Origin of the sequence: Paramesorhizobium endophyticum, from assembly GCF_014640615.1 — a bacterium.
In the GTDB taxonomy this organism is placed as follows: Bacteria; Pseudomonadota; Alphaproteobacteria; order Rhizobiales; family Rhizobiaceae; genus Paramesorhizobium; species Paramesorhizobium endophyticum.
This window is the reverse complement of sequence record NZ_BMHH01000005.1, coordinates 112,634-168,110: the sequence shown is the minus strand read 5'-3', so window position 1 is coordinate 168,110 and position 55,477 is coordinate 112,634. Positions and strand designations below refer to the sequence as shown.

General features: G+C 61.4%; 55 protein-coding genes, 1 tRNA gene, 1 other RNA gene and 1 pseudogene (2 of these 58 cut by a window edge). 32 read left to right on the top strand and 26 right to left on the bottom strand.

Annotation, left to right across the window (positions count from 1 at the left end; translation table 11 throughout):
- The 6 genes and pseudogenes from dnaN to IEX53_RS08360 form a co-directional block, all read right to left on the bottom strand.
- Nucleotides 1-345, bottom strand: the 5' portion of a protein-coding gene (gene dnaN / locus IEX53_RS08385; protein ID WP_188823317.1) for a DNA polymerase III subunit beta. It extends 774 nt beyond the left edge of the window; only the first 345 of its 1,119 coding nucleotides appear in the window; it begins with the start codon at nt 343-345; the stop codon falls past the left edge of the window.
- A 188-nt stretch (nt 346-533) separates the two neighbouring features.
- Nucleotides 534-1,979, bottom strand: a pseudogene (dnaA, locus tag IEX53_RS08380) (chromosomal replication initiator protein DnaA); the annotation flags it as partial.
- A gap of 917 nt (nt 1,980-2,896) precedes the next feature.
- Nucleotides 2,897-3,166, bottom strand: coding sequence for a 30S ribosomal protein S20 (rpsT, locus tag IEX53_RS08375; RefSeq protein WP_188823313.1), 270 nt, complete (start codon nt 3,164-3,166; stop codon nt 2,897-2,899).
- Nucleotides 3,167-3,295: 129 nt separating this feature from the next.
- The gene (locus IEX53_RS08370; protein ID WP_188823311.1) at nt 3,296-4,069 is read right to left on the bottom strand and encodes an enoyl-CoA hydratase; all 774 of its coding nucleotides are present in this window, start codon (nt 4,067-4,069) and stop codon (nt 3,296-3,298) included.
- A 76-nt stretch (nt 4,070-4,145) separates the two neighbouring features.
- Nucleotides 4,146-5,024 carry a bifunctional DNA-formamidopyrimidine glycosylase/DNA-(apurinic or apyrimidinic site) lyase gene (gene mutM, locus IEX53_RS08365; protein ID WP_188823310.1) on the bottom strand — a complete coding sequence of 293 codons (879 nt, stop codon included), beginning with the start codon at nt 5,022-5,024 and terminating at the stop codon, nt 4,146-4,148.
- The gene (locus tag IEX53_RS08360) at nt 5,017-6,252 is read right to left on the bottom strand and encodes a phosphopentomutase (RefSeq protein WP_188823308.1); all 1,236 of its coding nucleotides are present in this window, start codon (nt 6,250-6,252) and stop codon (nt 5,017-5,019) included. The genes mutM and IEX53_RS08360 overlap by 8 nt, the downstream gene beginning before the upstream one ends.
- Before the next feature lie 155 nt (nt 6,253-6,407).
- Between IEX53_RS08360 and IEX53_RS08355 the strand changes: the two genes are divergently transcribed.
- On the top strand, nt 6,408-7,355 hold the full coding sequence (locus IEX53_RS08355; RefSeq protein ID WP_188823306.1) for a phosphate/phosphite/phosphonate ABC transporter substrate-binding protein: 948 nt from the start codon (nt 6,408-6,410) through the stop codon (nt 7,353-7,355).
- A 63-nt stretch (nt 7,356-7,418) separates the two neighbouring features.
- Here IEX53_RS08355 and IEX53_RS08350 read toward each other — a convergent pair whose 3' ends face one another.
- From IEX53_RS08350 to IEX53_RS08340, 3 genes are all read right to left on the bottom strand, one after another.
- Nucleotides 7,419-7,991, bottom strand: coding sequence for a TadE/TadG family type IV pilus assembly protein (locus IEX53_RS08350; protein ID WP_188823304.1), 573 nt, complete (start codon nt 7,989-7,991; stop codon nt 7,419-7,421).
- Between the two features lie 33 nt (nt 7,992-8,024).
- Nucleotides 8,025-8,579 (bottom strand): TadE/TadG family type IV pilus assembly protein, encoded by a 555-nt coding sequence (locus IEX53_RS08345; RefSeq protein ID WP_188823302.1) that lies wholly within the window; start codon nt 8,577-8,579, stop codon nt 8,025-8,027.
- A gap of 114 nt (nt 8,580-8,693) precedes the next feature.
- Entirely contained in the window at nt 8,694-9,116 is a 423-nt protein-coding gene (locus IEX53_RS08340) for a pilus assembly protein N-terminal domain-containing protein (RefSeq protein WP_188823300.1), read from the bottom strand.
- 282 nt (nt 9,117-9,398) lie between these two features.
- Here IEX53_RS08340 and IEX53_RS08335 point away from each other — a divergent pair, with 282 nt between their 5' ends.
- From IEX53_RS08335 to IEX53_RS08290, 10 genes are all read left to right on the top strand, one after another.
- Nucleotides 9,399-9,590 (top strand): Flp family type IVb pilin, encoded by a 192-nt coding sequence (locus tag IEX53_RS08335; RefSeq protein ID WP_188823298.1) that lies wholly within the window; start codon nt 9,399-9,401, stop codon nt 9,588-9,590.
- A gap of 79 nt (nt 9,591-9,669) precedes the next feature.
- Nucleotides 9,670-9,843 carry a Flp family type IVb pilin gene (locus IEX53_RS08330; RefSeq protein ID WP_188823296.1) on the top strand — a complete coding sequence of 58 codons (174 nt, stop codon included), beginning with the start codon at nt 9,670-9,672 and terminating at the stop codon, nt 9,841-9,843.
- Between the two features lie 11 nt (nt 9,844-9,854).
- Entirely contained in the window at nt 9,855-10,376 is a 522-nt protein-coding gene (locus IEX53_RS08325) for an A24 family peptidase (RefSeq protein WP_188823295.1), read from the top strand.
- 104 nt (nt 10,377-10,480) lie between these two features.
- Nucleotides 10,481-11,287: a Flp pilus assembly protein CpaB gene (gene cpaB, locus IEX53_RS08320; protein WP_188823293.1), complete on the top strand. Its 807-nt coding sequence runs from the start codon at nt 10,481-10,483 to the stop codon at nt 11,285-11,287.
- A gap of 191 nt (nt 11,288-11,478) precedes the next feature.
- Nucleotides 11,479-13,044: a type II and III secretion system protein family protein gene (locus tag IEX53_RS08315; RefSeq protein WP_188823291.1), complete on the top strand. Its 1,566-nt coding sequence runs from the start codon at nt 11,479-11,481 to the stop codon at nt 13,042-13,044.
- 248 nt (nt 13,045-13,292) lie between these two features.
- On the top strand, nt 13,293-14,006 hold the full coding sequence (locus tag IEX53_RS08310) for a CpaD family pilus assembly protein (RefSeq protein WP_236016096.1): 714 nt from the start codon (nt 13,293-13,295) through the stop codon (nt 14,004-14,006).
- Nucleotides 14,006-15,298: a CpaE/TadZ family protein gene (locus tag IEX53_RS08305; protein ID WP_188823288.1), complete on the top strand. Its 1,293-nt coding sequence runs from the start codon at nt 14,006-14,008 to the stop codon at nt 15,296-15,298. The genes IEX53_RS08310 and IEX53_RS08305 overlap by 1 nt, the downstream gene beginning before the upstream one ends.
- A 183-nt stretch (nt 15,299-15,481) precedes the next feature.
- Nucleotides 15,482-16,957 (top strand): TadA family conjugal transfer-associated ATPase, encoded by a 1,476-nt coding sequence (locus tag IEX53_RS08300; RefSeq protein WP_188823286.1) that lies wholly within the window; start codon nt 15,482-15,484, stop codon nt 16,955-16,957.
- Between the two features lie 19 nt (nt 16,958-16,976).
- Complete coding sequence (locus IEX53_RS08295) at nt 16,977-17,981, top strand: type II secretion system F family protein (protein ID WP_188823510.1); 1,005 nt, start codon at nt 16,977-16,979, stop codon at nt 17,979-17,981.
- An 11-nt stretch (nt 17,982-17,992) separates the two neighbouring features.
- On the top strand, nt 17,993-18,985 hold the full coding sequence (locus tag IEX53_RS08290) for a type II secretion system F family protein (RefSeq protein ID WP_188823284.1): 993 nt from the start codon (nt 17,993-17,995) through the stop codon (nt 18,983-18,985).
- Nucleotides 18,986-18,990: 5 nt separating this feature from the next.
- On the opposite strand, the gene IEX53_RS08285 is transcribed toward IEX53_RS08290, so the two are convergent.
- On the bottom strand, nt 18,991-19,803 hold the full coding sequence (locus tag IEX53_RS08285) for a tetratricopeptide repeat protein (protein ID WP_188823281.1): 813 nt from the start codon (nt 19,801-19,803) through the stop codon (nt 18,991-18,993).
- 213 nt (nt 19,804-20,016) lie between these two features.
- On the opposite strand from IEX53_RS08285, the gene IEX53_RS08280 reads away from it, so the two are divergent.
- The 3 genes from IEX53_RS08280 to IEX53_RS08270 all read left to right on the top strand — a co-directional run bounded on the left by IEX53_RS08280 (nt 20,017) and on the right by IEX53_RS08270 (nt 22,671).
- Nucleotides 20,017-21,402 (top strand): leucyl aminopeptidase family protein, encoded by a 1,386-nt coding sequence (locus IEX53_RS08280; protein WP_188823279.1) that lies wholly within the window; start codon nt 20,017-20,019, stop codon nt 21,400-21,402.
- A gap of 64 nt (nt 21,403-21,466) precedes the next feature.
- The gene (locus IEX53_RS08275; RefSeq protein WP_188823277.1) at nt 21,467-21,817 is read left to right on the top strand and encodes a MarR family transcriptional regulator; all 351 of its coding nucleotides are present in this window, start codon (nt 21,467-21,469) and stop codon (nt 21,815-21,817) included.
- A complete protein-coding gene (locus IEX53_RS08270) occupies nt 21,814-22,671 on the top strand; it encodes a C40 family peptidase (protein WP_188823275.1) in 858 nt (285 codons plus the stop codon). The genes IEX53_RS08275 and IEX53_RS08270 overlap by 4 nt, the downstream gene beginning before the upstream one ends.
- 328 nt (nt 22,672-22,999) lie before the next feature.
- Here the strand turns inward: IEX53_RS08270 and IEX53_RS08265 are convergent, their stop codons facing one another.
- Nucleotides 23,000-24,001, bottom strand: coding sequence for a 2-hydroxyacid dehydrogenase (locus tag IEX53_RS08265; RefSeq protein ID WP_188823273.1), 1,002 nt, complete (start codon nt 23,999-24,001; stop codon nt 23,000-23,002).
- A 211-nt stretch (nt 24,002-24,212) separates the two neighbouring features.
- On the opposite strand from IEX53_RS08265, the gene IEX53_RS08260 reads away from it, so the two are divergent.
- Nucleotides 24,213-24,788 carry an SH3 domain-containing protein gene (locus tag IEX53_RS08260; protein WP_373288608.1) on the top strand — a complete coding sequence of 192 codons (576 nt, stop codon included), beginning with the start codon at nt 24,213-24,215 and terminating at the stop codon, nt 24,786-24,788.
- 99 nt (nt 24,789-24,887) lie between these two features.
- On the opposite strand, the gene irrA is transcribed toward IEX53_RS08260, so the two are convergent.
- Complete coding sequence (gene irrA / locus IEX53_RS08255) at nt 24,888-25,322, bottom strand: iron response transcriptional regulator IrrA (protein WP_188823271.1); 435 nt, start codon at nt 25,320-25,322, stop codon at nt 24,888-24,890.
- A 234-nt stretch (nt 25,323-25,556) separates the two neighbouring features.
- Between irrA and fabA the strand changes: the two genes are divergently transcribed.
- The 4 genes from fabA to IEX53_RS08235 all read left to right on the top strand — a co-directional run bounded on the left by fabA (nt 25,557) and on the right by IEX53_RS08235 (nt 29,253).
- Nucleotides 25,557-26,072 (top strand): 3-hydroxyacyl-[acyl-carrier-protein] dehydratase FabA, encoded by a 516-nt coding sequence (gene fabA / locus IEX53_RS08250; RefSeq protein WP_188823506.1) that lies wholly within the window; start codon nt 25,557-25,559, stop codon nt 26,070-26,072.
- A gap of 44 nt (nt 26,073-26,116) precedes the next feature.
- The gene (gene fabB / locus IEX53_RS08245; RefSeq protein ID WP_188823269.1) at nt 26,117-27,334 is read left to right on the top strand and encodes a beta-ketoacyl-ACP synthase I; all 1,218 of its coding nucleotides are present in this window, start codon (nt 26,117-26,119) and stop codon (nt 27,332-27,334) included.
- A 101-nt stretch (nt 27,335-27,435) separates the two neighbouring features.
- Nucleotides 27,436-28,251 carry an enoyl-ACP reductase FabI gene (gene fabI, locus IEX53_RS08240; RefSeq protein WP_188823268.1) on the top strand — a complete coding sequence of 272 codons (816 nt, stop codon included), beginning with the start codon at nt 27,436-27,438 and terminating at the stop codon, nt 28,249-28,251.
- Nucleotides 28,252-28,488: 237 nt separating this feature from the next.
- On the top strand, nt 28,489-29,253 hold the full coding sequence (locus tag IEX53_RS08235; protein WP_188823265.1) for a molybdopterin-synthase adenylyltransferase MoeB: 765 nt from the start codon (nt 28,489-28,491) through the stop codon (nt 29,251-29,253).
- A 94-nt stretch (nt 29,254-29,347) separates the two neighbouring features.
- Here the strand turns inward: IEX53_RS08235 and IEX53_RS08230 are convergent, their stop codons facing one another.
- The 8 genes from IEX53_RS08230 to IEX53_RS08195 all read right to left on the bottom strand — a co-directional run bounded on the left by IEX53_RS08230 (nt 29,348) and on the right by IEX53_RS08195 (nt 38,669).
- Complete coding sequence (locus IEX53_RS08230; protein WP_188823263.1) at nt 29,348-30,973, bottom strand: ABC transporter ATP-binding protein; 1,626 nt, start codon at nt 30,971-30,973, stop codon at nt 29,348-29,350.
- Complete coding sequence (locus IEX53_RS08225; protein WP_188823261.1) at nt 30,970-31,473, bottom strand: type II toxin-antitoxin system VapC family toxin; 504 nt, start codon at nt 31,471-31,473, stop codon at nt 30,970-30,972. Before IEX53_RS08225 ends, IEX53_RS08230 begins: the two co-directional genes overlap by 4 nt.
- Nucleotides 31,473-31,712 carry a hypothetical protein gene (locus IEX53_RS08220; RefSeq protein ID WP_188823259.1) on the bottom strand — a complete coding sequence of 80 codons (240 nt, stop codon included), beginning with the start codon at nt 31,710-31,712 and terminating at the stop codon, nt 31,473-31,475. The genes IEX53_RS08225 and IEX53_RS08220 overlap by 1 nt, the downstream gene beginning before the upstream one ends.
- Nucleotides 31,713-31,760: 48 nt before the next feature.
- Nucleotides 31,761-32,903, bottom strand: a complete 1,143-nt coding sequence (locus IEX53_RS08215; RefSeq protein WP_188823257.1) for an ABC transporter permease — start codon at nt 32,901-32,903, stop codon at nt 31,761-31,763.
- Entirely contained in the window at nt 32,903-34,003 is a 1,101-nt protein-coding gene (locus IEX53_RS08210; RefSeq protein ID WP_188823255.1) for a microcin C ABC transporter permease YejB, read from the bottom strand. Before IEX53_RS08210 ends, IEX53_RS08215 begins: the two co-directional genes overlap by 1 nt.
- Before the next feature lie 33 nt (nt 34,004-34,036).
- On the bottom strand, nt 34,037-35,932 hold the full coding sequence (locus IEX53_RS08205; protein ID WP_236016095.1) for an extracellular solute-binding protein: 1,896 nt from the start codon (nt 35,930-35,932) through the stop codon (nt 34,037-34,039).
- A gap of 7 nt (nt 35,933-35,939) precedes the next feature.
- A complete protein-coding gene (locus IEX53_RS08200) occupies nt 35,940-37,787 on the bottom strand; it encodes an extracellular solute-binding protein (protein WP_236016104.1) in 1,848 nt (615 codons plus the stop codon).
- A gap of 159 nt (nt 37,788-37,946) precedes the next feature.
- The gene (locus IEX53_RS08195) at nt 37,947-38,669 is read right to left on the bottom strand and encodes a c-type cytochrome (RefSeq protein WP_188823251.1); all 723 of its coding nucleotides are present in this window, start codon (nt 38,667-38,669) and stop codon (nt 37,947-37,949) included.
- A gap of 178 nt (nt 38,670-38,847) precedes the next feature.
- On the opposite strand from IEX53_RS08195, the gene IEX53_RS08190 reads away from it, so the two are divergent.
- Together IEX53_RS08190 and IEX53_RS08185 are read left to right on the top strand one after the other, a co-directional pair.
- Entirely contained in the window at nt 38,848-39,591 is a 744-nt protein-coding gene (locus IEX53_RS08190; RefSeq protein ID WP_188823249.1) for a 3-deoxy-manno-octulosonate cytidylyltransferase, read from the top strand.
- A 15-nt stretch (nt 39,592-39,606) separates the two neighbouring features.
- Nucleotides 39,607-40,476 (top strand): prephenate dehydratase, encoded by an 870-nt coding sequence (locus IEX53_RS08185; protein ID WP_188823248.1) that lies wholly within the window; start codon nt 39,607-39,609, stop codon nt 40,474-40,476.
- 163 nt (nt 40,477-40,639) lie between these two features.
- On the opposite strand, the gene IEX53_RS08180 is transcribed toward IEX53_RS08185, so the two are convergent.
- Nucleotides 40,640-41,044, bottom strand: a complete 405-nt coding sequence (locus tag IEX53_RS08180) for an HIT domain-containing protein (protein WP_188823501.1) — start codon at nt 41,042-41,044, stop codon at nt 40,640-40,642.
- A gap of 70 nt (nt 41,045-41,114) precedes the next feature.
- Between IEX53_RS08180 and ffs the strand changes: the two genes are divergently transcribed.
- From ffs to IEX53_RS08155, 5 genes are all read left to right on the top strand, one after another.
- Nucleotides 41,115-41,211, top strand: an RNA gene (gene ffs / locus IEX53_RS08175) — signal recognition particle sRNA small type.
- Between the two features lie 36 nt (nt 41,212-41,247).
- Nucleotides 41,248-43,071, top strand: coding sequence for a DNA polymerase III subunit gamma/tau (locus tag IEX53_RS08170; protein ID WP_188823246.1), 1,824 nt, complete (start codon nt 41,248-41,250; stop codon nt 43,069-43,071).
- Nucleotides 43,072-43,147: 76 nt separating this feature from the next.
- The gene (locus IEX53_RS08165; RefSeq protein WP_188823244.1) at nt 43,148-43,471 is read left to right on the top strand and encodes a YbaB/EbfC family nucleoid-associated protein; all 324 of its coding nucleotides are present in this window, start codon (nt 43,148-43,150) and stop codon (nt 43,469-43,471) included.
- A gap of 75 nt (nt 43,472-43,546) precedes the next feature.
- Nucleotides 43,547-44,152 carry a recombination mediator RecR gene (gene recR / locus IEX53_RS08160; protein WP_188823242.1) on the top strand — a complete coding sequence of 202 codons (606 nt, stop codon included), beginning with the start codon at nt 43,547-43,549 and terminating at the stop codon, nt 44,150-44,152.
- A 338-nt stretch (nt 44,153-44,490) separates the two neighbouring features.
- Nucleotides 44,491-45,732, top strand: coding sequence for a lytic murein transglycosylase (locus IEX53_RS08155; RefSeq protein ID WP_236016094.1), 1,242 nt, complete (start codon nt 44,491-44,493; stop codon nt 45,730-45,732).
- Between the two features lie 23 nt (nt 45,733-45,755).
- Here the strand turns inward: IEX53_RS08155 and IEX53_RS08150 are convergent, their stop codons facing one another.
- On the bottom strand, nt 45,756-46,679 hold the full coding sequence (locus IEX53_RS08150) for a LysR family transcriptional regulator (protein WP_188823238.1): 924 nt from the start codon (nt 46,677-46,679) through the stop codon (nt 45,756-45,758).
- Nucleotides 46,680-46,783: 104 nt separating this feature from the next.
- Between IEX53_RS08150 and IEX53_RS08145 the strand changes: the two genes are divergently transcribed.
- Nucleotides 46,784-47,797 (top strand): YeiH family protein, encoded by a 1,014-nt coding sequence (locus tag IEX53_RS08145; RefSeq protein WP_188823236.1) that lies wholly within the window; start codon nt 46,784-46,786, stop codon nt 47,795-47,797.
- A 122-nt stretch (nt 47,798-47,919) separates the two neighbouring features.
- Here IEX53_RS08145 and rpsA read toward each other — a convergent pair whose 3' ends face one another.
- From rpsA to aroA, 3 genes are all read right to left on the bottom strand, one after another.
- Nucleotides 47,920-49,620: a 30S ribosomal protein S1 gene (gene rpsA, locus IEX53_RS08140; protein WP_188823234.1), complete on the bottom strand. Its 1,701-nt coding sequence runs from the start codon at nt 49,618-49,620 to the stop codon at nt 47,920-47,922.
- A gap of 224 nt (nt 49,621-49,844) precedes the next feature.
- A complete protein-coding gene (cmk, locus tag IEX53_RS08135) occupies nt 49,845-50,501 on the bottom strand; it encodes a (d)CMP kinase (protein WP_188823232.1) in 657 nt (218 codons plus the stop codon).
- Nucleotides 50,498-51,853: a 3-phosphoshikimate 1-carboxyvinyltransferase gene (aroA, locus tag IEX53_RS08130; RefSeq protein ID WP_188823230.1), complete on the bottom strand. Its 1,356-nt coding sequence runs from the start codon at nt 51,851-51,853 to the stop codon at nt 50,498-50,500. Before aroA ends, cmk begins: the two co-directional genes overlap by 4 nt.
- A 190-nt stretch (nt 51,854-52,043) precedes the next feature.
- Here aroA and IEX53_RS08125 point away from each other — a divergent pair, with 190 nt between their 5' ends.
- The 4 genes from IEX53_RS08125 (at nt 52,044) to IEX53_RS23675 (ending at nt 53,685) form a co-directional block, all read left to right on the top strand.
- The gene (locus IEX53_RS08125) at nt 52,044-52,433 is read left to right on the top strand and encodes a TIGR02300 family protein (RefSeq protein WP_188823228.1); all 390 of its coding nucleotides are present in this window, start codon (nt 52,044-52,046) and stop codon (nt 52,431-52,433) included.
- Between the two features lie 223 nt (nt 52,434-52,656).
- Nucleotides 52,657-52,732 (top strand) — tRNA-Ala (locus tag IEX53_RS08120).
- A gap of 133 nt (nt 52,733-52,865) precedes the next feature.
- Nucleotides 52,866-53,051, top strand: coding sequence for a hypothetical protein (locus IEX53_RS08115; RefSeq protein WP_188823226.1), 186 nt, complete (start codon nt 52,866-52,868; stop codon nt 53,049-53,051).
- A 265-nt stretch (nt 53,052-53,316) separates the two neighbouring features.
- Nucleotides 53,317-53,685 carry a hypothetical protein gene (locus IEX53_RS23675; RefSeq protein WP_210311636.1) on the top strand — a complete coding sequence of 123 codons (369 nt, stop codon included), beginning with the start codon at nt 53,317-53,319 and terminating at the stop codon, nt 53,683-53,685.
- A 43-nt stretch (nt 53,686-53,728) separates the two neighbouring features.
- On the opposite strand, the gene IEX53_RS08105 is transcribed toward IEX53_RS23675, so the two are convergent.
- Nucleotides 53,729-55,015, bottom strand: coding sequence for an MFS transporter (locus tag IEX53_RS08105; protein ID WP_188823224.1), 1,287 nt, complete (start codon nt 55,013-55,015; stop codon nt 53,729-53,731).
- Between the two features lie 356 nt (nt 55,016-55,371).
- On the opposite strand from IEX53_RS08105, the gene IEX53_RS08100 reads away from it, so the two are divergent.
- Nucleotides 55,372-55,477 carry the 5' portion of an SH3 domain-containing protein gene (locus IEX53_RS08100; RefSeq protein ID WP_188823223.1) on the top strand. Its footprint extends 419 nt past the window's final position, so only the first 106 of its 525 coding nucleotides appear in the window; it begins with the start codon at nt 55,372-55,374; its stop codon lies beyond the right edge, outside the window.

The window sequence follows — 55,477 nt, the reverse complement described above, 5'->3', positions numbered from 1 at the left end:
CGATTGCGGCAGGCATTGCAGCCGGAAATTCGAGCGCCCGGAAGAGACAGCCATCGAATTGCCGTCGGGATTGGTGGCGAGCAGCACTTCCGCCCCGTCGGGCAGCTTGCGCACGATGTCGTAGAGCAGATGCGCGGGCACGGTGGTGGCGCCTGCCTGCTCGACCTGCGCCGGGGTCGCCTCGGTGATCTCCAGGTCGAGGTCCGTCGCCTTCATCTTGAGGCTCGCGCCATCGGCATTGAGCAGCACGTTCGACAGGATGGGTATGGTATTGCGCCGCTCGACGACGCGGTGAACGTGGTTGAGCGACTTCAGGAGATTGGAACGTTCGAGAGCGACACGCATGATGGACCGGACTCACTAACTGCTGACCGGCAGGCCGGCCAATGGCGGCTCCGCCTGCGGAACGGGCGGGAGAACCACGCCCCAAGGGAGTGTAAAGTGGCAGAAACCGGGGCATAAAAGCAAGCCCGGGAGAGATCATGCTCTCTGCCCAGGCCTGCTTTCTGTTGATAACCGTTTGTTCTGGTTGATCACGCGGCCTGGTCGTTGATGAGCCGCTTGAGCAGCTCCAGCTCCTGCGCCAGCTTCTGGTCGGCGCCGACCATGTCCTCCACTTTACGCACCGCGTGAAGCACGGTGGTGTGGTCGCGCCCGCCGAAGCGGCGGCCGATTTCGGGGAGTGAGCGCAGCGTCAGCATCTTGGCGAGATACATCGCCACCTGGCGCGGCTTCACGATGGTGCGCGTGCGCCGGTTGGAGAGAAGGTCCTGCTTGGATACGTTGTAATGTCGCGCGACGATGCGCTGGATTTCCTCGATGCGGATGCGCTTCGGCTCGCCTGCGCGGGTCAGATGGCCGAGCAGTTCATCGACGCGGTCGATGGAAAGATTGGGCTCGAAGGACTGGCGGAAGATGAGTTGATTGAAAGCGCCTTCCAACTCGCGGCCCGAGCCGGTGACGGTCTGCGCCACATGGGCGAGGATATCTTCGGGAATGTCGAGGCTCTGGTCCTCGACCTTGGCGGCGGCAAGCCGGCGCTTCAGGATTTCCAGCCGCATCTCATAATCGGGCGCGGCGATTTCGAGCGCGACGCCACCCTGAAGGCGCGAGCGCACACGCACATCGAGCGATTCCAGCTCTGCGGGCGGGCGATCCGCCGCCACCACCACCTGCTTGGCGCTGTCGAGCAGCGTGTTGAGGAGATGGCAGAACTCGTGCTGTATCGACTTGCCCTGCAGAAACTGCATGTCGTCGATGATGAGAAGGTCGATGTCGCGCAGTTGCTCCTTGAAGGAGAGGGCGTTGTTGTCGCGAATGGCGGTGGCGAAGCGCCACATGAAATATTCCGCCGTGAGATAGACGACGCGCGCCTTTTCCTGGCGTTTCAGCGCGGCGGCGGCGATCGCCTGCAGCAGATGTGTTTTCCCGAGGCCGACGGAGGCATGGATGAACAGCGGGTTGAAGCGCACGGCGCTGGAGCCGGCTTCCGCAATGGTGCGTGCGGCGGCTAGTACGACACGGTTCGACGCGCCGTCGACGAAGCTGTCGAATGTGTAGCGCGGATCGAGCGGCGAGCCCAGCACGGAACTCTGGTTGGCGCCCTCGGCGGCGACGGGCGCCATACGCTTGTCGGCGTTGGACTGGCCGACCGGGAAGACGATCTTTTCACGAACCGGCGTGCGCGTTTCCATGATATCGCCCGAAGGCTGGGTCAAAGGCGCTCGGGCGGCGCGACTGACGCTGCGCACCACGACCTCCACCTTGAGGATCTGGTCGTTCTCTTCCTGCCAGAGCTGGGTCAGGAGCTCGGAATAATGATTGTTGATCCAGGAACGCAGGAAGGCGGTCGGAACGGAAAGGCGGACAACGCTCTTCGAAATCTCATCGAGCTTCAGACGTCCGAACCAGCTGGAATAAATCTCGCTGCCGACACGCGCCTTCAGCTTGCTCATCAGCCGTTCGAAAGCGGCTTCGCCATTCGCATCCATTACGTCCCTCTCGGAGCCTGAAACTGGTAGTGCCGGAATGGCGGAATTGTACGCCTCATTGCGCATCGCTTCGGTCGCCTTGCTGCTCAAAATCATCTTGCCTCGCCTGTCATTCTTTTCCGGCGCGCCGTTCCCGGCACTTCTTGTTATTCCCTGGGTCCACCCGACCCGTATCGTCCAGCTTGCTCCGGCTGGTCTTTACGACTCACTCTCCCTCCGCCCGTTGCTGATTGCCTGAATGCCGCCTTTCAACAACCGTTCAAATTTTCATTTGCCGCGCAAATGTTTGTTCCGGTTAACGCCCGGTTAATGGTGAACCTTACCCCCTGCATCCCTCTTTGCCATCACCTTGTTTCGACAATGGAACTTCGTTCGCAGACCTTGCCTGCGTTCGTTTGGAACAGTTGTTTTTTGCTGACCTGGGCCCGTGGCCCATCCCTCTCGATGGGGAGGACATTACAAAACCCAGGGCGGCAAGGGCAAGTGCGAAGGTTACCGTTTTTTAAGCCTTTGGCCCTCGCCAAGGCCTTCCCTCAAGGCATCCGCATCATGGTTAATGTGATAAGCCGTTCGGATTCAAAGCGTTTTTCCGCCCCCAATTTTTCGGGCGCATGTGGCCCGCGGACTGGAAAAAAATTTTAAAAAATTGCTTGACATTTTAGCCTGCCGGGGATTCTTCGCCTGCCTGTGGATATCTGTGGATATTGCGGCACAAGTGTTTGAAAAGCCTAAATAAATCGGAGCGTTCATTCTTTTTTTCGCAAATGATTTTTTACATAAATATTACCTTCGCGGATACGCAAAGGCATCGGCGCGAGCCCGGCGTTAACCAAGGTTTTCGCGCGCAAATAAAAAACCCGGCTAATGATAAGCCGGGTTCTATTTAGGCTATGAAGAAATAATGATCAGGCGGCAGCCATGCCCTTCAGGCGCTTGGCCAGACGGGAGATCTTGCGGGAAGCGGTGTTCTTGTGCACCACGCCCTTGCTGGCGGCGCGCATCACTTCCGGCTCGGCAGCCTTGAAGGCAGCCTCGGCGGCCGTCTTGTTGCCGCTTGCCACGGCGTCTTCGAACTTGCGCAGGAAGGTGCGCACGCGCGAACGGCGAGCCTTGTTGACTTCCGTGCGGGCTTCGATCTTGCGCACCGCTTTCTTGGCCGAAGGAGTGTTGGCCATGAATGCCTCTCTTTTCTGTCAGCTATCCGGCCGCTGCCGGGCGTGAAACCATATGGGCCGCCCAGGAGGCAGCCAAACCGTGGGCGGCTTATAGATCAGCTTTCCACAGACGTCAATCGAATATCGCCCTTATCGATGCTTGAAGGAGGGCGTCCGTTTCTCGACGAAAGCGCTCATGCCTTCCTTCTGGTCTTCGAGCGCAAACATGGAGTGGAAGAGCCGCCGCTCGAAGCGCAAGCCCTCGCTGAGCGTCGTCTCATAGGCGCGATCGACCGTCTCCTTGGCCATCATGACGGCGGGACGCGAGAAGGAGGCGATTCTGGTCGCGGCCTTGATCGCCTCGTCGAGCAGTTCCTCGCTAGCCACCACGCGCGCCACCAGCCCCGCGCGCTCCGCCTCGTCGGCATCCATGATCCGCCCAGTGAGGACCAGATCCATCGCCTTGGCCTTGCCGACGAAACGGGCGAGCCGCTGCGTGCCGCCCATGCCGGGCATGATGCCGAGTGTGATTTCCGGCTGGCCGAATCTCGCCGTCTTTGCCGCGATGATGAAATCGCACATCATGGCAAGCTCGCAGCCGCCGCCGAGCGCATAGCCCGCCACCGCCGCGATGACCGGCTTGCGTGCGTGGGTGATGGCCTCCCAGTCACCAAGAAAATTGTTCTTATAGGCATCGGCGAATTCGAGCGGCTGCATTTCCTTGATGTCCGCCCCGGCGGCGAAGGCCTTCTCCGAGCCGGTGAGCACGATCGCGCCGGTTCCCTCGTCGGCGTCGAAATCGGCAAGCGCGGCATTGAGTTCGCCAAGGAGCGCGGAGTTTAGGGCATTGAGCGCCTGCGGGCGATTGAGCCTGATGAGGCCGACCGGCCCGAAGGTTTCGACGATAATGTTCTCATAAACCATGGCGGAACCTCCCTTGATTCTTTACCTTTCGCAAGTCCGGACGGAAAGCCGCTTCACACTTTTCCTGGACTTGCTTTCAACGCTGGCAGCGGGCGCAGAAGAAGGTCGAACGCCCGCTCTGCACGATGCGCGCTATGGTGCCGCCGCAGCCCGCGCGCGGGCAGGGCGCTCCCTCGCGATCATAGACGGAAAAACGGTGCTGGAAATAGCCGAGCGTGCCATCGGCCTGGCGATGGTCGCGCAAGGTCGAGCCGCCCGCCGCGATTGCCTCCGCGATGACCTCGCGGATAGCGATGGCGAGCGCGTCGGCCTGCGTGGCGTCCCCAAGGCTTCCCGCCTCCCGCGTCGGCAGAAGGCCCGCCCGCCAGAGCGCCTCGCAGACATAGATGTTGCCGAGTCCTGCGATAAGACGCTGATCGAGAAGCGCGGTTTTCAGCGGCGCTCGCCTGTTCGCGAAGAGGCGCGCGAGGAGTTCGCCGGAAAGCGCGTTGCCGGTCGGCTCGATGCCGAGGCCGCTCAGCATCGGGTGGCTGTCGAGTTCCCCCGGCTCCGCCAGCACGATGAAGCCGAAGCGCCGCGGATCGTTATAGACGATGCGGGCGGCGCCACCCTTCTTGCGCTCGATATGCAGAACAAGGTGGTCATGCGCTCCATTTTTCGAGCGGTCGTGGTGGAACGCGCCCGGCGCGTCAGCCGTGTCGTCGATCTCGATGCGGTAGGAACCCGACATGCCGAGATGGCTGATGACCGAAAGCCCATCGTCGAGATGCATGGTCAGATATTTCGCCCGCCGCCCCAGCGCCTCGATGCGGCGGTTCTGAAGCCGCTCCGCGAAGCGCTCCGGAAAGGGAAAGCGCAAATCTGGCCGCCGCTGTTCGACGGAGACGATCCGCGCGCCCTCCATGACAGGCTCCAGCCCGCGCCGGACGGTTTCCACCTCGGGGAGTTCAGGCATTGGTCTGTTCCGGCTTGAGGAAGCTCTTGCCATGCTTGCCAGGGGCGATCTTCAGATGGGCGGCCACCGTCTCGCCGATATCGGCAAAGGTTGGGAGGATGCCGATTTCGCCCGCTCCCGCGCCGCAGGTCAGCACCGGCACCCGCTCGCGCGTATGATCCGTGCCTTGCCAGGTCGGGTCGCAGCCATGGTCGGCGGTAAGGATCAGTATGTCGCCCGACCGCATCAGCGCATAGGCCTCCGGCAGACGCCGGTCGAAGGCTTCGAGTGCGGCGGCATAGCCCGGCACGTCGCGGCGATGGCCGTAGAGCATGTCGAAATCGACGAAATTGGTGAAGACGAGATCCCCGTCGCGCGCGTCCTTCATCGCTTGCAGCGTCGCGTCGAACAGGGCCATGTTGCCATTGGCCTTGCGCACATCGCTGACGCCTCGATGGGCGAAAATATCGCCGATCTTGCCCACGCCGATCACCTTGTGCCCGGCCTCCGCCAGACGGTCGAGAACGGTCGGCTCAGGCGGCGGCACCGAATAGTCCCGGCGGTTGCCGGTGCGCTGGAACGTCGCCGCCGTCTCGCCGGTAAAGGGCCGCGCGATGACGCGCCCGATATTCATGGGATCGACCAGTTCGCGAGCAACGGCGCAGAGATCATATAGCCGCTCGAGACCGAAATGCGTCTCATGCGCCGCGATCTGCAGGACGGAATCGGTCGAGGTGTAGAAGATGGGCTTGCCGGTCGCGACATGCTCTTCGCCGAAGCGCTCGACCACTTCCGTCCCCGATGCGTGGCAGTTGGCGAGGGTGCCTGATATGCCGGTCCGCCGCGCGATCTCAACAAGGAAATCGGCGGGAAAGGCGGGGATAGTATGCGGGAAATAGCCCCAGTCGAAGGAGACGGGAACCCCGGCAATCTCCCAATGGCCTGAGGGCGTGTCCTTGCCGCGCGAGACCTCCTGCGCCGCGCCCCAGAGTCCGTTCGGGCGCACCGCGCCGTCAAGCCCTTCGGGAATTTTGCCTGTCGCCAGCTCCGCCGCCTGGGTGAGCCCCAGCGCGGTCATGTTCGGCAAGCTCAGCGGGCCGGAGCGCAGGCCGTTACGATCACCCGCGCCGGTGGCGCAGGCAGCCGCGATATGGCCGAGCGTATCGGCCCCCGCATCGCCGAACACACCTGCATCCGGCGCGCCGCCGATACCGAAGGAATCAAGCACGAAAAGAAAGGCTCTTGGCATTGCGTTGGTCATCCATCTTTTGGCGCCAGAGATAGGAGAAAATCCGCCCGAACACAAACCATGCGCCCGGCGACGCAAAATTCATCATGGTTAACGGAGCTTTAACCCTTGCCCCACACAATCGAGGACAGGGCGAACGATGCATAAAAAGCCAAGTGGGAACCATCGAGGGTTTCTGGATAATGCTTTCCGCCAATGCCTTTTCGAGACTGCTGGTTCTAGGCAGCATCGCCATTCTTGGATTGACCAATGCCGCCCATGCCGACTGGCGCAAGGAGATGGGGCAGTTCCGCATCGGCGTGGCGTCGCCGCGCGTTGCCGAGCTTCCGCCTGCCGATGTCGAAAAGCTGAAATCCGCTTACTCGAAAGCGCTCGACATGCCGGTCGATCTGGTGGTGCTTCCCGATATTCCGGCGCTGGTCGATGCGCAGGCGACAGAGCGGGTCGATTATGCGGTCGACACCGCCGCCGCTTACGCCGCCGCCTACGCCTCGTGCGAATGCGTCGAGCCTCTGGTCGCGCCGGTGGGCACTGACGGCTCGCTCGGCATCCGCTCCATCCTCCTGCTGCGCCCCGGCATCGGTGACGAGGACATGAAGGGCGTCCGGATCGCGCTGCCAGCCGAGGCGGCCAAAGCGGCGTCGCTCGGGCCGGTCTCGGCCTATATGGTTTCCGGCCAGAACACCGATGCCGTCCGCGAAACCTTCATCAATGCCGGCTCGCTTGAAAATGCGGAAAAGCTGTTCGTCGCCGGCAAGGCCGATGGCTTCTTCGGCTGGGTGCCCTCCAGCGGCGACGACAAGGCCCCGAGCGGCGGCACGCTGGCGCGTCTGAAGAAACAGGGGCTGAAGGCGGGGAGCTACCGGATCGCCTGGGAATCCTCGCTGCTGCGATATGGTCCCCACGCGGTGCGCAGCAATCTGGCGCCGGAAGCAAAGCTGATCCTGCGCCGTTTCCTGGTCTCGCTTTCCACGCAGGACCCTGAGGTCTACGACCTCCTCGACCGGGTGCATGGGGGCGGTTTCGTTGCCGTCGGCCCGCATGATTACCGCATGCCGCAGAAGATGCTGTCGGCTATTACCGGGCAGAAGGCGGAGTTGTAGGGCATGTCTCCCAAAAGTGGGAACCGGTTTTGGGATAAAGACATGCAAAACTGAAAGCCGCCTTCAGCAATCCGGGCAGAGGATGATTTCGGAATTGATTGGCGCGAAATAGTAGGTCTCGCCCAGCGGCACGCCACCCTTGACCGATGCGAGATTGCGCAAGCCCCAGACGGTTATCGGCACATAGCTCAGGGCGACATCGACCTTGACGAGAAACATGCCCGCCACCCGGAACGAGGCGGGAATGGCGATGTCGCTGTCTTTGGCGTCGCGCGTGAGTTTCCCATTGGCATAGGACCACGCGACCGTGGCGGAAGGGTTCGACGAAGGGGTCGCCTCCACCTGGATGGCCGTTACCCTGATGCTCGGCGTGTCGCGGTTATAGGGATACATCGTCGCCTTGCCGATTTCGAGAATATCGTCGAGCTGGTTTTTTCTTATGACCGATTGCTGGGCGACGAGATTGGCGACGATGCCGGAGGTCCGGTTGACGTTCCGGCTCATCTCTATGCCCTGGCTCAGTTCCACCGCGCCCAGATAGATAAGGATGATCAGCGGCGCGACCAGCACGAATTCCACCGCCGCCACGCCAGATCGATCGCGCAGGAACCGGCTGAAACTGTCCGTCATCTTCATGGCTTGCCCCCTATGGCCTGATCCCCGAAAAATTCACCGGTCGAGCGGAAAAGGCTCGTTCTGCCAGGTGTTGGTCGCAAAGAGCGGCCAGGTTCCGTCGCTATTCGCGGCGCTCAACTGCCGGCGCATGATATCGGTGAGCAGCGGCCAGCGATAAAGCGCGTTGAGCTGGTTGATCGACAAGGCCTCGCCGGGATCGACCCTGTTGCCGAGGCTCAATTGCCCGGCCGCATTGACGATGCCGCTTTTCGGCACGCTCACGAATGTCTGGTAGGATTGGAGGTTCACGCTGAGCCCGGGGCAGCCGGAAGGAATCAGGATTTCGATCTGGTCGCAGATGAGATCGCGCAGCTTGGTGCCCTGCACATCCGCCGCCCGTAATTCGCCGGTGCGCAATTGCCGGGCGGCCCGGTCGACCGCGTTCGACAAAAGCTGCTGCCCCATGAAGCTGACGCACACTTCGATGATCGAGAACAGGAGCAGCAGGAAAGGAAGGATCAGAAACGAAAATTCGATCGCTGTCGTACCCTTGCGGTCGCGCCTGAAGCGGCGCAACAGCGCGGTGAATTTTGATTTATGCGATTGCATTTCCCCCGGCTCCCCAACCCTGGCTATGGCCGGATCATAGGCGCGGACATGTTGCATTCCCGTATGCAGGGATGAGCAAATTGGAGGGAAAGTCGTTACGTCCTGTCAACCATGTCAGTTGACCGCGCCGGTGTTCTGATAAGCCTTCTCGCAGAAGGGCGTGCAGGAGAGCATCTGCACATCGTCGCGTCGATAAACGCGGGTGATCTTGCTATCGTCTCGGCCGACGATGATCGTATCGTCCAGGATCGCCCGGCCCTCAGCGTCGAGAGCCACGATATTGGTGACGCCGAAGCGCCCCTTGCCGGTAAGCACGACCGTTTTCGAATCCTGCACTACCACATCGAGAAGTTCGGGATCGCCGATGGCGACTGTATCGGCCGGACGCACGAGACGCAGGACGCGCGTCTGGTTGGCCATAAGCTTGATGCCTTCGTCAGCGGCAGCAGCGGAACCCGCGCCGGTAATGACTGTCGCGAAAAGCATCGAGGCGGCGCAAAGGGCGCGGCTCATCCCATATCGAGTTTTATATGACATTCGGTTTCTCCCCACCCGGGCAAATCCTTATCCATCCATGAGCCCCATTGGTGAAGGAAGGTTTAAAATCAGGCGCATGACGCTCAATACTTCAAAACGGAGGCAAAATATTTCCCTTGGATTAACCACATGAAATCAAGCCTCGCATTTACCTTTTCCTAAGGGTGTTTTTTAAGGCGATTGCAATCCGCTGCTCCTAGGTTGCGGCCATCCGATCAACGAGATCCAAAACAACAAGTTGACGGAAGTGCTGTATCAACAAAGAGTTCAGGAGCCAAAAACATGAAGAACCTTCTCAAGCGCTTCGCCAAGGATGAATCCGGCGCAACCGCCATCGAATACGGCCTCATCGCCGCGCTGATTTCCGTCGCCATCATCGGTGGAGCCCAAGCTCTGGGCGGGCACATTGATGACAAGTTCACAAAGCTTGGAGAGACTCTCAGAGACGCTGGCAAGGAAGAGACGAAAGGCTAATCTAGTTGGATTTGGGTCAGCCGCTCGAGCATCAATCGGGCGGCTAGCCCGGCTTTACGCCCGAGGGAGGCTATCTCCGATGACAATTCCCAAGCGCTTTCTCCGAGATCAAAGAGCCTCAGCCGCAATTGAATACGGCCTGATCGGTGCACTTGTTTCGATCGCTATTATTACCGGTCTCCTACAACTCTCAGCCGCTATTGGAGGAAAATTCGACTTTGTTGCGACGGCTATCTCTGATGTATTGAAGTGAGGTAGTTGCTCATGACCGAAGCAGCCATCCTTGTCATCTTCCCCTTCGCGATGGCCTTCGCGATGGTTTCCGACCTTCTGTCCATGACAATCCAGAACCGGGTGTCGTTGATCCTCGTCGGCGCCTTCGCCATTCTGGCACCGCTCACCGGCATGGCCTGGGATGTCTACGCCATGCATTTCGTCGCCGGGCTTGCAGTCCTCGCGGCGACTTTCGGCCTTTTCGCCATCCGCGCCATGGGCGGGGGTGACGCCAAGCTGATGGCGGCGACTGCGGTTTGGCTCGGCTGGAGCGTCGATCTCCTCAACTATATCGTCATCGGTTCCATGCTGGGCGGCATGCTGACGCTCGCGATCCTCGCCTATCGCCGCTCGCCTCTTGCCGTGGTTGCCGGCCGTTTCGAATTCATGCACCGGCTTGCCCAGAAGGATGTCGGCATTCCCTACGGCATCGCGCTCGGCGCCGCCGGTCTCCTCACTTTTCCGCAATCGCCTTTGGGCCTCTGGGTCCTTGCACGGCTCTCCTCGTTTTAACGCCGGATATCAATCTTTCCAAACCGGCATAAGATTGCGTTAACCATAATTACACGATTCCCGCTGCATGGTTGCCTCGCGTAGGGTGCGCGTGGGGTGGGAATATGAAGTCAGCACGCTTGGTCATTCTGGCCGTCGCGGTCATTGCCGCCGTCGGGGCGGGCTATATCGCGATGAGCATGTCGGCGCCCGCGCCGGTCGTGGTCGAGGCCGCCGCGCCAACCGCGCAGATCGAATTGCGTGACGTGCTCGTCGCCACCGAGACTCTCGGCGTCGGCGCTGAACTCTCCGGCCAGATGCGCTGGCAGCCCTGGCCCGCCGAGGCGATCACCGAAGGCTATATCACCCGCGATGCCGAGCCCCAGGCGATGGAGGAACTGAAAGGTTCCACCGTCCGGCTGCAATTGATGACCGGCGAGCCCATCCGCAAGGCCAAGCTGATCGGCCCGGGGCAGAGCTTCATGTCCGCGATGCTGCCGCCGGGAATGCGCGCGGTCGCCACCCAGATTTCCGCCGATACCTCCGCCGGCGGCTTCATCCTGCCCAATGATTTCGTCGACGTCATCATGACCCGCAAGCAGGAAGGCGATAACGGCAAGTCCCGCTTCTTGACCGAGACGATCCTCGAAAACATCCGCGTATTGGCGATCGACCAGAACATCCAGGAGGATGAGAAGGGCAACAAGGTGATCGTCGGCCAGACGGCAACGCTGGAACTGACCCCGCAGCAGTCGGAAATCATTATCGTCGCGCAGCAAATGGCCGACCGCCTCAGCCTCGCGCTGCGCTCGGCGCATGACGCGCAGGAGCCGGCGGAGAAGGAGGCCGACTATCTCGTCTCCGCCCCCGGACGGCGCGGGACGGTGAAGCTCATCAAATCGGGAACCGTGACGGAAGTGGGGGCACGATGATGGTAAATGGCAACCCGCTTTTAGGGCGTTTCAGTTTGAAGCGCCGGTCCCGTAACACCCCCCTCTGTCCTGCCGGACATCTCCCCCACAAGGGGGGAGATCACGCCGTCATGGCCGTTCGGCACCAATCGCAAACGTTGCGGAATATGCGTGGACCGACGTGTCAGCCAATCTCCCCCCTTGTGGGGGAGATGTCCGGCAGGACAGAGGGGGGTGCCGTGACGTGCGCTGCGGTCAAAACTCGAATCGCCCTCACCCTCGCCCTCTTGGCTCTGGCCAGCCCGCTCGCCTCGCCCGCGCACGCGCAAAACAACGTCGTGCAGCTCAGCCAGAACGGCGGCGCCAAGCGCATCAAGCTGGGACTCAACAAATCCATCGTCATCGACCTTCCGCGCGATGCCTATGATATCCTCGTCGCCAATCCCGATGTGGCGGACGCGGTGACGCGCACGGCACGGCGCATTTATCTGTTCGGCAAACAGGTGGGCCAGACCAACATCTTCGTCTTCGGGCCGGATGGCGAGCAGATCGCCAGCCTCGACCTCGAGATCGAGCGCGATGTCGCGGGCCTCAACCATTATCTGAAGAAATATATCCCCGGCTCGGACATCACCGTCGAACTCATCAACGACAATGTGGTGCTGACGGGAACGGTCGAGACGCCGCAGGATTCGGCAAGGGCCGCCAAACTCGCGGAACTCTTCGTCTCCGGCGGCGAGGCGACGACCGGGCAATATAGCAAAAACGTCTCGGCGGGCGGCGGCGGTGGCGTTTCCATCATCGACGGGCCGGATGAGGAAGATCGCCGCACCAGCAAGATCGTCAATCTCATAAAGACCATCGGCGACGATCAGGTGACGCTGAAGGTGACGGTGGCGGAAGTCAGCCGCTCGGTCATGAAGCAGCTCGGCGTCAACATGATCGGCTCGGGCAGCGCCGATGGCATCACTTATGGCGGCATCTCGGAAAATGTCGCCGCTCTCGCCGGTCAGGCCATCACCAATTCAGGCGGAATGATTTCGGGCCGTTTCGGCAGCGGCACCCTCAGCGCTTATCTCAATGCCATGGAACTGGCGGGCGTGATGAAGACGCTCGCCGAGCCGACGCTTACTGCCGTCTCGGGCGAGAAGGCGGTTTTCAAGGTTGGCGGTGAGTACAACATCATCACCGGCCAGGACGTCCGGGTCAACGAGAAGACCGGCGCGGAAAACCTTGTCACCGAGCACGAGAAAATCGAATACGGCATCGGCCTCGAGTTCATGCCCGTGGTGCTTTCGCCCGGCCGCATCAGCCTCAAGGTGCGCACCTCCGTCTCCGAACCGACGATGGAAGGCTCCATCGCTATGAGTTCAGGCGGAAGTCGCCCCGCGGGCAACATCCTGTCGCTTCGCAAGCGCCTCGCCGATACGACGGTGGAGCTGCCTTCCGGCGGCTCGATGATGATCGCGGGTCTCATTCGCGATGAGACGAGGCAGGCGATATCAGGCATGCCCGGATTGTCGAAGATCCCGGTCCTCGGCACGCTCTTCCGCAGCCGCGAATTCGTGCGCAACGAGACCGAACTCGTCATCCTGGTCACGCCCTATCTGGTGCGCCCCATGGCGCGCAACGCGCTGGCCCGGCCCGATGACAATCTCGCCCCGGCGAGCGATCCGGCGGGCTACATCCTCGGCCAGGTCAACCGCGTCTATGGCACCGGCAAGGCGCAGCTTCCGTCCGGACGCTATCACGGCGTCGTCGGTTATATTTACAAGTGAGGGGGATGGTGATGTTTGGGAAACGTTGGAGCTGTGACACCCCTCTCTGCCCTGCCGGGCCGGGCTCGCACCCGCCCGAAGGGTCGGGTGGGGGTGGTGACGCGTTCGCCACGGTCTCCAGCAAAAGCGCACCCGTCACCACCCCCATCCGCCCGCTGACGCGGGGTTCGTCGCTGGAAAAGCCAAATCGTTGGCTTTTCCTCGGCCTGCGGCCGAACGCTCCTCAATCCCCGCAAGGGGGAAGGAGGGTGCCCAACCGGCCCGGCAGGGTAGAGGGGGGGGAGCGGCCTCGCCGTTTTACCGGGAGGACTGCGCTGATCACCGCCGCCCTCATCCTCTCCGGCTGCGTCAGCCAGCCCATGACGGTCGGCTCCATACCGGACGATTACCGCACCAATCACCCCATCACCATCGCCGAGCGCGAGCAGGTGGTGGACATACCCGTCCGGCATGGCGATATCAGGCTTTCCGCCACCCAGCGCAGCATCGTCCAGAACGCGCTTCTCAATTACCGCGCCAATGGCTCCGGCATGGTCTACATCATGCTGCCCTCGGGATCCTATAATGAGGCGGCGGCCTATAGGATCAGCACCGAGATTGCCAATGTGCTGCGCAAGGGCGGGGTGCGCCCCAGCAATATTGCGACGGAGACTTATAAGGTCGCCTCGCCCGATGTCGCGCCCGTCCGCATCACCTATTACGCCATGACCGCCGCCGCCGGTCCGTGCGGGCGCTGGCCGGACGATCTGCTCAACACCGTCGAGAACAAGCATTACGCGAATTTCGGCTGTGCCAGCCAGAACAACCTCGCCGCGCAGATCGCCAACCCGGCTGATCTGCTGGGACCGCGCGCGCCCGGCGAAGTCGACGCGGCGCGGCGCGGCAAGGTGATCGGCGATTATCAGGAGAGCTCACAGAGCAGCGGCTCCGTGTGGCAGGGATCGCGGGAGGTTGAGTATTGATGCACAATCTGACCTATGAAACCGAAGAAACGGACAAGAATCCGGATTCCTATATCAGGCAGGAAAACATCGCACTGCTGCAATCGCTGCGCCCGATACCGCGCATCTCGATCCAGGCCTTCTGTGAGACCGATGGCGTCGCCAAGCCCATCGAACGGGCGGGCGAGGACCGCCGCATGGCGAAGGCCCATCTCAAGGTGCATATGGGCGGCATTCCAACCGCAATCGAGTTCTATCAGAGCGCGCCGACGCCCAATCTGCTGATCGTCGAATCGACGGCGGAGCCGCGCGCGCTGCTCGACCAACTGATGCGGCTTGCCGAAGTCTGCGATCCCACCTCCAAGGTGATGGTCATCGGCCATTCCAACGATGTCTGGCTTTATCGCGAGCTGCTCCGCCGCGGCATTTCCGAATATGTCGTCGCGCCCGTTTCGCTCGCCGACATCCTTGCCATCATCTCCTCCATCTTCGTCGCGCCGGAGGCGGAGCCGCTGGGCCGCTCGCTCGCCTTCGTCGGCGCCAAGGGCGGCGTCGGCTCCTCCACTATCGCCCATAACGTCGCCTGGACGATTTCGAGCCGGTTCGAGAGCGATGTCGTCATCGCCGATATGGATCTCCCCTACGGCACCGCCAACATCAATTTCGATCAGGACCCGGCGCAGGGCATAGCCGATGCGGTGTTCGCGCCGGAGCGGATCGACGAGGTCTATCTCGACCGCCTGCTGGCGCAATGCGACGACCATCTGTCGCTGCTTGCCGCCCCCTCCATGCTCGACCGCCCGTTCGACTTCAGCGAGGACGCCTTCACCAATTTGATCGATGTCGCGCAGCGCACCGCGCCTCATGTCGTCCTCGACGTACCGCATGGCTGGAACGGCTGGACGCGCACCACGCTTGCCCGCGCCGACGAGGTGGTGATCGTCGCCGCGCCCGACCTCGCCAATCTGCGCAACGCCAAGAATTTGATCGATACGCTGAAAGCGCTGCGGCCCAACGATGCGCCGCCGCGCCTGATCCTGAACCAGATCGGCGTGCCGAAGCGCCCGGAGATATCGCCCGCCGATTTCGCCGAGCCCTTGGGTGTCGAGCCGATAGGGCTGATCAATTTCGATCCGCAGCTTTTCGGCAACGCCGCCAACAATGGCCGGATGCTGGGCGAGACCGACCCCTCCCACGCCATCACGGAGGTGATCGGCGATATCGCGCATGTCCTGACCGGGCGGGTCGAGGTGAGAGCCAAAAAGAAGAGCGGCCTGACGAGCCTTTTGAACCGGCTGGCGCTTGGGAAATAGGGGCACGTTTTGATAGATGAGGGCGAAGGGCAGGGCTCAAAAGTGTATCGCGCGGATAGCCCCTCACCCTTACCCTCTCCCCGTAATTCACGGGGAGAGGGTAAGGGTGAGGGGCTATCCGCGACGGCTTCAGTAACTGCATAGGATCGTGCGGCTAAAACAAAGATTTGGGGCGGAATGCATATGTTCGGCAGAAGAGGCAATGACGGTGTAAGGCAAACGGGGCAGGTACCCCGTGCCGTGCCTGTGCCGGCGATGGCCGTATCTCCATCTCCCAGCCCCGCCCACGCCGCGGTGATCGAGCCGGGCAGCCTCTCCCAGCCCCCGCATGCGATGCGCGCACCTGCCCCCGTCGTCCCGGTTCGCGAGAAGGACGAGGGCTATTACACGACGAAAAGCCAGGTCTTCTCGGCGCTGATCGACACCATCGATCTCTCGCAGCTCTCCCGCATGGAGCCCGACGCCGCGCGCGAGGAAATTCGCGATATCGTCAACGACATCATCGCCATCAAGAATCTGGCCATGTCGATCTCCGAGCAGGAGGAACTGCTCGATGACATCTGCAACGATGTGCTGGGCTATGGCCCGCTGGAGCCGTTGCTGGCGCGCGACGATATCGCCGACATCATGGTCAACGGCCCGCGCAAGACCTATATCGAAGTCGACGGCAAGGTGCAGGAAACCGGCATCCGTTTCCGCGACAACCAGCAGCTCTTGAATGTCTGCCAGCGCATCGTCAGCCAGGTGGGCCGCCGTGTCGACGAATCGAGCCCGATCTGCGACGCGCGCCTGCCCGACGGTTCGCGCGTCAACGTCATCGCCCCGCCGCTCGCCATCGACGGCGCGGTCCTGACCATCCGCAAGTTCAAGAAGGACAAGCTGACGCTCGACCAGCTAGTGCGTTTTGGTGCGATCTCGCCGCATGGAGCCGAAATCCTGCAAATCATCGGCCGCGTACGCTGCAATGTTATCATCTCCGGCGGCACCGGCTCCGGCAAGACGACGCTTCTCAACTGCCTGACCCGCTATATCGATGCGGGCGAGCGGATCATCACCTGCGAGGATTCGGCGGAACTGCAATTGCAGCAGCCCCATGTGGTGCGCCTCGAAACCCGCCCGCCCAATCTGGAAGGAGAGGGCGAGGTGACCATGCGCGATCTCGTCAAGAACTGCCTGCGTATGCGCCCCGAGCGCATCATCGTCGGCGAGGTCCGCGGGCCGGAAGTGTTCGACCTGCTACAGGCGATGAACACCGGGCATGACGGCTCGATGGGCACGATCCATTCCAACAGCCCGCGCGAGTGCCTGAACCGCATCGAAGCGATGATCGCCATGGGCGGCTTCACCCTGCCGGCGAAGACCGTGCGCGAGATCATCGTCGGCTCGGTCGATATCATCATCCAGGCCGCGCGCCTGCGCGACGGCTCGCGCCGCATCACACACATCACCGAAGTGGTCGGTATGGAAGGCGATGTGATCATCACGCAGGATCTGCTTACCTACGATATCAAGGGCGAAGACGCGCAAGGCCGCATCATCGGCGAGCATGTCTCCACCGGCATCGGGCGACCGGTTTTCTGGGAGCGCGCCCGCTATTATGGCGAGGAGCAGCGCCTCGCCGCCGCCCTCGACGCCATGGAAAAACGCGGCCAGCCATGAGCGGGGAGGGGCACTGACGATGTTCGGCTCGACACTTCTCTTCGCACTGCTTGCCGCGGTCGCCGCGGGAGCGCTCGCCTATGCGCTGCTCTATGACAGGATCGCGGACGGCAAGGCCCAGGACCGCCGGCTGAGCAGCGTCAAGCAATCCGCAACCACGGCATCGAGCAAGAAGGCCGCCCGTGACCGCGCCGCCGAACTTCAGAAGCGGCGCAAATCGCTGCAGGACAATCTGAAGGATCTGGAAGACCGTCAGAAGCTGCGGGAGAAAAACCAGAAATCGCCACCCTTGCGCATCTTCCTGGCCCAGGCCGGGCTGAGCATGAGCGTCGAGCGTTTTTATCTTTTTTCCGCCGTGGTGGGGCTGGTCATCACGCTCGCCGCCATCCTTTTCGGCGTGCCGCTCTGGCTTGCGCCCGGTGTGCTTTTGGCGGGCGGCGTCGGCTTGCCGCGATGGTTCGTCGGCATGAGGCGCAGCCGCCGCATCAAGGCGTTTCTGGAGGAGTTCCCCAACGCGCTCGACGTCATCGTCCGTTCGGTGCGCTCCGGCCTGCCGCTCAATGACGGCTTGCGGCTCATCGCCAGCGAAGCGCGCGAGCCGGTGCGAAGTGAATTCCGCCGCGTCGTCGAGGCGCAGCAAATGGGCCTTGCGATCCCCGACGCGGTGGGCAAGATGCCCGATTCCATGCCCTGCCCGGAAGCGAATTTCTTCGCCATCGTCATCCAGATCCAGTCGCAGGCCGGCGGCAATCTTTCCGAAGCGCTGGGCAATCTCTCGCGCGTGCTGCGCGACCGCAAGAAGATGAAGGCGAAAGTGAGCGCGCTGTCGATGGAAGCGAAGGCCTCCGCCGCAATCATCGGCGCGCTGCCCTTCATCGTCACACTCCTCATCTATCTCACCAGCCCGCAATATATCATGCTGCTCTTCACCAGCGGGACGGGACATATGCTGCTCGGCATCTCCGGCGTGCTGATGCTGACAGGCATATTTGTCATGCGCAAGATGATCAATTTCGACATGTAGGGGATCGGCTCATGACACTGCTTACTCGCTTCGCCGACCCACAATTCCTCGTTGCGGCATTCGTAAGTGTCGCCGTATTTATGACACTGGTATCCGTGCTTTTGCCGCTCTTTAGCCAGAATCAACTGCGATCCCGCATGAAAACCGTGGCATTGGAGCGCGATGCGATCCGCACCCGCGAGCGTGCCAGAATGGCTGCCGAGGGCGAGAAGCGCCGCGGCCTGCGCCGTGCGCAGAAACCGGGCATCCGCGATTTCGTCGAGAAGCTCGACCTGAAGCGCGCGCTGGCCGATGAGAAGACAATCGCGGCCCTCAGCAATGCCGGCTTCCGCGGCCAGAACCCGCTCAACGTCTTCCTGTTCCTGCGCTTCGTGCTGCCCTTCGCCACTTTCATATTGACGGCGTTTTATATTTTCGGGCTCGGCCTCCTGTCCGACCAGCCTTTCTTCCTGCGCGTCATCATCTGCATCTTCGGCGCCTATGCCGGGTTCTACGCGCCCAACCTCTACGTCTCCAACCGCGCCGCCAAGCGCAAGCAGTCGATCCAGCGCGCCTGGCCCGACGCGCTCGACCTTATGCTGATCTGCGTGGAATCGGGCATGTCCACGGAAGCCGCCTTCCGCAAGGTGTCGGAGGAAATCGGCATCCAGTCGGTGGAACTGGCGGAAGAATTCGTGCTCACCAATGCGGAATTATCGTTCTTGTCCGACCGCCGGCAGGCCTATGAAAACCTCGCCAACCGCACGGGGCTGGAGCCGGTGAAGTCAGTCATGCAGGCTCTGATTCAGGCCGAACGCTACGGCACGCCCGTCGCTCAGGCGCTGCGGACACTTTCTCAGGAAAGCCGCGACATGCGCCTGAACGAAGCGGAAAAGAAGGCCGCCGCCCTGCCTCCCAAGCTCACCGTGCCGATGATCCTGTTCTTCCTGCCGGTGCTCTTCATGGTCATCCTCGGCCCCGCCTTCATCCAGATCAGCGCGCAGGGCGGGCTGTTCGGTCAGTAGGCGCTTTAGCTTTTCGGCTTGTCCTTCAACATGTTCCACGAATTCTGCTGGGCCAGCATGGCGCGTAAGTATTGAATGTTGGCTTCGGCCTGCTGCGGGGAAAGCTCGCGGCGGGCGATGGCTTCGGCTTCCTGGAAGCGGCCTTGCAGACCCACCGCCAGCGCGAGGTTCTGCCTGACGCGGCTATCGGCGCCGGGCGCCATGGCGGCATTGCGCATGTAGTTTTCGGCGGACTTGAGGTCGCCAGTCAGCATGTAGGACATGCCGAAATTCGAGAGGATCGATGCCTCGTTCGGCTGGATTTCGAGCGCGCGGCGGTAGAGTGCGCGGGCGCCTTCGGGTTGGCCCATCTGGTCGAGGATCGCCCCTTCGGCGGAGAGAAGCCTCCAGTCGGGATAGGCCGGCGTCTGCGCCCGGCGCACCGCATCGAGCGCCGCCTCCAGCTCGCCCGCGCTCGCCAGCGATTTGCCATAGGCAGCGAGCACCTGCCGGTCCTGCGGATAGGCAATGGCCAACGCGCGCATCACCGCCAGCGCCTGGTCGTTGCGGCCCGTCATGCCGAGCACATTGGCATAGGCGAGCGCCACGGGCTTGTTCTTCGGGTCTTTCTGATATTGCAGGCCGTAACTGCGCACGGCTCCAGCCAGTTCAAGGTTGTTCATCTGCTCGATGGGACGCGCCGAAGCAACGCGGGCGATGGAGCCGGTCGTGGTCCGGTCGGTCGTGGTGCAGCCGGCAACGCCCGCCGCAAGAACCACCACCATCGCCGAAAAAACAAAATGGCCCCGCCTGGCCGCGCCGATCGCCCCGATGCTCATTTCCCGCCGCTCCGAAACCGGTTCCGGCTTTTTGCCGCAAACCGCCCACATAGTTCCTGAAAAGAGAAATATTCTGTTAACCCTAACAGATGATTAAGAAATGGCCGAGCATGATCCCGGAAAGTTGCAGACTTTCCGGACAAGATCATGCGGCTAAAATATTTGTTTGGGTGTATGCCTCGTATCGTGATTACGGAATAAAAGGTCTCTGCCATGCCCGTTGACATCTCCGCCCATAAAACTGCCGAAAGCCGCCCGGTCTGGCTGGTCACGAAAGACGGCTTCGACCGTCTGCGCCTGCCGGAACATGCCGTTGCATGGGCGCGCGCCAATGGCTTTACCGGGCAGGCGGGGCAGCTTCTCACCGTACCCGACGGCACAGGCGGCATTGCGGGCGCGCTGTTCGGCACCGAAAAGCCCGGCAAGGACGGCCAATCGCGCCTTCTGCCCGGCAAGCTCGCACGGACCCTGCCGGAAGGTGCCTGGCATATCGATGGCACGGTGGAAGACGGCGACCTTCTCGCGCTCGCCTTCCTCATGGGCGGCTACAGCTTCGACCGCTATCGCATGAAGCCGGAGAAGGGAAACGTCGTTCTCGTTCTGCCCGAAGGCGTAGAGGAAGCGGAGACACGGCGCATCGCCGCCGGTGTCACGCTCGCCCGCGACCTCATCAACACCCCCGCCAACGATATGGGGCCGGAAGCGCTGGAGGAAGCCGCGCGCAAGCTCGCAACGGCCCATGGCGCTGAAATCGCGGTGACGGCGGGGCAGGAGCTTCTGGACCGCAATTTTCCGATGATCCACGCCGTCGGCCGCGCGGGTGCGCAAGCGCCACGGCTCATCGACCTTATCTGGGGCGACAAGGATCACCCGAAGGTCACGCTTGTCGGCAAAGGCGTTTGCTTCGACACGGGCGGTCTCGACATCAAGCCGGCGAGCGGCATGCTGTTGATGAAGAAAGACATGGGCGGCGCGGCCAATGTGCTGGGCCTCGCCCATATGATCATGGATGCGGAACTGCCCGTCCGGCTTCGTGTGCTGATCCCGGCGGTGGAAAATTCCATTGCAGGCAACGCCTTCCGGCCCAGCGATATTCTGAAAAGCCGCAAGGGCATTACAGTCGAAATCGGCAATACCGATGCCGAGGGCAGGCTGGTTCTGGCCGACGCGCTGGCGCTGGCCGACGAGGAAGAGCCTGATATGCTCGTCGACATGGCGACGCTGACCGGAGCGGCGCGCGTGGCGCTGGGACCCGACCTGCCGCCCTTCTATACCGACGATGAGGGTTTTGCCGGTGAAATGGCTAATGCCGCCCATGCTGTGGCCGATCCCGTCTGGCGCATGCCGCTCTGGACGCCCTATGAGAAGAAGCTTTCCTCCCGCGTCGCCGACATCAACAATGTAACGACCGATGGCTTCGCCGGCTCGGTGACGGCGGCGCTTTTCCTCCGCCGCTTTGTCGAGAAGGCCCACGTCTGGAGCCATTTCGATATTTTCGGCTGGACGCCTGTGGAAAAGCCCACCGCGCCCGTCGGCGGTGAGGCGCAGGCGATACGCGCCCTTTACCATCTCTTGAAGCAGCGGTTCCCGGGAGCATGACGCTGCTTGCATAAGCGCGGCAAAGGCGGTTGGATGATACGGAGCCGAAACGATATGGTTTCCCATGCCCGTCGAGCTGAAGCCGCTGCAGGCGCTGACATTGTTGAAGACCGTGGCCCTCGCCGAAGTGCGCGACGAGATGCCCGATCTCACATGGCGGCAACTGGCAATATTGCTGACGATCTATCTGGAGCCGCCGCCCCATACGGTGCGGGGGCTCGCGGCGAAGCTTGACGTGACGAAGCCCGTCATCACCCGGGCGCTCGACACGATGGGCGCTCTGGGTCTTGTCTCGCGGCACCGCGATGAGAAAGATCGCCGCAATGTGCTGGTAAAGAGAACCGTAAACGGCGCGCTCTATGTAGAGCGGCTGGGCGATCTGGTGATAAACAAATCAAGGGAACTGCCATTATGAGCCTCGACCGTCGTCTCCACGCCTACCGCCCCGATCTTGCCGACATAAGGCTGGAGGGCCAGGTGGAAGCGGAGCGCTTTGTTGAGGGCAAGCCCATGCGCACCGCCCTGCCGGTGGTGGACCTGCGCGGCAAGCCAAGCCTCGAGAGCGGCCCGCAGACACAGCTTCTGTTCGGTGATGACGTCATGGTCTTCGATGAGGCCGATGGCTGGTGCTGGATGCAGGCGGTGCGCGACGGCTATGTCGGCTATGTCACGAATTCCTCGCTCGAACAAATGCGCGGCGAGCCGACCCATGTGGTGAACGTTCCGCGCACCTTCGTCTATCCGGGGGCAGACCTTCGCTTCCCACACACGCACGCACTGTCGCTCGGCTCCCGCCTGACCGTTGTGGGCGAGGCGGAAACGCGTGGAACGCAGTATTCTCTTCTCGAAAACGGTGAAGCGGTCATCGCCCGGCACCTTTCGCCCGCCGGTCAATATGCCGAGGATTTCGTTGCCGTCGCCGAAACCCTGCTCCAAACCCCCTATCTCTGGGGCGGCACATCCGGCTTCGGCGTCGATTGCTCGGGGCTGGTGCAACTCTCCATGCGCATGGCGGGCAGGGACGTGCTGCGCGACAGCGACATGCAGGCCTCGACCATCGGGACGATCATTGAGCCCGACGCCGATTACGGCAATCTCAGGCGCGGCGACCTTGTCTTCTGGAAGGGGCATGCGGCGATTGTGGCGGATGAAAGCACGCTCATCCACGCCAGCGGCCATACGATGACCGTCACCTATGAGCCGCTGCGCGAGGCGATAGAGCGGATCGCGTATCTTTATGAATATCCGACGGTGGTGAGACGGCCGTGAGGGTGAAGGGGTACGTATGCGCCCCCATTGAATTATTCATTAAAGCATTTCACATGTAGGTGGAGGTGCGTGGCGGCTCACCCTCTTATCGTTGCGACCGCGTCACCGTAGAGGAATGGATCCCAGTGACAAGCACTGGATGACGCAGTGGAGATGTTTTTCCCGCTATTGGATAGGTTTCTGCCAAGTGGAGAGGCTGCAGGGTTTGCGTGCCAACAGCCAAGCAACCCGTCATCCCAGTGCTTGTCACTGGGATCCATTCCTCGGCGCTTCCATGACAACAACGGTTCCAAAAACCGGATTTCAGGCAATTCCGTCAAAAGTCGACTTACCCCCTCTCCGGCAACACCCTGTCCGGCGGCCTGTGCCCGTCTACGAAGGCGCGGATGTTGATGATCACGCGGTCGCCCATGTCGGTACGCCCTTCGATGGTGGCGGAGCTCATATGGGGCAGGATCACCACCTTGCCCTCGGCTGCGAGGCGGGCGAGGCGCGGGTCGATGGTCGGCTCGTGCTCGAAGACGTCGAGACCGGCGCCGGCAAGCTTGCCCTGCTCGATCTGTTCGATGAGCGCATTCTCGTCGATGATCTGACCGCGCGCGGTGTTGACGAGATAGGCGGTCGGCTGCATCAGCGCGATGCGTCTTGCCGAAAGCAGGTGGAATGTCGCAGGCGTCGACGGGCAATTGACCGAGATGATGTCCATGCGCGCCAGCATCTGGTCGAGGCTCTCCCAATAGGTGGCCTCCAACTCCTCCTCGACACGCTGGCTGACTCTGTGCCGGTTGTGATAGTGAATCGAGAGGCCGAAGGCCTTGGCGCGCCGCGCCACTGCCGTGCCGATGCGGCCCATGCCGATAATGCCGAGGCGTTTGCCCCAGATGCGGCGGCCCAGCATCCAGGTCGGCGACCAGCCCGGCCATTTGCCGGTTTCGCTGAGCACGTTCACCCCCTCCACCAGACGGCGCGGGGCGGCGAGGATCAGCGCCATGGTCATGTCGGCCGCATCCTCGTTCAGAACATTCGGCGTATTGGTCACCATGATGCCGCGTTTGGCGGCGGCGGAGACATCGATATTGTCGACGCCATTGCCGAAATTGGCGATAAGCTTCAGATTCGGTCCCGCTTCGTCGATGACCGACTCATCGATGACATCGCTGATGGTGGGGACAAGGACGTCGGCCTCCTTCATCGCCCCGATGAGTTCGTCCGGGGACATGGGGCGATCGTCGATATTGAGCCGGGTGTCGAAAAGCTCGCGCATGCGCGTTTCGACCGGATCGGGAAGCTTCCGCGTGACGACGACCAAAGGCTTCTTTCTTATCGGCATGTCCACCTCTTGAAACCGGCCACCCCTGCTCCTTGGCCTGCACATTAATTTTGCCTTAACCAAACAGGTTGAAGCCTCCTTAACCACGGAGAGTGCAGACTATGATCCTGTCTACCAAGGCGGCGCGCCAAAGACAAAGAAAAACAGGGGCCGGCATCATCGCCGGAACGACACCCGAAAAGACGTGACGGCAGAACCGGCGAGGACGGATTTGTACAAGGATTTTAAGCTGCGTTCCCCCTTCTTTCTGGCGGGGGTTGTTTTCCTGTTGCTGATGGGCATGCCGCTCGCCAGCCCCGGACATTCCCATGCCGCGGCGGCCGATCCCGCCCCCGGCACGGTTCTGGGGCCGAGTGGCCTGCCGTTGCCGCGCTTCGTCAGCTTGAAGCCCAGCAAGGTGAATTTGCGCGTCGGCCCGGGCCGCCAATATGCCGTTTCGTGGCTGTTTCAGAAGTCCGGCCTGCCGGTTGAGATCATCCAGGAATATGACAATTGGCGCCGTATCCGCGACGCCGATGGCGCGGAGGGCTGGGTCTACCAGTCATTGCTGTCAGGCAAGCGCACGGGCATCGTCGCGCCGTGGAAGAAGAACGACCCGAAGACGCTTCTGAGTTTATATTCCGGCCCGAGCGAGACCACGAACCTCGTCGCCCGCGTCGAGCCGGGCGTGATCGGCACCCTGAACGAGTGCGACGGCGAATGGTGCGAGTTCAAGATAGATCGCGTCAGCGGCTGGATAAAGCAGCGCGAACTCTGGGGCGCCTATCCGGGGGAGAAGTTTGATTAGGGCGTTTCTTTCTTTGGCGCGGTGCGCAATCGGATGAAGGGCTGGGCGTTGCCATCAGCATATTCGGCTAGCCCCATCATCTGCCGGCAGTAATCGTCGTTACTGGCCCTTCCGCCTCAACCGCACGATAATATCGACATTGGCGATCTCCATGCCTTCGGGCGGCTCGGGCAGGTTGCCGACGACCGGCTGGCCCTTGGGGCCGTTGGGAATGTCGATGACAGTGTTTTCGCCTTCGATGAAGAAGTGCTGGTGGTCGGACGTATTGGTGTCGAAATAGGTTTTCGAACCCTCGATGGCGATCATGCGCAGCATGCCCGCCTCGGTGAACTGGTGGAGCGTGTTGTAGACGGTCGCGAGCGATACCGGCACGTCGGCGCCCACCGCTTCCTCATGCAACTGCTCGGCGGAAAGATGCCGGTCCCCTTGTGCGAAGATCAGGCTGGCCAGCGCGATGCGCTGCCGCGTCGGGCGCAGGCCCGCATGGCGAAGACGATCCTCTATATGGGTAGCGTGAGCGGGGTTTATGTGCACGGCCTTCCGTCAATTCGTTTCAAATCTGGTCAAAAACGCCGCAGGCGGTTGCCGATGGCGTATCAGGATTGATATATGCCCTCGCGAGACAACGATCAATAGCGTTTCCTTGGGCGCATAAAGGCCGGGAAAAAGCCGTTGACCCGGTTTTACTGTTGGAAACACTCCGGTTAAGGATGTGTCAATATTTCAGGCAGCCGCGATGCGGCCTGGGACGAATGAATGGGAGACATGATGGCAGAGCGTAAATCGAGCTTCGGGTATGAGGAACTCCTCGCCTGCGCGCGCGGCGAAATGTTCGGCCAGGGCAACGCGCAATTGCCCGCGCCGCCGATGCTGATGTTCGATCGGATCACCGAGATTTCGGAAGAAGGCGGCGAGAACGGCAAGGGCTATATCCGCGCCGAGTTCGATATCAAGCCAGACCTCTGGTTCTTCCCGTGCCATTTCATCGGCGATCCCGTCATGCCCGGCTGCCTCGGCCTCGACGCCATGTGGCAACTGACCGGCTTCTTCCTCGGCTGGCTCGGCGAGCCCGGCAAGGGTCGCGCCATCTCCACCGGCGAGGTGAAATTCTCCGGCATGGTGACCCCCAAGACCAAGCTCGTCGAATATGGTATCGACTTCAAGCGAGTGATGCGCGGACGCCTCGTGCTCGGCATCGCCGATGGCTGGCTGAAAGCCGATGGCGAGACCATATACAAGGCGAGCGATCTGCGCGTCGGTTTGTTTAAAGAAGCAGCCGTCTAGCCGGATCAGGGCCGAGGCAGGGACAGGCGCAAAGGAGAAACGCGATGCGGCGTGTGGTCGTCACCGGAATGGGGATCGTATCCTCGATTGGAAACAATACCCAGGAGGTTCTCGCCTCGCTGCGTGAGGCGAAATCCGGCATTTCGCGCGCGGAAGATTATGCCGCGCTCGGCTTCCGGTGCCAGGTGGCAGGCGCGCCGCAGATCGATGTCGAGTCGCTGGTCGACCGCCGCGCCATGCGTTTCCATGGCCGGGGAACGGCATGGAACCACATCGCCATGGACCAGGCGATCCTTGATGCGGGCCTCGACGAGAGCGAAGTCTCCAACGAGCGCACCGGCATCATCATGGGCTCGGGCGGCCCTTCGACGCGCACCATCGTCGAATCCGCCGATATCACCCGTGAGAAAGGCCCGAAGCGGGTCGGCCCCTTCGCGGTCCCCAAGGCGATGAGCTCCACCGCCTCGGCGACGCTCGCGACCTTCTTCAAGATCAAAGGCATCAACTATTCCATCTCGTCGGCCTGCGCGACATCCAACCATTGCATCGGCAATGCCTATGAGATGATCCAGTACGGAAAGCAGGACCGCATGTTCGCCGGTGGCTGCGAGGATCTGGACTGGACGCTTTCAGTGCTCTTCGACGCCATGGGCGCGATGTCCACCAGGTACAACGATCGTCCCTCCACCGCCTCCCGCGCCTATGACAAGAACCGCGACGGCTTCGTCATCGCCGGCGGCGCGGGCGTAGTGGTGCTGGAGGAACTGGAAGTTGCCAAGGCGCGCGGCGCCAAGATCTATGGCGAGATCGTCGGTTATGGCGCGACTTCAGACGGCTACGACATGGTGGCCCCCTCGGGCGAGGGGGCGGAGCGCTGCATGAAAATGGCGCTCTCGACCGTCAAGGAAAAGATCGACTACATCAACCCGCACGCCACTTCGACGCCCGCCGGCGACGCGCCGGAGATCGAGGCGATCCGCCGCGTGTTCGGCTCGGGCGAGAATTGTCCGCCGATCGCGGCGACGAAGTCGCTGACCGGCCATTCGCTGGGCGCGACCGGCGTGCAGGAGGCGATCTACTCGCTCCTGATGATGCAGAATGACTTCATCTGCGAGAGCGCCCATATCGAGGAACTGGATCCCGCCTTTGCCGACATGCCTATTGTCCGCAAGCGCATCGACAATGCTCGCCTGAACACGGTCCTGTCGAATTCCTTCGGATTCGGCGGAACGAATGCGACGCTGGTATTCCAGCGCTACTAGAGCATGATCCCGAGCCGGAGGCCGGCGCAGCAAAAGGCTGCAGGCTTTTCGGAGAAGATCATGCGGCGAAACAAAGGCTGAGCTGACCGAGAGGAATGAGTATGGAAGGTTTGATGAAGGGCAAGCGCGGCCTCATTATGGGCGTCGCGAACAATCACTCGATCGCATGGGGCATTGCCAAGCAATTGGCCGCCCATGGCGCCGAGCTTGCGTTCACCTATCAGGGCGATGCGCTGGGCAAGCGGGTGAAGCCGCTGGCCGCGCAGGTCGGCTCCGATTTCGTTCTCCCCTGCGATGTGGAGGACATCGCTACCGTCGATGCCGTTTTCGCCGAGATCGAAAAGCGCTGGGGCAAGATCGATTTCCTCGTTCATGCCATCGGCTTTTCCGATAAGAGCGAGCTGAAGGGCCGTTATGCTGACGTGACCACGCGCGAGAATTTCAGCCGCACCATGGTGATCTCGGCCTTTTCCTTCACGGAAGTGGCCCAGCGCGCCGAAAAGCTGATGAAGGATGGCGGCTCGATCCTGACGCTGACCTATGGCGGCTCGACGCGCACCATCCCGAACTACAATGTCATGGGCGTGGCTAAGGCAGCGCTCGAGGCGATGGTGCGCTATCTCGCCGCCGACTACGGGCCGCAAGGCATCCGCGTCAATGCGATCTCCGCAGGCCCCGTGCGCACGCTCGCCGGCGCCGGTATCGGCGACGCCCGCGCCATCTTCAACTATCAGCGCCGCAACGCGCCTCTGCGCCGCACCGTCGATATCGACGAGATCGGCAATTCGGCGCTCTATTTGCTGTCCGACCTTTCCAGCGGCGTGACAGGCGAAGTCCATTTCGTCGATTCGGGCTACAACATCGTCTCCATGCCGACGCTGGACGAGCTGAAGAAGACGGACGAGAACGGCGACTGAGGGTAGGGGCTTAAAGCGGTTCTTGTTTGATGGAATCGCCAAGCGCCCTCGCCCTTCGAGGCTTCGTTCCGCTGCGCTCCACTACACGCCTCAGGATGAGGGCTACTGCGGCGTTGCGGACCCTTCATCCTCATGGTGAGGTGCGAATGGAGCGCAGCGGAATTCGCCTCGAACCACGAGGATGAAGGGCGCACAGTTGTTTCCGTATCGATATGAAATGTTCCAGGAAGCATCGCTATGAGCCATCCCGACGAAACCCTGCTTTCCGGGCCTGAACTGGAGCGCTATGCCCGGCATATCGTGCTGCGCGAGATCGGCGGTCCCGGACAGCACAAGCTGAAGCGCGCCCGCGTGCTGGTGGTGGGCGCGGGCGGCTTGGGTGCTCCCGTGCTGCAATATCTGGCGGCGGCGGGTGTCGGCACGCTGGGCATCGTCGATGACGACCGCGTTTCGCTCTCCAACCTGCAAAGGCAGGTGGTCCATGACACCGGTAGCGTCGGCGAATTGAAGACGACAAGCGCCGCGCAAAACATCGCCCGCATCAATCCGCATGTGAAGGTGGAGACGCACACCCTGCGGCTCGATGCGGACAATGCCGAGGCGCTGATTGCCAATTATGACGTCATCGCCGACGGCTCGGACAATTTCACCACACGCTACATCGTCGCCGATGCCGCCGCTGCCGTGAAAAAGCCCTTGGTGACCGCCGCCATCGGGCGCTTCGACGGTTCGCTGACAGTGCTGAAACCCTATGAGACGGATGGCGAGGGCAGGCCGAACCCCTCCTACCGCGACCTTTTCCCCGAAGTCCCTCCGCCAGGACAGGTGCCCACCTGCGCCGAAGCCGGTGTTCTGGGCGCGCTGCCCGGCATCCTCGGTTCCCTGCAAGCGATGGAGATCATCAAGCTCGTCGCAGGTATCGGCAAGCCGCTCGTCGGCAGGTTGTTGCTCTATGACGGGCTGGCGGCGCGGTTCGAGACGATCAATTATAGTAGTGAGTAGTGAGTAGTGAGTAGTGAGTAGTGAGATAGAGAATCAGATTATCTACCTCACTACTCACTACTCACTACTCACTACTCACTACCTCACTGACCTTTTACTGCCTCACCCCATTCGCCACTTCCATGCGGAATGCCGCCGCCATCAGCGCCTTGGTGTAATCCTCCTTGGGCCGCGCGAAGATTTCCGACGCCGGGCCATATTCCACCGCCTTGCCGTTGCGCATGACGAGCACGTCGTTGGCGAGCGCCCGCACCACTTTCAGGTCGTGGCTGATGAAGAGGTAAGCAAGGCCGTGCTTCTTCTGCAATGAGCGCAGTAAATCCACCACCTGCGCCTGCACGCTCATGTCGAGCGCGGAAGTAGGCTCGTCCAGCATGACGAAGCGTGGGTTGAGGACCATCGCCCGGGCAATGGCGATGCGCTGGCGCTGGCCGCCGGAGAATTCGTGCGGATAGCGGAAGCGGGTGTCGGGATCGAGATTGACCTCCTCCAGCGCTGCCACCACACGCGCGTCACGCTCATCGGGGGAGAGGCGCGGCTCATGCACCTTCAGGCCTTCCGCGATGATCTCGGCGATGGACATGCGCGGGCTCAGCGAGCCGAACGGGTCCTGGAAAACGATCTGCAATTCGCGCCTGAGCGGCCGCATCTGTTTGAAGCTCAAGCCCTCGATCTCGCGTCCCTCGAAGCGGATATCGCCCTGGCTGGAGATCATGCGCGAGAGCGCCAGCCCAAGCGTCGTCTTGCCCGAGCCCGATTCGCCGACGACGCCCAGCGTCTGCCCGGCGCGGATGGTCACATCGATCCCGTCCACCGCCTTCACATGGTCAACCGTGCGGCGCAGGAAGCCTTTTTTGATTGGGAACCAGACCTTGATGTCTCGCCCTTCCATGACGGAAGGCGCTTTGGGGTTGGCCGGCGGCGGCTTGCCCTTCGGCTCGGCGGCAAGCAGATGCCGCGTATATTCATGCTGCGGATTGTCGAAGATTTCCTGCGTCGGCCCCGTCTCGACGATCTTGCCATTGGTCATCACGCAGACCCGGTCGGCGATCTTGCTCACGATGCCCAGATCATGCGTGATGAACAGCATCGACATGCCCTGCTTGGCCTTGAGATCCGCCAGAAGCTCGAGAATTTGCGCCTGCACCGTCACGTCGAGCGCGGTGGTCGGCTCGTCGGCAATGAGCAGCGCCGGCTTGTTGGCGAGCGCCATGGCGATCATCACGCGCTGCCGCTGCCCGCCCGATAATTGATGCGGATAGGCGTTGAGGCGCTTTTCCGGCTCGCGGATGCCGACCTCGTGGAGAAGCTCCAACGTACGCGCCCGCGCGGCCTTGTCACCCATGCCCTGATGAATCCTGAGCGTCTCGCCCACCTGCCGCTCGATCGTGTGCAGCGGGTTGAGCGAGGTCATCGGCTCCTGGAAGATCATCGAGATGTCATTGCCGCGCACCCTGCGCAGGTCGCGCTCGTCCTTGTCCAGGAGATCGTTGCCCTCGAACAGGATCTGCCCGGAGGGATGGCTGGCCGAGGGGTAGGGCAGCAGCTTCAGGATCGACAGCGCCGACACCGACTTGCCCGAGCCTGATTCGCCCACCAGCGCCACCGTCTCCCCCTTGTCGACATCGAAGGAGATATGATCGACCGCAATCCTCTCCTTGCCGTCCTGGGTGAAGGCGATGGAGAGGTCACGGACGGAGAGGAGGGGGGATTTCTTCATGCGCGGTCGCTCAGGATGGATTGGAGGATATCGGATGAAAGGGTGACGATCTTTAGCGACTGGGATGATTTGGGAGTCTCAAACCGAAGATTTGCTATTTCGATTTCATTCGGAATCTTCTTGTCGGCGGAAAGGAAATGGCTGCAACCGAAGCTGATCGCCGTAGACAGATGTATCGCGTCCGGTAGCTTCACACGAGGATAATGACATCGGACGAGCGCAGCACGCCGGAGGACGTCCTGCGTTACCGGCATTACATCCAGCCAAACGCTGCCTTGCATTATCCAGTTCTCATAAAGCTGGATTAATTCGTCATTTCCTTCGCGATAGGGCAGCACCAGCAATTCAGCCAGCGTGAATTCGCTCGTACAGAGGATTGGCGCTCCACTCGGTGTTCGAACGTCGGCGGTTTTATAAAACCGCCGGCGCCAATCGTTTTTTCCCTCCGCCATCTCGATGAAAACGTTTGTATCGAGATAGAGACGTTCAGTGGGTTCCATCAATCATCCCACTCGTCACGCAGTTCCCTGATCCTTGCAACGGCTTCTTCGGTGGTGACAGTGCGTTTTAGCGTTTTCCTTACACGCTCGATTTGCTCTTCTAATTCCTTGGCGTTCCTCGGCCCGCGCGTTTCCGGCTCCGGCTCGACTGTTACCCGCACCAGCGCGTCATCAGGCAATCCCATGCGCAATTCGGCGGGCAGTTTCGATGCCCGGTAATGCTTGATTGTGACACCCATGGCTTCAGACCCCGTGTTTCGCTGGGGTAATATAGTCGATTGCGTCCCTCATTTGAACGCTTTTCGCGGATCGAAAGCATCGCGGGTCGCTTCGCCTATGAAAATCAGCAGCGACAGCATCAGCGAAATGACGATGAAGCCGCTGATGCCGAGCCAGGGCGCCTGCAGATTGTTCTTGCCCTGCGCCAAAAGTTCGCCCAGCGAAGGCGAGCCGGGCGGCAGGCCGAAGCCGAGGAAATCGAGCGAGGTGAGCGTCGTGATCGAACCGTTGAGGATGAAGGGCAGGAAGGTCAGTGTCGCCACCATGGCGTTGGGTAAGAGGTGGCGGCGCATGATCGTGCCGTTGGGGACACCCAGCGCCCGCGCCGCGTTGACATATTCGAAATTGCGCGCCCGCAGGAATTCCGCCCGCACCACGCCGACAAAGGCCACCCACGAGAAAAGCAGCATGATGCCGAGCAGGATCCAGAAGCCCGGCGGCAGCACCGCGGCGATGATGAGCAGGAGATAGAGCACCGGGATCGATGACCAGATTTCTATGAAGCGCTGGAAGAGGAGGTCCACCCAGCCGCCGAAATAGCCCTGTATCGCGCCCGCAGTCACGCCGATAAGCGCGGACGCCGCCGTCAGAATCAAGCCGAACAGCACCGATATGCGGAAGCCGTAGAGCATCCGGGCGAAGACGTCGCGCGCCTGGTCGTCGGTCCCGAGCAGGTTCCAATTGCCGAAGACGCAGTTCTCGTCATTGACGCCTTTCGGATAGCGCTGGCAGCGCTCCTCCTTGGTATAAAGCCAGAAGGGTTTCGACGGCGCGGCCTCGGGAATGTCGTTATTGACTGTGCGGTAGGAATAGCGGATCGGCGGCCAGATCATCCAGCCATGCGCCTTGATCTCATCCGATATGACAGGATCGCGATAATCGGTGACGGCATAGAACCCGCCGAATTTCTCTTCCGGATAATCGACCAGCACCGGCGCCAGCAGCTCGCCCTTGTAATAGGCGAGGATCGGCTTGTCGTTGGCGATGAACTCCGCGAAGAGCGAGGCGATGAACAGGATGAGGAACAGCCAGAGCGCCCACCAGCCGCGGCGGTTCGCCCTAAAGTTCTTCCAGCGCCGCTGGTTGAGCGGCGAGAGCCATGGCCGGCGCACGGGAGGCGTGGTTTCGATATTTGCCGCAGCTTTCGCCATCAGACATCCCTCCGCTCGAAATCGATGCGCGGATCGATCCACGTATAGAGAAGGTCGGAGAGCAACCCGACCAGCAGGCCCAGCAGCGAGAAGATGTAGAGCGTGGCAAAAACCACGGGATAATCGCGGTTGAGCACCGACTGGTAGCCGAGCAGCCCCAGCCCGTCGAGCGAGAAGATCGTCTCGATCAGGAGCGAGCCGGTGAAGAAGGCGGAAATGAACGCGCCGGGGAAACCGGCGATGACGATGAGCATGGCGTTGCGGAAGACATGGCGATAAAGCACCTGCCGCTCCGTCAGGCCCTTGGCCCGCGCCGTCGTCACATATTGCTTGCGGATCTCTTCAAGGAAGGAATTCTTGGTCAGCAGCGTTGTCGTGGCGAAGGCTGAGAGCACCAGCGCGGTGACCGGCAGCGCGATGTGCCAGAGATAATCGGTGATCTTGCCCCAGAGCGACAATTGCTCGAAATCCGCCGAGGTCAGGCCCCGCAAGGGGAACCAGTCGAAGAACGAGCCGCCCGCAAAGAGCACGATCAGCAGGATGGCGAACAGGAAGCTCGGAATGGCGTAGGCGACGATGATGACGGCGCTGGTCCACACATCGAAATGCGAGCCGTCCTTGATCGCCTTGCGGATGCCGAGCGGGATCGAGATGGCGTAGGACAGGAAGGTCAGCCACAGGCCCAGCGAGATTGAAACCGGCATCTTCTCGAGGATCAGGTCGAGCACGCTGATGTCCCGGAAATAGGAGCGCCCGAAGTCGAAGCGCAGATAATTCCACAGCATGTCGAAGAAGCGCTCGAGCGGCGGCTTGTCGAAGCCGAACTGCTTTTCCAGGCTGGCGATGAATTGCGGGTCGAGCCCCTGCGCGCCGCGATATTTGGAATTGATGGCGCTTGAGTCGAAATTGTTGCCCTGGCCCATATCGCCGCCACCGCCGGAGAGGCGGTCGAGCGCGTCGCCGCCCTGGCCGGAAAGTTGCGCGAGCACCCGTTCGACCGGGCCGCCGGGCGCGAACTGCACCACGGCAAAGGATATGGCCATGATGCCGAACATGGTCGGGATCATGAGCAGCAGGCGGCGCAGGATATAGGCGCCCATCAGATATTCATTCCCGATTTATCGCGGTTTCGTTCAAGCCTTGCCAATAGCCCGTGCCTTTTCTTCATCCACCCACCATAGCGTCTCCACCGGAAATCCGTAATCGGGTTTCGGCTCCTTGAAGCCGAACCTGTCCCAATAGGCAACCAGGTGATTCGCCGAAGTCCAAGTTGGAATCCAGTCGCGCTTGAGACGCAAGAGGCGATCAAACACCTGTAGGATCGGCACGAGCTCCGCGCGCGAGGTGACCTTGCCCACGTCCGCAATCAAAGCGTCGATCACTGGATCGGCGGTTCCTGGATAGTTTCTTGTGCCCGGCATACCCGCGGATTGGGAAGAAAACATGGAACTCAGCGAATCCTGCGCCGGCGTCGCCGCCATGATCACCGCCATACCCACCATGTCGAAATCGAAGCTCTGGGTGCGCGCCTGATATTGCACCGGGTCGACCAGCCGCACCGATGCATTGATGCCGATGGCCTGCAGATTCTGCACGAAGGGATTGTAGATCCGCAGAAACCCTTCCGAATCGGTCAGGAGTTCGAGATCGAAGGGCTTGCCGTTCCTATCCGTGAAGCGCCCGTTCTCCCGCTTGAAGCCCGCCTGCGTCATCAGGTCGATGGCCCGGCGGAAGAGCTTGCGGTCACGGCCCGAGCCGTCGGAAACCGGCATGGTCACCACTTCGCCGAAAATCGCCTCCGGCACCCGGTCGCGATAGCGCTCCAGAATGACGAGCTCGGCGGGAGAGGGCTTTCCCTTCGCCTCGAAATCGGAGCCGTCGAAACAGGATTGCGAGCGCTGGTATAAGCCGTAGAACAAATTCTTGTTCGTCCACTCAAAATCGAAGCAGAGCGTGATCGCCTCTCGTACGCGCGGATCGCGGAAGCGCTCGCGCCGCTGGTTTACTGCCCAGGCCTGCATGCTGGGCCGCTTCTCGCGCGGAAACGTGCGCTTCACCACCCGCTTGTCGAGAATCGCGGGAAAATTATATTCCGTCGCCCAGAACTTCGACAAGCTTTCCCATCGCCAGTCGAGCACACCCTTCTTGAACGCCTCGAACTCCGGCTGCCGGTCGCGGTAGAACTCGATGCGGATCCGGTCGAAATGATAAAAGCCCCTGTTAACGGGCAGATCGCGCGCCCAATAGTCCTTGTTGCGCTCATATTCGATGAATTGCGCCGCGGAAAAGCGCCCTACTTTGTACGGTCCCGAGCCGAGCGGCGGCTCCAGCGTGGAGGCGGAAAAATCACGGGTCGCGTACCAGGCTTTTGAAAGGATGGGCATCCCCGCCGCGTCGAGAATGGCTCGCGCGGAATGCTCCGGCGAAAAGATAAGGCGCAACGTATGCGCATCCTCGGCCTTTGCCTCTTCGAGCGCCGACAGCGCCAGAAGCAGTTCCGGATGGCCTTTTTCCTTGAGTGTCTGATAGCTGAACGCAACGTCCTCGGCGGTGAGCGGCGTCCCATCGGCAAACCGCGCTTCCGGCCGCAGCTTGAAAATATAGGATTTGCGGTCTTCCGCGATGGTCACGCTCTGCGCAACCAGACCGTAAAGAGCGTCGGGTTCGTCTAGCGCGGAGGTCATCAGCGAATCGAAGCAAAGCTCCATGCGCGGCGGCGCATCGCCCTTGTTGGAGAAAGTGTTCAGCGTGTTGAAGGTCCGCGTGCTCTGGTTGTAGGACCAGTAATACGGGCTGAAGGTGAAGGTCCCGCCCTTGGGCGCTTCCGGGCTGGCATAGTCGAAATGCGAGAAGCCGGCGGGATATTTCAGCTCCCCGAATGCGGAAAGCCCGTGCAGTGGTCTGCCCGTTGGCGTATCGGCAAAAGCCCGCCCCGGCAGGAAGGCGGCAATTGCCGCACTGCCGGAGAGGGCGAGAAACGAGCGCCTGTCGAGCATCGGTCTGGCCCCTGCAGGATGGTCCGCCAGCATGTGGCCCTCACCCCCCGTTCGTCTTCAGCGCCTTTTCCTTGGCGGGATCGATCCACCAGGAGAAGGGGTCGATACCCGAATAGTCCGGCTGTTTTTCCGGGATCCCGAACTTGTTCCAATAGGCGACGTCCATCTTTTCCGGATACCAATGTGGCACGACGTAATAGTTCCACAGCAGCACCCGGTCGAGCGCATGGGTAGCGGCGACCAGTTCATCACGATCCTTGGCATAGACCACCCGGTCGATCAGCTTGTCGATCGCCGGGTTTTTGATGCCGGAATAGTTCTGGCTTCCCTTGAAATCGGCGGCAGCGGTGCTCCAGTGCTCGCGCTGTTCATTGCCGGGCGAATTGGTTTGCGGAATAATCGCCGACATCACATCGTAGTCGAAATCTCTCAACCGCGTTTGGTACTGCGCTGCGTCCACGATGCGCACCGTCGCGCGGATACCAACCCGGCGCAGATTGTCGACGAAGGGGTTGATGACTTTTTCGTCGCTCGGATCATCGGCTAAAAACTCGATGGTAAACGGCCTGCCGTTCTTGTCCAGAAGAGCGCCGTCCTTGAGCGTGTACCCCGCCTCCCGAAAAAGCTGCATGGCGCGGCGCAGATTGTCCCGCGTCGCTTGCGGCGTATCGAAGACCGGCAGCTTGAATTCCTTGGTGAACACCTCCGGCGGCACCTGATCCCGAACGGTCTCGAGGATTTCCAGTTCCTTTCCTGTCGGGAGGCCACCTTTCAAGGCAAGATCGTTACCGGCCCAATAGCTTTCGATCCGCTTGTATCGGTTGAAGAACAGCAGCCGGTTCATCGACTGGAAGTCGAAGACCCAGTTCAGCGCCTCGCGCACGCGCCGGTCGCTGAATTTCTCGCGGCGTGTATTCAGGAAATAGCCCTGTATCCGCCCCATCGCGTGATAGGGGAAGGATGCCTTGATCACATCGCCACGCTGGGCGGCGGGGAAATTATACTCCTGCATCCAGCGCGCGCTGATATTCTCCACCCGGTAATCGTAGAGACCGCCTTTCTTGAAGGCTTCCCATGTCGCGTTGCCATCAAGGAAATACTCATACTTCAAACGATCGAAATTGTAGCGCCCGACATGAATAGGCAAATCCTTGGCCCAATAATCCGGAACCCGTGCCCACACGATCGATTTGCCGGGGATTGCTTTTTCGATTTTATACGCGCCGGAGCCGAGCGGAATTTCCAGCGTCGGGCGCGAGATATCGCGCTTTTTGCCGCTGGCATCGGTGCCTTCCCACCAATGTTTCGGCAGCACGGCGAGCTGGCCCATGATCTGCGGCAATTCGCGATTGCCCTTTTGCGAGAAAGTGAATTTGACCTCGCGCTCCCCGGTCTTTTCCGCCTTCACCGCATCGGCGTAATATTTGTTGTACATCGGCGATTGCTTTTTAAGCGTCTCGAACGACCAGATCACGTCTTCCACCGTGATTGGCTTGCCGTCATGCCACCGCGCGGCTGGATGGAGGCGAAATTTCACCCAGGAGAAATCATCCGGATATTGCGTTGCCTCGGCGATGAGTCCGTAGCTGGTGGATCCTTCCTCTGTCGAATCCGTCATGAGCGTGTCGTAGAGCATTCCGCCGCCGAAATCGACGAGTCCCGCAGCGGGGACGCCCTGCACGACAAACGGATTGAGCGTGTCGAAGCTGCCGACCGCTACTTGATTGAGCGTCCCGCCTTTAGGTGCCTCGGGGTTTACATAGTCATAATGCTTGAAATCAGCCGGATATTTCGGTTCGCCGAGGAGACTGCTGGCGTGCCGCCATTTGGGCTCGGAATCTTGTGCGTTTCCATATGTCGAAAACCCAGCCACCAAAGCCAGCGCCATCGCGCCTGCCAGCATAACCCTCATGCCTTGCCTCTCCTAGGATCCTAACCGTAAGGCCAGACTAATGTCTTTTGCGGAGGAAGAAAGGCGCTAGCCAAGGAAAAATGAAAAAAGCCGGGAAGTTCCCGGCTTTTCAAGAGGATTGGCTTGAAACCGCCCTTACTGCTTCGGCGCTTCCTGCCCGGCTGGAGCAGCGGGGGCGGGCTGTTCGCCTTGCGTCGGGTCGACGTTTCCGGCGGGGTTGCCGGTTCCGCCGCCGGGCTGGCCGCCTTCGTTCTCCGGTTTTTCCGTTTCGGTCGCAGGCTTCGCCGGCTCGCCTTCGGCAGGCTTGGCATCTTCAGCCGCCGGCAGCGGCGCGGGGTTGTCGGCGAGCGTGCGCAGATAGGCGATGAGGTCGGCGCGCTCCTGGTCGTTTTTGTCGCCGGCAAAGCCCATCGCCGTGCCCTTCACATAGGTCTTCGGCGAGGTGAGGAAGCCGTTGAGATGCTCGTAGTCCCAGACCTTGGCGGTCTTGGCGAATTCCTTCATGGCGGCGGAATAGCTGAAATCGGACACCGACGCGATCGGACGGTTCACGATATCCCACAGATGCGGGCCGACCTTGTTCGGGCCACCCTTTTCGCCGCTATGGCAGGCCAGGCAGCGCTTGAAGACGGTTTCGCCCTTCTTGGGGTCGGCGTTTTGCAGCAGCGTCGCGATCGGAACAGCCGCGGCGGCAGGTTTTTCCGGCGTGGCGGCAGCGGTTTCCAGCGGCTGGATATTATAGCCTTCCTTTTCCGGCTTCGGGCTGTCGAAAATGACGTCGGAGAGAAGGCTGACGGACATCATGACGAAAACCGCCGCCAGAAATGCCCCTGTATATTTATAGGCTTGTGATTCCATCGACTGTCAGCGCTCCCCCTTGCGAGAGTCCAATGTTCCGGAGGCGCAGGCGCTCCAAGGCTGGAACCGGTCCCCTCCATGTCCAAGATGGCGCGGAAACTAGGTCTTTTGCTTCTTTCATGCAACACCTATAAGGGCGCTGAACCCCGTGACTTTTTGACACTTTCAGCAGATGTCGATGACCCAGATCATGAAAACCCTTGTCCTCATTCCGTCCCGCCTGGCCTCGACCCGTCTGCCGGGCAAGCCGCTGGCGGATATTGCCGGAAAGCCGATGATCGTCCATGTCGCCACGCGGGCGAGCGCGGCGGGGCTAGGCCGCACGGTCGTCGCCACCGACAGCGAGGAAATTGCCGTTGCGGTCCGTGCCCATGGCTTCGAGGCGGTGATGACCCGCTCCGATCACCAATCCGGCTCCGACCGCATTTACGAGGCGCTGCAGACGCTCGACCCGCAGGGCGAAGTGGAAGCCGTCATCAATGTCCAGGGCGACCTGCCGACCATCGAGCCGGAGATTATCGCCAAGGCCCTGCAGCCGCTTGCCGAAGGCCCCGCTGACATCGCGACCCTGGGCGTGGAAATCACCGAGGAGAGCGAGAAGACCGCGCCGAGCGTGGTCAAGATCGTCGGCTCGCCGCTTTCGGAAAAGCGCCTGCGCGCGCTCTATTTCACCCGCGCCACCGCTCCCTGGGGCGAGGGGGCGCTCTATCATCACATCGGGCTATATGCCTATCGCCGCTCCGCGCTGGAGCGATTTGTGGCAATGGGACCCTCGCCGCTCGAGCGGCGCGAGAGCCTGGAGCAGCTGCGCGCGCTGGAGGCCGGCATGCGCATCGATGTCGAGATCGTCAAATCCGTGCCGCTCGGCGTCGATACGCCCGCGGATCTGGAGCGGGCGCGGGCTATTCTGCAGAGCATGTAAGAGAAAGACACCAAAATGACGGGCAAGACCAACAGGATCTCATTTCAGGGCGAGCCGGGCGCAAATTCCGATACGGCCTGCCGCAACATGTTCCCGGACATGGAGCCGCTGCCTTGCCCGACTTTCGAAGATGCGTTCAACGCGGTTGAGACGGGCGCGGCCGACCTTGCCATGATCCCCATCGAGAACACCATCGCCGGGCGCGTCGCCGATATCCACCACCTGCTGCCGCAATCGCGGCTCCATATCGTCGGCGAATATTTCCTGCCCATCCGCTTCCAGTTGATGGTGCTGCCGGGAGTGAAGCTCGATGAGATCAAGACGGTCCACAGCCACATCCACGCGCTCGGCCAATGCCGCAACATCATCCGCAACAATGGCTGGAAGCCTGTCGTGGCGGGCGATACGGCGGGCGCGGCGCGTCTCATCGCTGAACTCGGCGACCGGAGCATGGCGGCGCTCGCCCCCCGCCTCGCCGCCGATCTTTACGGCCTCGACATCGCGGCGGAGAATGTCGAGGACATGGAGAACAACATCACCCGTTTCGTCGTGCTCACCAAGACGGAAGAATGGGCGCCGGTGCCTACGGACGGCAGCCGCATCGTCACCACCTTCGTCTTCCGGGTGCGCAACGTCCCCGCCGCGCTCTACAAAGCCATGGGCGGCTTCGCGACGAACGGCGTCAACATGACCAAGCTTGAAAGCTACCAGATCGGGGGCACCTTCACCGCCACGCAGTTCTATGCGGACATCGAAGGTCACCCGGAGGAGCGTCCCGTGAAGCTGGCGCTGGAGGAACTGGCGTTCTTTTCGAAGGAGATGCGCATTCTGGGCGTCTACCCGGCCAACCCGTTTCGCGATACGCAGCAGCAGCCGGCGGAGTAGCGCTACGCCTTTCCCTCCCCCTTGCGGGGAGGGTGGCCCGAAGGGTCGGGTGGGGGTGGTGACGTATACGCCATTGTCTCCAGCAAAAGCGCACCCGTCACCACCCCCATCCGCCCGCTGACGCGGGCACCTTCCCCGCAAGGGGGAAGGAGGGCGCCAGGGTTTACAGCGCCTTCCTTATCGCGCCGATAAACGCCTCGGCCTCTTGCTTGTCATAGGCCTCCCGCGTCCCATATCCCCACACCGGCCCGGGCCAGCCCGCATCGCCGCTGTTGCGCGCTATGACGTGAATATGCAGCTGGCGCACGATGTTGCCGAGCGCGCCGGTGTTGATCTTCTCGCAGCCCGTCACCGTCTTCAGCGCCTGGGCGGCAATGCCCGTCTCGAAGGTGAGCATCGTCTGGTCGAGTGGCGTCAGGTCGATGATTTCAGCCATGTCAGGCCGCTGCGGCACGAGGATGAGCCAGGGCCAGCGGCGGTCGTTCATGAGCCGCAAATCGCAAAGGCCGAGCCTTGCGATGGAGAATGTATCGGCGGCGAGCCTGTTATCGAGCGTGAAACCTGTCATGGACATTGAAATAGCAGTTTTTTTGAGCCTTGGCTTGCTTTTTGCGTCGCTGTAGCCGATATGAGGCGTGGGAGGTTGGTGGTGGACGAGCCACTCGCCAACCGGGTCAGGTCCGGAAGGAAGCAGCCCTAACGAGCCGGGCACGGGTCACCGTGCCAGCCTCCCACCCTTCTCCTTTTGGAATATGCGGCAAGGAACTGGGCATGGAGACGAATACGGCAGGCGGTGCCTATCGCGTTCTCGCCCGAAAATACCGTCCGCAGAATTTCAGCGATCTCATCGGCCAGGAGCCGATGGTCCGCACCCTCACCAACGCCTTTCATACCGGCCGTATCGCGCAAGCCTGGATGCTGACCGGCGTTCGCGGCGTCGGCAAGACGACCACGGCGCGCATTCTGGCACGGGCGCTGAACTACAAGACCGACACCATCGACCAGCCCACCATCGATCTTTCAACGCCCGGCGAGCATTGCCAGGCGATCATGGAAGGCCGCCATGTCGATGTCATCGAGATGGACGCCGCCTCGCACACCGGCATCGACGATATCCGCGAAATCATCGAGCAGGTTCGCTACCGACCGGTTTCGGCGCGCTACAAGGTCTATATCATCGACGAGGTTCACATGCTCTCCAACCAGGCCTTCAACGGCCTGCTGAAGACGCTTGAGGAACCGCCGCCACATGTGAAGTTCATCTTCGCCACCACCGAAATCCGCAAGGTGCCGATCACGGTGCTGTCGCGCTGCCAGCGCTTCGACCTGCGCCGTATCGATTCGGGGCTTCTCGCCGCGCATCTGAAAAACATTGCCGGGCAGGAAGGGATCGAGATCGATGATACCTCGCTCGCCATGATCGCCCGCGCCGGCGAAGGCTCCGCACGTGATTCGCTCTCCATTCTCGATCAGGCCATCGCCCATGGCGGCGGCAGGGTAGAGGCGGAGACGGTGCGCGCCATGCTTGGCCTTGCCGACCGCGCCCGCATCATCGACCTGTTCGAAATGCTGATGCGCGGCGATGTGGCGGCGGCTCTGAAGGAATTCCGCGCGCAATATGATGTCGGGGCCGACCCGGCGGTGGTGCTGACGGATCTGGCCGAGTTCAACCATCTCGTCACGCGGCTGCGCTTCATGCCTGAGGTGGCGAACGACATGTCGCTGTCGGAAGACGAGCGCGTCCGCGGCCGCGATTTCTCAGAGAAACTGTCGATCCGCACCCTCTCCCGCACCTGGCAGATGCTGCTCAAGGGCATTTCCGAGGTGGAGACCGCCGCGCGGCCTGTGCAGGCGGCGGAGATGCTGCTGATTCGCTTGGCCCACGCCGCCGACCTGCCGACATTGGACGAAGCATTGAAGGCGCTGGATGGCGGCGCCGTGCCCGCGCCGCGTCCTGCGGGCGATGGACCCCGTTCGTCTGGCGGCGGCGCGCCTGCCAGCTCCACGGTGAATGCCGTGGCTTCCGCGCCCATGGGTGTTTCGGCCAACGCTGGGGCCGCGACGATGCGCCTTGTCCAGCCTGAGCCGATGGCCCGCCCGGCTGAGGAGACGGCAAAGCAGCTGGAGCCCGCCGCCGAGGTGCCGGTTCCCGCTATTCCCCTGAACAGCCTCGCCGATATCATGGCGCTCGCCGACAAGCATCGCGACGTGCAGTTCAAGATATTGGTCAAGAATTGCGTGCGCCTCGTCGCGATCTCGCCGGGGCGGCTGGAAATCGGCCTCACCGACGACGCGCCGAAGACGCTGCCGAGCGACATCGCGCAGAAGCTTCTCGCCTGGACCAATGTGCGCTGGATGGTCTCCGTCTCGCGCGAGGCGGGCGGCCAGACCATGGCGGAAATGGAAGCCGAGCGCCGCGACATGCTCGTCACCGATGCCCGCGCCGACCCGGATGTGGCCGCGATCCTCGCCGAATTCCCCGGCGCGCGGATCACCGACGTCCGCATCGCCGCCAATGGGGCGCAGGACGACGCCATAGGCGACCTCGACAGCGACATGCCGGATGTCTCCCTGACACCGGATGAAGACGACTAGGAGCATGGTCCCAAAAAGTTGCAGACTTTTTGGATAAGATCATGCGGCGAAAAAGACAGTAAGGAGTGCGAACCTCATGCGCGACATGATGGGAATGCTGAGCAAGGCGAAGGAAATGCAGGCCAAGATGCAGGCGCTGCAGGAGGAGATTGCCGCTCTCGAAGCGACCGGCAATTCCGGCGGCGGCCTCGTCAGCGTCACCTTGACCGGCAAGGGCGTGATGAGCGCGCTCAAGATCGATCCCTCTCTGTTGAAGGAGGACGAGGCGGAAATCCTGGAAGACCTGATCGTCGCTGCTCATAACGAGGCCAAGACCAAGATCGAAACGCTGATGACCGAGAAGACGCAGGCCCTCACCGCCGGGCTGCCGCTGCCTCCGGGCTTCAAGCTGCCGATTTAAGGGAGTAGGGGAATAGGCAGTAGGGTTAGCTGATTTCTGTTGCCTTGCTGCCCTACTGCCTTATTGCCCTAAATCATGTCCAAACGAATCGCCGGTCCTGAAATCGAACGCCTGATCCAGCTTCTTGCCCGTGTGCCGGGGCTGGGGCCGCGTTCGGCGCGGCGCGCGGCGCTGCATCTTATCAAGAAGAAGGAGGCGCTGCTGATTCCGCTTGGCAGCGCGATGCAGGAAGCCGCCGAGAAGGTGCGCGTGTGCTCGACTTGCGGCAATGCCGATACCAGCGATCCCTGCACGATCTGCACCGACCCGCGCCGCGACCCCACGACGCTCATCGTCGTTGAGGATGTCTCGGACTTCTGGGCGCTGGAGCGCGCGGGTACGATGAATGTGCGCTATCACGTGCTAGGCGGTCGTCTGTCGCCGCTCGACGGCGTCGGGCCTGATGACCTCAACATCCGCGGCCTGGTCGACCGGGTGAGCGCTGGCGAGGTGAAGGAAGTGATCCTCGCCGTCAACGCCACCGTGGAGGGTCAGACCACCGCCCATTACATCACCGACCAGCTGTCCGGCTTCGATGTGCGCGTGACGCGGCTCGCCCATGGCGTCCCCGTCGGCGGCGAGCTCGATTATCTCGATGAAGGCACCCTGGCCGCCGCCCTGCGCGCCCGGACGGCGCTATAATTCCTCCAGCCTTGAAAACCGGCCTGTGAATCTATTATATTCCGGAGTGGCGACAGGAAGCTGTCACTCCCTGCCGCCCTTTTATCTTATACGATCACTTCAACCCGCACGGTCATTGACCAGCCCGTGCGGGTTTTGCGTATCGTGAAGACGATCCTGATGGTTATCATCATTCTCTCTCCGTATCGGAGGCAAGGGCCACTTGCCTTGGCTGGCGCGACCATCAATCGCCAGTGGGTCGGCTGGTCTCGACGCTTGCTGCTTCTGCCCCCGATACGGTATGAGTAGCAAATAATCGGACGTGGTGAAGAGGGGTAGCGTATAAATTGCAAGCGGCTTTGAAATGTTTCCGATGGGCAATTCTCTTCATTCCATTCCTTCTGATAAATCCCGCAACAGCAGCACCCTCCAAGGCCGAAACGGAAGCGCAATTCCGGGCATGGCTCGTCGGTGACCTCTGGCCTGAGGCCAAGGCGAGGGGCATTTCCCGCGCCACATTCGACCGGGCTTTCGCCGATGTGAAGCTGAACTGGAAGCTGCCGGACCTGGTGCCCCCAGGCACGAAACCGATGACGCCCAAGGACCAGACACAGGCGGAATTCGGCTCTCCCGGCAAATATTTCAACGAAAAGACGGTGAACCATGTCGTCTCCGGCGGGCGGGCGCGAGCCGCGCAGCACGCCCGCACACTCGCGGCGATCGAGAAACAGTACGGCGTGCCGGGCGAAATCGTCCTTGCCATCTGGGGTCGCGAGTCCGGCTTCGGCGGCGTCAAAATTCCTCATAACGCTTTCGAAGTGCTGGGCACGAAAGCCTTCATGGCGACGCGCAAGGAGATGTTCCGCAAGGAACTTCTGGCGGCGCTGGAAATCGCCCAGAAGGGTTATATCGATACCGGCGCGATGAAGAGTTCATGGGCTGGCGCGCTGGGCCAGCCGCAATTCATGCCGACATCCTATCTCCAGCACGCCGCCGACTTCGATGGCGACGGCAGCCGCGATATCTGGAACTCCGTTCCGGATACGCTCGCATCCATCGCCAACTATCTGCGCCTGCATGGCTGGCAGCCCGGGCGCGACTGGGGCTTCGAGGTCAATGTTCCCGCGGAACTGACCTGTGCGCTGGAGGGCCAGGATCAGGGTCTCAAGGTCGCCGATTGGGCGAAGATGGGCGTTATCCGCGTCAATGGCAAGCCGTTCCCGGCGCGGGAGCTTGCGGGCGAGGGCTATCTGCTCATGCCTGCCGGGCGGCATGGGCCGGCCTTTATCGTCACGCCCAATTTCTACGTCCTCAAGGACTATAATATGAGCGATCTCTATGCGCTCTTCATAGGCCACATGGCAGACCGTATCTCCCATGGTTCGGGCGGCTTCTCGCGTCCATGGGGCGGTGTCGGCGGCCTCTACCGTTCCGATATCGCGGCCATGCAGAAGGCATTGCAGGCAAAGGGCTATGATGTCGGCAAGGCTGACGGTCTCCCCGGCTTCAAGACGCGCCGCTCCATTGGCGACTGGCAGGCAAAGCAGGGGCGGGCGGCCACCTGTTTTCCGGACAAATCGCTGATTGGCGCGATTCGCTGATCTGTAACGGTTCTGCTCTCGATTTACGTACCCGAATCATCACGGCCGCATTTCGCTGGAATTTCCCCCTCACTTGGCAACAGTCCGACGAAGGAGTGAAAGGCCCTGCTGCGGTATCGCTCTCTATGCGAAAGCAGGAGAAAACGTCGCCGCGGCAGGCTGAAATCGGCCTTGATAAGCCGCCCGGTTGCAAGGTGGGGTGCCGCCGCCAGTTCGGAGAGGACGGCAGTATACGGCCCCGACTGGACCGCTGAAAGCACGGCTTCGTTCGAGGGCAGCTCCAGCGATATTTTCAGGGCAAGCGGGTCGAGCCCTTGCGCCCGCGCCGCATTTTCGAACACCGAGCGGGTTCCCGAGCCAGGCTCGCGCATGACCCAGTCGGCCCCCGCCGCCTCTTTCCATGTGACCTCCCGGCCATCCGCCCAGGGGTGAGAGGGGGCGATGACGGCAATCATCCGGTCTTCCGCGATACGCTGGGTAAAAAGCGCGGGAGCATCCACCTCGCCCTCGACGAAACCGATATCCGCCTCGCCTTCAATGGTCGCGCGGGCGACGCTCTGCGTGTTGCCGACCGCGAGGCTGACGGCTATGGCGGGATAGGCGGCATGGAATCGCGCCAGATAGGGCGGCAGCCAGTAGCTGGCGATGGTCTGGCTGGCATGGATGCGCAAGGAGCCCCGCTTAAGGTCGCCCAGTTCCGCCAGCGCCAGTTCGGCGGCTTGCGCCCGCGCCAATACCGCCCGCGCTTCATCGAGAAAAATCCGTCCCGTATCGGTCATTTCAATTCGCCGCCCGATCCGGTTGAACAGCATCGCGCCATAGCGGTCCTCCAGCGCGCGGATGGCCGAGCTCACCGCAGAGGGGGTCAGGTGCAGCGCTTCTGCCGCGCGGGTGAGATGCTCGCGCTCCGCGACCGCAATGAAGATTCTCAGCTGTTCGAGCGTCATTGTCCAACCGTTCGATTTTACCGAATGGAATATCGCATATTATGCGATGGATTGAATATTCGATTTAGCCGATATGGTTAGAAAAATCATATCGGAGTACGGCGATGTTCGCCAAAAAACATTCAGAAATCACCGGGTATCTGCCCGGGATTTTTCTCAGCGGCGCCGTGGCGGCAATAGCCATGCTGCTGCAGACGGTCGAAGCCCGCCTCATGGGCCGGGCATGGCTGGAAGGGCTGGTGCTGGCCATCCTCATCGGCGCGGCCATCCGCACCCTCTGCCGTCCGGGCGGACGGTTCGATGCGGGCATCGGCTTTTCCGCCAAGACCCTCCTTGAGATCGCCATCGTGCTGCTCGGCGCCTCGATCAGCGCAGGTGCAATTGCGGCGGCGGGGCCGGGCCTCATCCTGGGCATCGCCGGGGTGGTAATTATCGCGATCGGGCTCAGCTATGGCATAGGCCGGCTGCTGCGCCTGCCGCATCGCCTTGCGGTGCTTGTCGCCTGCGGCAACTCGATCTGCGGCAATTCGGCCATTGCCGCCACCGCGCCGGTCATTGGCGCCCATGGCGACGATGTCGCGGCCTCCATTGCCTTTACGGCGGTGCTGGGCGTCGTTGTCGTGCTCTGCCTTCCGTTGCTGGTGCCCTTGCTTGGCCTCTCGGTGACCCAATATGGTGTTCTGGCGGGCCTGACTGTCTATGCGGTGCCGCAGGTGCTCGCCGCCACCGCGCCCGTTGCGCAAATGAGCGTCCAGCTCGGCACACTGGTAAAGCTCGTCCGCGTGCTGATGCTCGGCCCCGTCATCGTCGCGCTGGCCTTGCTGGGGGACCGTAGCCTCGGAGCGCGCCCATCGCTCAACCGTCTCGTGCCCTGGTTCATCCTAGGCTTCCTCGCAATGATGGCGCTCGGAGCCTTCGGCCTCATTCCGGCAGCGCTGCATGGCCCGATGGAGACGGTTTCGACTGTCCTCACCGTGATTTCCATGGCCGCCCTTGGCCTTGGTACTGACCTACGCACCGTTGCCCGCTCGGGCGGCAGGGTCACGCTCGCCGCCGTGCTGTCGCTGTTGGCGCTGGGGACCATCAGCTACGGGTTGATAGTGATGCTGGGGGTGTAGGAATTTGGTTGGCGTTGCAAGGGGTGAATCGTCAAGCGCCAAGCCTGTAGATGTCCCTCCCCAAAAAAAACCCGCCGGTTCGCACCGGCGGGTTTCGTTTTTCGAGCCTTCAAAAGAACGGCTTAGTTCTTTTCCTGCTTCTTCAGCGCAGCGCCGAGGATGTCGCCGAGCGAAGCGCCGGAGTCGGTCGAACCGTACTGGGCAACCGCTTCCTTCTCTTCGGCGATTTCCAGCGCCTTGATCGAGACCTGCAGCTTGCGGGTCTTCTTGTCGAAGGCGATGACGCGGGCGTCGACCTTCTGGCCGACCGAGAAGCGCTCTGGGCGCTGCTCGTCGCGGTCGCGCGACAGATCCGAGCGGCGGATGAACGAGTCGATGTCGTGATCGATCAGGCGCACCTCGATGCCGCCATCGGTGATGGCGGTGACTTCACAGGTGACGACGGCGTTCTTGCGCAGTTCGCCCGAAGCAGCCGCTTCGCCGACCTTGTCGCCGGTGAGCTGCTTGATGCCGAGCGAGATGCGCTCCTTGTCGATGTCCACGTCGAGAACGACGGCCTTGACGACGTCGCCCTTCGAGTATTCCTCGATGACCTGCTCGCCCGGACGGTTCCAGTCGAGGTCGGAGAGATGGACCATGCCGTCCACATCGCCATCGAGGCCGATGAACAGGCCAAACTCGGTCTTGTTCTTGACTTCGCCTTCCACGACGGTGCCCGTCGGGTACTTCTGGGCGAAGGTCGTCCACGGATTGTCGAGGGTCTGCTTCAAGCCCAGCGAAATGCGGCGCTTGACCGGATCGACTTCGAGCACCACCACTTCGACTTCCTGCGAGGTCGAGAGGATCTTGCCCGGATGGACATTCTTCTTCGTCCAGGACATTTCGGAAACGTGGATCAGGCCTTCGATGCCCGGCTCGATCTCGACGAACGCGCCGTAGTCGGTGATGTTCGTCACCGTGCCGGTGATCTTCCGGCCGACCGGGTACTTGGCGCCGATGCCATCCCACGGATCGCTCTCGAGCTGCTTCATGCCGAGCGAGATGCGGTGGGTTTCCTGGTTGATGCGGATGATCTGAACCTTGACCGTCTGGCCGATGTTCAGGATCTCGGACGGATGGTTGACGCGGCGCCATGCCATGTCGGTGACGTGCAGCAGGCCATCGATGCCCCCGAGGTCGACGAACGCACCGTAATCGGTGATGTTCTTGACCATGCCTTCGACGACCTGGCCCTCTTCGAGGTTCTGCACGATTTCCGAACGCTGCTCCGCACGGCTCTCTTCAAGCACGGTGCGGCGCGAGACGACGATATTGCCGCGGCGCTTGTCCATCTTGAGGATTTCGAAGGGCTGCGGATTATGCATCAGCGGGGTGACGTCGCGGATCGGACGGATATCGACCTGCGAACGCGGCAGGAAGGCCACGGCGCCGTCGAGATCGACCGTGAAGCCGCCCTTGACCTGATTGAAGATGACACCTTCGACACGCTCGCCGGCGTTGAACTTCTGCTCGAGCTTGACCCAGCTCTCTTCGCGGCGAGCCTTCTCGCGCGAGAGAACCGCTTCGCCAAGCGCGTTTTCGATGCGCTCGACATAAACTTCGACTTCGTCGCCCGGCTTCATCGAGCCGTCTTTGCCCTTGGCGCCGAATTCCTTCAGCGGCACGCGGCCTTCGACCTTGAGGCCAGCGTCGATGATCGCCATGTCCTTTTCGATGGCGACGATACGGCCCTTGACGACATAACCTTCAGCAAGGTCATTGTTGGCGAAGGACTCGGCGAGGAGGGCTTCGAAATCCTCCCGCGTGGGGTTTGCTTGTGACATATGGTCTCCTGGTGTACCCGGAATTTGTCCTCGGGTACGGCGCCGGTGGGTTCGTGTTGCGTTTCGCCTGCATCCGGTCCGCCCTTCAGGGCTGATCCGGCGCGTGGACCGGGAGGCAGGCAATCATGTCATTCCGTTTGATCAAGTCCCGGACGGAAAACCGCTTCACACTTTTCCTGGGACTTGGGCCTTATATGGTTCAGGCGTGGCGTTTCACCAATGCCCTAGGCTTGGCGTTTCGCCAATGCCTCGTCAACCAGCCGTTTAGCGGCCAGAAACGCCGCTTCTATATCCATTTCGGTGGTATCTAGCAAGTGCGCGTCGTCAGCGGGCCGCAACGGCGAATCGGCCCGGCCCATGTCGCGCGCGTCTCGCTTCTTGATCTCGGCGAGGATGGTGCCGAGTTCCGCCACGCCGCCGCGCGCCTCGATCTCGTCGAAACGGCGTCTGGCGCGCACTTCGGCACTGGCGGTGAGATAGATCTTGATGTCCGCATCGGGGCAGACGACCGTGCCGATATCGCGCCCGTCGAGCACTGCTCCGGGCGGTGTTTGAGCAAACTCCCGCTGCTTTTCGACAAGCGCGCGCCGCACGGCGGGGATGACGGCGATCCGCGAGGCGGCCTCCCCGATGGCATGGGCGGAAAGAACTCGCCGGTCGAGCCGCCCCAGATCGACCGCATAGGCCGCCTCCACCGCATCCGCCTCGTCATCGAGCGGCAGCCCCCGCTCCAGCATCGCATGGGCGACGGCGCGGTAGGTGAGGCCCGTGTCGAGCAGGTTGAGGCGGTAATGATCGGCCAGCCGCCGCGCCAGCGTTCCCTTGCCCGCGCCCGCGGGACCGTCGATGGCGATGATGAAACCCTTCGCCGCCATAGTCATTCAACGGTTTCTACGGTGTCGATCTTCGCCCCCAGCCCCGTCATCAGATCCATGAACTCGGGGAAGCTCGTGGCGATGATGGCCGAATCGTCGACCGTGACGGGCTTTTCCGCGGCGAGGCCCATGACGAGGAAGCTCATGGCGATGCGGTGGTCGAGATGGGTCGCGACTGTTCCACCACCCAGGCCCTTGCCGCCGGGAACGCCGCGCACGGCGAGCGAGGCCGCGCCTTCCGTGCAATCGACGCCATTGGCCTTGAGGCCCGTGGCGACGGCCGAAAGACGGTCGGATTCCTTGACGCGCAGTTCCTCCAGCCCGTCCATGACGGTTTCGCCCTCAGCAAACGAGGCCGCAATGGCGAGCACCGGATATTCGTCGATCATCGACGGCGCGCGTTCCGGCGGCACGCTCACGCCCTTAAGCTCCGAGGCGCGTACGCGCAAATCGGCGACGTCCTCGCCTCCGGCAAGCCGCGCATTGAGAATTTCGATGTCGGCGCCCATTTCCTGCAGCGTCAGAATCAGCCCGGTGCGGGTCGGATTCATCAGCACGTTGCGGATCGTCACGTCGGAGCCCGGCACGATCAGCGCCGCCACCAGCGGGAAGGCGGTGGAGGAAGGGTCGCCCGGCACGTCGATGATTTGGCCCTTGAGCTGGCCCTGTCCGACAATGCGGATATGGCGCACACCCTCCCGGTCGGTCTCCACGGTCAGGTCCGCGCCGAAGCCCTGCAGCATCTTTTCCGTATGGTCGCGCGTCATTACGGGCTCGATGACGGTGGTGATACCGGGCGTATTGAGGCCGGCGAGCAACACCGCCGATTTCACCTGCGCGGAGGCCATCGGCACACGGTAGCTGATGGGCGTAGCCGCCTTCGGTCCGCGCAACGTCAGCGGCACGCGGTCGCCCTCGGCGGCTTCCACCTGCACGCCCATCAGGCGCAGGGGATCGAGCACGCGGCCCATCGGGCGCTTGGAGAGCGAGGCGTCGCCGATAAAGGTCGTCCTCATGTCATAGGTGCCCACCAGGCCCATGGTAAGGCGCGCACCGGTCCCGGCATTGCCGAAATCGAGCGGCGCTTCCGGCTCGAGCAGGCAGCCATTGCCGGTGCCCTCGATGATCCAGGTCGCGCCCTCTTTACGGATATTGGCGCCCATGGCCTGCATGGCGCGGCCGGTATTGATTACATCCTCGCCTTCGAGAAGCCCGGTAATGCGGGTTTCGCCCGAGGCAAGCCCGCCGAACATGAAGGAGCGGTGCGAAATCGACTTGTCGCCGGGAATGCGGATGTCGCCCTTGAGATCGCGCGAGCGATGGGCGGTGGCGGGTTTCAAAGAAGCGGAATGGGACATGGTCGGATAGCCGCGTTCGGGCGGCAGCACCGCCCCTGAATTAAAAGAAAGCGGGCGATCCCTAGCATAGCTTGGTGGGCCGGTCATCCCGCAATATGACGCCCGGCTGGCCATAAGCTTTGACAAAGCGGGTAAATTGCGCTTAAGGACCAAAAATTAAAGAATAGCCCAGTCAGCAGCGAGGCTCCCCGTGGTAAAACCCGAACTTGGCACAAAACGCATCTGCCCTGAAACGGGCCGCAAATTTTACGATCTGAACCGCGACCCGATCGTCTCGCCCTATACGGGCCAGTCCTACCCGCGCTCCTATTTCGAATCGACGCTCGAATCGCGCGTCGTCGAAGAGGAGACCGAGGAGGAAGAGGTCGATACCGTTCTCGAAAAGCCTGATTTCGTCTCGCTCGAGGAGGCCGACGACGAGGCCAAGGGCGCGGACGATCTGCCGGATCTCGGCGATGACGATGTCGAAATCGATGATGGCGACGATGATCCCTTCCTTGAGGAAGAGGAAGACGAGGATGATGACGACGTCACCGGCATTCTTGGCGGCGGCGTCGGCTCGGATGACGAGGAGCATTGATCGGCTCCTCGATCTCGTGAGGCGCGAATTTTCGTGCCTCACGAAAATAAATCGTATCTGGCTAAAAGAGATGCGATTTAGCTCTTGATCTTCGCCGCGGCGCCCTTTAATAAGCCGCCTCGTCAGGGCGATGCATCTGACACTCCCGCCCGGAACCACCGGGTGACGCATGATCCCAAAGAGTTTCCAGGCTCTTGAACAGGATCATGCAGCAAAGGGAAATGGGGCCATAGCTCAGCTGGGAGAGCGCCTGCATGGCATGCAGGAGGTCAGCGGTTCGATCCCGCTTGGCTCCACCAAAACCATCCCTGTGAATAATTTTTTGAAAATTTTATTTTTATCGACTCCTCTGGCGTCGTGTTAACTTTTCGTTAACTATGTCCAGGCATCATCCTATCTATCGGTTGCGGTTGGGCTTCTGGGGGCAGAGCTATGCTACGATACAGGTTCGATCAGAGGGCCATACTGCTTGAGGCAATTGCAGAACTGCTCAATCGCGGTCTGGGTCCTGATGAGATTGATATTTACCTAAGCCGAATCGGGCCGGTGGATCTCGATCTGTTCCAGCAATGCCTTGGCGATGTGCTGGATTATTCGGAGAATAGAGTCGCCGCGTGATTGTAAGATCATGCGGATGATATGAGGCGTGAAGCAACTCCAGCGGTTGTAATAGGGTCTCGGCAGGCATATATAGAGTTAACAGTTTCTTCTCCGCTTTTGACCACGGATGTACTGGCACTGGCGTTGAGATGAGTGAAGAAGGTCGGGCTTGCCCCGGCCTTTTTTATTTTGATTTTTGTCACTCTCTTTTTCTTGAACACTGTTATATGGGAAAGGGGCTTATATAAAAATATTGTCGTGCGTGAGAGGTGTGGGAGGAAATATGCGGGATCGCAGGCTCGTTTTCTGGCTCGGAGCGCTTGTGCTGGCGACGGCCGTCTTCGCCTATTATTACCTGACGAGCAATGCCGGCCTTGAGAGGCCGCTGCTGCATGGTCCTGAGCAGGAAGCTCCTGCCGCCCCACCCGCTCCAGCACCGGCCCCCGCCGGGCCTTCAGCCGCGACGCCTGCCGACGATCCATCGGCCATCCAGAAGGCCGGATGCCGGCAGAGCCTGGAAGATCTGGTTCTGTATAAAAATGGAAATGTCTCTTCCGAAATCCGCCCGCGCGACATACTGAGCGCCGAGGTGCGCTATTGCGTCGAGGCCGGCATCCTCTCCCAGGAAGAAGCTGCCGGCCTCACGGATTGATTCGGGGTTTGCCCCTCCCGGCGCAGGGAAGGGCGTCCGTGCTTTATTGCTTGTCCTTCAGCGTGATGAAGGCGAGGCCGATCAGCGAGAGGATCGCCGCCGTTAGCATATAGTAGCCGACGTAAGCGAAGCCGTAATTGGTGGCGAGCCAGGTTGCGATATAAGGCGCCAGCGACGCGCCGATAATGCCGGCCAGGTTGAAGGCGAGCGAAGCACCCGTATAGCGGACCGAGGTGGGGAACGGCTCCGCCAGCACCGCGCCGAGTGGCCCGTAGGTCATACCCATCAAGCCGAAGCCAATGACTAGGAAGGCGAGGACGCCCGGCGTGCCCGCGCCAAAGAGCGGCGCCATGATCAGGCCGTAAGCGCCGATCAACACCGTTACGATGATCATGACGGGGCGCATGCCGTAGCGGTCGGCGAGAAGCGCCGAGATGGGGATCGTGAGCCCGAAGGCGCAGACGCCGATCATCTGCAGCATCAGGAATTCTTCGCGGCCATAGCCCAGCGCGCGTGTGCCCCAGCCAAGCGAGAAGACCGTCATCAGATAGAACAGCACGAAGGTTGCCACTGCGCCAATGGTGCCGAGGAACAAATTGACCTTGTGCTGCTGGAACAATTGAGCGGCGGGAACGGCGACGCGTTCGGCCTTGTCTATGGCTTTCTGGAATTCCGGGGTTTCGGCGATCTTCAAGCGGATGAACAAGCCGATCACAACGAGCACGGCGCTGGCGATGAACGGGATACGCCAGCCATAAGAGAAGAATTGTTCATTGGTCTGCACCGCGCCAAGCACCAGGAAGATGCCGGTTGCGAGGATGAAGCCGACCGGAGCGCCCAGCTGCGGGAACATGCCGTACCAGGTGCGCTTGCCTTCCGGCGCGTTTTCCGTGGCGAGCAGCACCGCGCCGCCCCATTCGCCACCAAGGCCGAGGCCCTGGCCGAGACGGCAGAGCGCCAGCAGCAGCGGCGCCGCGACGCCGATGGAGGCGTAGGTCGGCAGGAAACCGATGGCGACGGTCGACAGGCCCATGGTCATCAGCGCGGCAACGAGGGTCGCCTTGCGGCCGATCCTGTCACCGAAATGGCCGAAAATCGCTGCGCCGATGGGGCGTGCGAAAAAGGCGATCGCGAACGTGGCGAAGGATTGGAGCAGCGCCGAATTGCCGTCGCTGGTCGGAAAGAAGAGCTGCGGGAATACGATCACCGCAGCGGTTGCGTAAATATAGAAGTCAAAGAATTCGATGGTCGTGCCGATCATGCTGGCGGTCAAAACACGGCGCGCGGAATTCGTCGGTGGAGTAATCGTATCCGTTGCAGCGATTGTCATTTTTATACCCACTAATCACTTTTTTTCATACGTAGCGGGCGGTTGCAGGATTCCAAGAACGCCCGACGTTGGATTTCTTTAATGTGAATGTGCATGAAAGAAAAGTGACGATTGCAGGCCACATGGAGAAAGATAATTACGTTTCGGGGTAAAGCTGCTTCGTTGGGACGATGGTTTTGAAGCCGCGGAACCAACGTCATTGGGGATATTCTGATGCGTGGCCCACATCACTAATATTTGATATAGTATTTCTCTGGTTTTATTATCCTATTATAAATAATATCCGCGTAAATCTCTTGCCGTTGTATCGATATAATCTATCGTTCGGCGGATTGTTCTTTCGCAAGGGATTTGACATGAAGTTTCGTGGCGGTGCTTTTTCTGCTGTTCTTCTGTCGGCGGTTCTGTTCTCGCCCGCCGCGCTGGCGGAGCTTGCCTATACGGTGACATCGCTCAATGTGC

Excerpts from the sequence above, each read along its gene's own strand:
- rpsT (WP_188823313.1), bottom strand. The coding sequence starts at position 3,166 with ATGGCCAACACTCCTTCGGCCAAGAAAGCGGTGCGCAAGATCGAAGCC.
- IEX53_RS08370 (WP_188823311.1), bottom strand. The coding sequence starts at position 4,069 with ATGGTTTATGAGAACATTATCGTCGAAACCTTCGGGCCGGTCGGCCTC.
- mutM (WP_188823310.1), bottom strand. The coding sequence starts at position 5,024 with ATGCCTGAACTCCCCGAGGTGGAAACCGTCCGGCGCGGGCTGGAGCCT.
- IEX53_RS08360 (WP_188823308.1), bottom strand. The coding sequence starts at position 6,252 with ATGCCAAGAGCCTTTCTTTTCGTGCTTGATTCCTTCGGTATCGGCGGC.
- IEX53_RS08350 (WP_188823304.1), bottom strand. The coding sequence starts at position 7,991 with ATGAAGATGACGGACAGTTTCAGCCGGTTCCTGCGCGATCGATCTGGC.
- IEX53_RS08345 (WP_188823302.1), bottom strand. The coding sequence starts at position 8,579 with ATGCAATCGCATAAATCAAAATTCACCGCGCTGTTGCGCCGCTTCAGG.
- IEX53_RS08340 (WP_188823300.1), bottom strand. The coding sequence starts at position 9,116 with ATGTCATATAAAACTCGATATGGGATGAGCCGCGCCCTTTGCGCCGCC.
- IEX53_RS08335 (WP_188823298.1), top strand. The coding sequence starts at position 9,399 with ATGAAGAACCTTCTCAAGCGCTTCGCCAAGGATGAATCCGGCGCAACC.
- IEX53_RS08330 (WP_188823296.1), top strand. The coding sequence starts at position 9,670 with ATGACAATTCCCAAGCGCTTTCTCCGAGATCAAAGAGCCTCAGCCGCA.
- IEX53_RS08325 (WP_188823295.1), top strand. The coding sequence starts at position 9,855 with ATGACCGAAGCAGCCATCCTTGTCATCTTCCCCTTCGCGATGGCCTTC.
- cpaB (WP_188823293.1), top strand. The coding sequence starts at position 10,481 with ATGAAGTCAGCACGCTTGGTCATTCTGGCCGTCGCGGTCATTGCCGCC.
- IEX53_RS08315 (WP_188823291.1), top strand. The coding sequence starts at position 11,479 with ATGTCCGGCAGGACAGAGGGGGGTGCCGTGACGTGCGCTGCGGTCAAA.
- IEX53_RS08305 (WP_188823288.1), top strand. The coding sequence starts at position 14,006 with ATGCACAATCTGACCTATGAAACCGAAGAAACGGACAAGAATCCGGAT.
- IEX53_RS08300 (WP_188823286.1), top strand. The coding sequence starts at position 15,482 with ATGTTCGGCAGAAGAGGCAATGACGGTGTAAGGCAAACGGGGCAGGTA.
- IEX53_RS08295 (WP_188823510.1), top strand. The coding sequence starts at position 16,977 with ATGTTCGGCTCGACACTTCTCTTCGCACTGCTTGCCGCGGTCGCCGCG.
- IEX53_RS08290 (WP_188823284.1), top strand. The coding sequence starts at position 17,993 with ATGACACTGCTTACTCGCTTCGCCGACCCACAATTCCTCGTTGCGGCA.
- IEX53_RS08285 (WP_188823281.1), bottom strand. The coding sequence starts at position 19,803 with ATGAGCATCGGGGCGATCGGCGCGGCCAGGCGGGGCCATTTTGTTTTT.
- IEX53_RS08280 (WP_188823279.1), top strand. The coding sequence starts at position 20,017 with ATGCCCGTTGACATCTCCGCCCATAAAACTGCCGAAAGCCGCCCGGTC.
- IEX53_RS08275 (WP_188823277.1), top strand. The coding sequence starts at position 21,467 with ATGCCCGTCGAGCTGAAGCCGCTGCAGGCGCTGACATTGTTGAAGACC.
- IEX53_RS08270 (WP_188823275.1), top strand. The coding sequence starts at position 21,814 with ATGAGCCTCGACCGTCGTCTCCACGCCTACCGCCCCGATCTTGCCGAC.
- IEX53_RS08265 (WP_188823273.1), bottom strand. The coding sequence starts at position 24,001 with ATGCCGATAAGAAAGAAGCCTTTGGTCGTCGTCACGCGGAAGCTTCCC.
- fabA (WP_188823506.1), top strand. The coding sequence starts at position 25,557 with ATGGCAGAGCGTAAATCGAGCTTCGGGTATGAGGAACTCCTCGCCTGC.
- fabB (WP_188823269.1), top strand. The coding sequence starts at position 26,117 with ATGCGGCGTGTGGTCGTCACCGGAATGGGGATCGTATCCTCGATTGGA.
- fabI (WP_188823268.1), top strand. The coding sequence starts at position 27,436 with ATGGAAGGTTTGATGAAGGGCAAGCGCGGCCTCATTATGGGCGTCGCG.
- IEX53_RS08235 (WP_188823265.1), top strand. The coding sequence starts at position 28,489 with ATGAGCCATCCCGACGAAACCCTGCTTTCCGGGCCTGAACTGGAGCGC.
- IEX53_RS08230 (WP_188823263.1), bottom strand. The coding sequence starts at position 30,973 with ATGAAGAAATCCCCCCTCCTCTCCGTCCGTGACCTCTCCATCGCCTTC.
- IEX53_RS08225 (WP_188823261.1), bottom strand. The coding sequence starts at position 31,473 with ATGGAACCCACTGAACGTCTCTATCTCGATACAAACGTTTTCATCGAG.
- IEX53_RS08220 (WP_188823259.1), bottom strand. The coding sequence starts at position 31,712 with ATGGGTGTCACAATCAAGCATTACCGGGCATCGAAACTGCCCGCCGAA.
- IEX53_RS08215 (WP_188823257.1), bottom strand. The coding sequence starts at position 32,903 with ATGGCGAAAGCTGCGGCAAATATCGAAACCACGCCTCCCGTGCGCCGG.
- IEX53_RS08210 (WP_188823255.1), bottom strand. The coding sequence starts at position 34,003 with ATGGGCGCCTATATCCTGCGCCGCCTGCTGCTCATGATCCCGACCATG.
- IEX53_RS08205 (WP_236016095.1), bottom strand. The coding sequence starts at position 35,932 with ATGCTGGCGGACCATCCTGCAGGGGCCAGACCGATGCTCGACAGGCGC.
- IEX53_RS08200 (WP_236016104.1), bottom strand. The coding sequence starts at position 37,787 with ATGGCGCTGGCTTTGGTGGCTGGGTTTTCGACATATGGAAACGCACAA.
- IEX53_RS08195 (WP_188823251.1), bottom strand. The coding sequence starts at position 38,669 with ATGGAATCACAAGCCTATAAATATACAGGGGCATTTCTGGCGGCGGTT.
- IEX53_RS08190 (WP_188823249.1), top strand. The coding sequence starts at position 38,848 with ATGACCCAGATCATGAAAACCCTTGTCCTCATTCCGTCCCGCCTGGCC.
- IEX53_RS08185 (WP_188823248.1), top strand. The coding sequence starts at position 39,607 with ATGACGGGCAAGACCAACAGGATCTCATTTCAGGGCGAGCCGGGCGCA.
- IEX53_RS08180 (WP_188823501.1), bottom strand. The coding sequence starts at position 41,044 with ATGACAGGTTTCACGCTCGATAACAGGCTCGCCGCCGATACATTCTCC.
- IEX53_RS08170 (WP_188823246.1), top strand. The coding sequence starts at position 41,248 with ATGGAGACGAATACGGCAGGCGGTGCCTATCGCGTTCTCGCCCGAAAA.
- IEX53_RS08165 (WP_188823244.1), top strand. The coding sequence starts at position 43,148 with ATGCGCGACATGATGGGAATGCTGAGCAAGGCGAAGGAAATGCAGGCC.
- recR (WP_188823242.1), top strand. The coding sequence starts at position 43,547 with ATGTCCAAACGAATCGCCGGTCCTGAAATCGAACGCCTGATCCAGCTT.
- IEX53_RS08150 (WP_188823238.1), bottom strand. The coding sequence starts at position 46,679 with ATGACGCTCGAACAGCTGAGAATCTTCATTGCGGTCGCGGAGCGCGAG.
- IEX53_RS08145 (WP_188823236.1), top strand. The coding sequence starts at position 46,784 with ATGTTCGCCAAAAAACATTCAGAAATCACCGGGTATCTGCCCGGGATT.
- rpsA (WP_188823234.1), bottom strand. The coding sequence starts at position 49,620 with ATGTCACAAGCAAACCCCACGCGGGAGGATTTCGAAGCCCTCCTCGCC.
- cmk (WP_188823232.1), bottom strand. The coding sequence starts at position 50,501 with ATGACTATGGCGGCGAAGGGTTTCATCATCGCCATCGACGGTCCCGCG.
- aroA (WP_188823230.1), bottom strand. The coding sequence starts at position 51,853 with ATGTCCCATTCCGCTTCTTTGAAACCCGCCACCGCCCATCGCTCGCGC.
- IEX53_RS08115 (WP_188823226.1), top strand. The coding sequence starts at position 52,866 with ATGCTACGATACAGGTTCGATCAGAGGGCCATACTGCTTGAGGCAATT.
- IEX53_RS23675 (WP_210311636.1), top strand. The coding sequence starts at position 53,317 with ATGCGGGATCGCAGGCTCGTTTTCTGGCTCGGAGCGCTTGTGCTGGCG.
- IEX53_RS08105 (WP_188823224.1), bottom strand. The coding sequence starts at position 55,015 with ATGACAATCGCTGCAACGGATACGATTACTCCACCGACGAATTCCGCG.